This window comes from Micromonospora endolithica, assembly GCF_003626595.1.
GTDB classification, from domain to species: Bacteria; Actinomycetota; Actinomycetes; order Mycobacteriales; family Micromonosporaceae; genus Micromonospora; species Micromonospora endolithica.
The window spans coordinates 56,755-104,957 of sequence record NZ_RBAK01000018.1 but is presented as its reverse complement, the minus strand read 5'-3'; the positions used below and the strand labels follow the sequence as shown (position 1 = coordinate 104,957).

The 48,203-nt window shown below is 72.8% G+C and carries 52 protein-coding genes (1 of these 52 running past the window's edge); 25 read left to right on the top strand and 27 right to left on the bottom strand.

All coding sequences use genetic code 11. The annotated features are described in order from the left end of the window. Positions 1–119: 119 nt before the first annotated feature. From D7223_RS29825 to D7223_RS29815, 3 genes are all read right to left on the bottom strand, one after another. Positions 120–692, bottom strand: coding sequence for a TetR/AcrR family transcriptional regulator (locus tag D7223_RS29825; protein WP_120732537.1), 573 nt, complete (start codon positions 690–692; stop codon positions 120–122). Then, on the bottom strand, positions 685–1,485 hold the full coding sequence (locus D7223_RS29820) for an alpha/beta fold hydrolase (protein WP_120732535.1): 801 nt from the start codon (positions 1,483–1,485) through the stop codon (positions 685–687). Before D7223_RS29820 ends, D7223_RS29825 begins: the two co-directional genes overlap by 8 nt. Before the next feature lie 96 nt (positions 1,486–1,581). After that, a complete protein-coding gene (locus tag D7223_RS29815; RefSeq protein ID WP_120732533.1) occupies positions 1,582–2,502 on the bottom strand; it encodes a proline dehydrogenase family protein in 921 nt (306 codons plus the stop codon). An 84-nt stretch (positions 2,503–2,586) separates the two neighbouring features. Here D7223_RS29815 and D7223_RS29810 point away from each other — a divergent pair, with 84 nt between their 5' ends. Genes D7223_RS29810 through D7223_RS29800 form a run of 3 tightly spaced genes read left to right on the top strand, consistent with a single transcriptional unit; the run spans position 2,587 to position 4,634 of the window. Continuing rightward, entirely contained in the window at positions 2,587–2,868 is a 282-nt protein-coding gene (locus D7223_RS29810; protein ID WP_238162282.1) for a hypothetical protein, read from the top strand. 1 nt (position 2,869) lies between these two features. Next, positions 2,870–4,039 carry a glutathionylspermidine synthase family protein gene (locus D7223_RS29805; protein WP_120732531.1) on the top strand — a complete coding sequence of 390 codons (1,170 nt, stop codon included), beginning with the start codon at positions 2,870–2,872 and terminating at the stop codon, positions 4,037–4,039. Between the two features lie 19 nt (positions 4,040–4,058). Continuing rightward, positions 4,059–4,634: a CGNR zinc finger domain-containing protein gene (locus D7223_RS29800; RefSeq protein ID WP_120732529.1), complete on the top strand. Its 576-nt coding sequence runs from the start codon at positions 4,059–4,061 to the stop codon at positions 4,632–4,634. A gap of 12 nt (positions 4,635–4,646) precedes the next feature. Here D7223_RS29800 and D7223_RS29795 read toward each other — a convergent pair whose 3' ends face one another. Beyond that, complete coding sequence (locus D7223_RS29795; protein WP_120732527.1) at positions 4,647–5,453, bottom strand: sugar phosphate isomerase/epimerase family protein; 807 nt, start codon at positions 5,451–5,453, stop codon at positions 4,647–4,649. Positions 5,454–5,525: 72 nt separating this feature from the next. Beyond that, positions 5,526–6,470 carry a Ppx/GppA phosphatase family protein gene (locus D7223_RS29790; RefSeq protein WP_120732525.1) on the bottom strand — a complete coding sequence of 315 codons (945 nt, stop codon included), beginning with the start codon at positions 6,468–6,470 and terminating at the stop codon, positions 5,526–5,528. A gap of 73 nt (positions 6,471–6,543) precedes the next feature. On the opposite strand from D7223_RS29790, the gene D7223_RS29785 reads away from it, so the two are divergent. Continuing rightward, entirely contained in the window at positions 6,544–7,353 is an 810-nt protein-coding gene (locus D7223_RS29785; protein WP_120732523.1) for a DUF3109 family protein, read from the top strand. Between the two features lie 342 nt (positions 7,354–7,695). On the opposite strand, the gene D7223_RS29780 is transcribed toward D7223_RS29785, so the two are convergent. Then, positions 7,696–8,379 (bottom strand): response regulator transcription factor, encoded by a 684-nt coding sequence (locus tag D7223_RS29780; protein WP_120732521.1) that lies wholly within the window; start codon positions 8,377–8,379, stop codon positions 7,696–7,698. 22 nt (positions 8,380–8,401) lie between these two features. After that, on the bottom strand, positions 8,402–9,691 hold the full coding sequence (locus D7223_RS29775) for a sensor histidine kinase (protein ID WP_120732519.1): 1,290 nt from the start codon (positions 9,689–9,691) through the stop codon (positions 8,402–8,404). Between the two features lie 202 nt (positions 9,692–9,893). On the opposite strand from D7223_RS29775, the gene phoU reads away from it, so the two are divergent. After that, complete coding sequence (phoU, locus tag D7223_RS29770) at positions 9,894–10,547, top strand: phosphate signaling complex protein PhoU (RefSeq protein ID WP_120732517.1); 654 nt, start codon at positions 9,894–9,896, stop codon at positions 10,545–10,547. 90 nt (positions 10,548–10,637) lie between these two features. Here the strand turns inward: phoU and D7223_RS29765 are convergent, their stop codons facing one another. Continuing rightward, complete coding sequence (locus tag D7223_RS29765) at positions 10,638–11,405, bottom strand: phosphoglyceromutase (RefSeq protein ID WP_120732515.1); 768 nt, start codon at positions 11,403–11,405, stop codon at positions 10,638–10,640. A gap of 150 nt (positions 11,406–11,555) precedes the next feature. Here D7223_RS29765 and D7223_RS29760 point away from each other — a divergent pair, with 150 nt between their 5' ends. Together D7223_RS29760 and D7223_RS29755 are read left to right on the top strand one after the other, a co-directional pair. Further along, the gene (locus D7223_RS29760) at positions 11,556–12,875 is read left to right on the top strand and encodes an MDR family MFS transporter (RefSeq protein ID WP_120732513.1); all 1,320 of its coding nucleotides are present in this window, start codon (positions 11,556–11,558) and stop codon (positions 12,873–12,875) included. Between the two features lie 115 nt (positions 12,876–12,990). Beyond that, positions 12,991–14,265 carry an MFS transporter gene (locus tag D7223_RS29755; RefSeq protein WP_120732511.1) on the top strand — a complete coding sequence of 425 codons (1,275 nt, stop codon included), beginning with the start codon at positions 12,991–12,993 and terminating at the stop codon, positions 14,263–14,265. Between the two features lie 442 nt (positions 14,266–14,707). On the opposite strand, the gene D7223_RS29750 is transcribed toward D7223_RS29755, so the two are convergent. The 3 genes from D7223_RS29750 to mshA all read right to left on the bottom strand — a co-directional run bounded on the left by D7223_RS29750 (position 14,708) and on the right by mshA (position 17,721). After that, the gene (locus D7223_RS29750) at positions 14,708–15,685 is read right to left on the bottom strand and encodes a hypothetical protein (protein ID WP_120732509.1); all 978 of its coding nucleotides are present in this window, start codon (positions 15,683–15,685) and stop codon (positions 14,708–14,710) included. A gap of 76 nt (positions 15,686–15,761) precedes the next feature. Beyond that, complete coding sequence (locus tag D7223_RS29745; protein WP_120732565.1) at positions 15,762–16,289, bottom strand: type III secretion system chaperone family protein; 528 nt, start codon at positions 16,287–16,289, stop codon at positions 15,762–15,764. Positions 16,290–16,371: 82 nt separating this feature from the next. Next, the gene (gene mshA, locus D7223_RS29740) at positions 16,372–17,721 is read right to left on the bottom strand and encodes a D-inositol-3-phosphate glycosyltransferase (protein WP_120732507.1); all 1,350 of its coding nucleotides are present in this window, start codon (positions 17,719–17,721) and stop codon (positions 16,372–16,374) included. 171 nt (positions 17,722–17,892) lie between these two features. On the opposite strand from mshA, the gene D7223_RS29735 reads away from it, so the two are divergent. Continuing rightward, on the top strand, positions 17,893–18,660 hold the full coding sequence (locus D7223_RS29735; RefSeq protein WP_120732505.1) for an SDR family oxidoreductase: 768 nt from the start codon (positions 17,893–17,895) through the stop codon (positions 18,658–18,660). 103 nt (positions 18,661–18,763) lie between these two features. Next, positions 18,764–19,528: a class I SAM-dependent methyltransferase gene (locus D7223_RS29730; protein ID WP_120732563.1), complete on the top strand. Its 765-nt coding sequence runs from the start codon at positions 18,764–18,766 to the stop codon at positions 19,526–19,528. Between the two features lie 156 nt (positions 19,529–19,684). On the opposite strand, the gene D7223_RS29725 is transcribed toward D7223_RS29730, so the two are convergent. Beyond that, positions 19,685–20,767 carry a UDP-N-acetylmuramate dehydrogenase gene (locus tag D7223_RS29725; RefSeq protein ID WP_120732503.1) on the bottom strand — a complete coding sequence of 361 codons (1,083 nt, stop codon included), beginning with the start codon at positions 20,765–20,767 and terminating at the stop codon, positions 19,685–19,687. A 71-nt stretch (positions 20,768–20,838) separates the two neighbouring features. Between D7223_RS29725 and D7223_RS29720 the strand changes: the two genes are divergently transcribed. From D7223_RS29720 to D7223_RS29685, 8 genes are all read left to right on the top strand, one after another. Continuing rightward, positions 20,839–21,603, top strand: a complete 765-nt coding sequence (locus D7223_RS29720) for a maleylpyruvate isomerase family mycothiol-dependent enzyme (RefSeq protein WP_120732502.1) — start codon at positions 20,839–20,841, stop codon at positions 21,601–21,603. 194 nt (positions 21,604–21,797) lie between these two features. Next, a complete protein-coding gene (locus D7223_RS29715) occupies positions 21,798–23,108 on the top strand; it encodes an ABC transporter substrate-binding protein (protein ID WP_120732500.1) in 1,311 nt (436 codons plus the stop codon). A gap of 91 nt (positions 23,109–23,199) precedes the next feature. Further along, entirely contained in the window at positions 23,200–24,186 is a 987-nt protein-coding gene (locus tag D7223_RS29710) for a carbohydrate ABC transporter permease (protein WP_120732498.1), read from the top strand. Then, the gene (locus D7223_RS29705; protein WP_120732496.1) at positions 24,183–25,016 is read left to right on the top strand and encodes a carbohydrate ABC transporter permease; all 834 of its coding nucleotides are present in this window, start codon (positions 24,183–24,185) and stop codon (positions 25,014–25,016) included. The genes D7223_RS29710 and D7223_RS29705 overlap by 4 nt, the downstream gene beginning before the upstream one ends. After that, complete coding sequence (locus D7223_RS29700) at positions 25,013–26,386, top strand: GH1 family beta-glucosidase (protein ID WP_120732494.1); 1,374 nt, start codon at positions 25,013–25,015, stop codon at positions 26,384–26,386. Before D7223_RS29705 ends, D7223_RS29700 begins: the two co-directional genes overlap by 4 nt. A 19-nt stretch (positions 26,387–26,405) precedes the next feature. After that, positions 26,406–27,413, top strand: a complete 1,008-nt coding sequence (locus tag D7223_RS29695; protein WP_120732492.1) for a LacI family DNA-binding transcriptional regulator — start codon at positions 26,406–26,408, stop codon at positions 27,411–27,413. A gap of 171 nt (positions 27,414–27,584) precedes the next feature. Then, positions 27,585–27,983: a RidA family protein gene (locus D7223_RS29690; RefSeq protein ID WP_120732490.1), complete on the top strand. Its 399-nt coding sequence runs from the start codon at positions 27,585–27,587 to the stop codon at positions 27,981–27,983. Next, the gene (locus tag D7223_RS29685) at positions 27,980–28,873 is read left to right on the top strand and encodes a GNAT family N-acetyltransferase (RefSeq protein ID WP_120732488.1); all 894 of its coding nucleotides are present in this window, start codon (positions 27,980–27,982) and stop codon (positions 28,871–28,873) included. The genes D7223_RS29690 and D7223_RS29685 overlap by 4 nt, the downstream gene beginning before the upstream one ends. 84 nt (positions 28,874–28,957) lie before the next feature. Here D7223_RS29685 and D7223_RS29680 read toward each other — a convergent pair whose 3' ends face one another. Together D7223_RS29680 and D7223_RS29675 are read right to left on the bottom strand one after the other, a co-directional pair. Next, positions 28,958–29,470: an O-acetyl-ADP-ribose deacetylase gene (locus tag D7223_RS29680; RefSeq protein ID WP_120732486.1), complete on the bottom strand. Its 513-nt coding sequence runs from the start codon at positions 29,468–29,470 to the stop codon at positions 28,958–28,960. 1 nt (position 29,471) lies between these two features. Next, the gene (locus tag D7223_RS29675; protein ID WP_120732561.1) at positions 29,472–30,263 is read right to left on the bottom strand and encodes an EI24 domain-containing protein; all 792 of its coding nucleotides are present in this window, start codon (positions 30,261–30,263) and stop codon (positions 29,472–29,474) included. A gap of 189 nt (positions 30,264–30,452) precedes the next feature. On the opposite strand from D7223_RS29675, the gene D7223_RS29670 reads away from it, so the two are divergent. From D7223_RS29670 to D7223_RS29650, 5 genes are all read left to right on the top strand, one after another. Continuing rightward, a complete protein-coding gene (locus tag D7223_RS29670; RefSeq protein WP_120732558.1) occupies positions 30,453–31,364 on the top strand; it encodes an ABC transporter ATP-binding protein in 912 nt (303 codons plus the stop codon). A 12-nt stretch (positions 31,365–31,376) separates the two neighbouring features. Next, a complete protein-coding gene (locus D7223_RS29665) occupies positions 31,377–32,111 on the top strand; it encodes an ABC transporter permease (RefSeq protein WP_120732484.1) in 735 nt (244 codons plus the stop codon). Between the two features lie 3 nt (positions 32,112–32,114). After that, a complete protein-coding gene (locus D7223_RS29660; RefSeq protein WP_238162281.1) occupies positions 32,115–33,389 on the top strand; it encodes a sensor histidine kinase in 1,275 nt (424 codons plus the stop codon). Then, positions 33,386–34,027: a response regulator gene (locus D7223_RS29655; protein WP_120732482.1), complete on the top strand. Its 642-nt coding sequence runs from the start codon at positions 33,386–33,388 to the stop codon at positions 34,025–34,027. Before D7223_RS29660 ends, D7223_RS29655 begins: the two co-directional genes overlap by 4 nt. A gap of 178 nt (positions 34,028–34,205) precedes the next feature. Continuing rightward, positions 34,206–35,198: a helix-turn-helix transcriptional regulator gene (locus tag D7223_RS29650; RefSeq protein WP_120732480.1), complete on the top strand. Its 993-nt coding sequence runs from the start codon at positions 34,206–34,208 to the stop codon at positions 35,196–35,198. Positions 35,199–35,249: 51 nt separating this feature from the next. Here D7223_RS29650 and D7223_RS29645 read toward each other — a convergent pair whose 3' ends face one another. Beyond that, positions 35,250–36,167, bottom strand: coding sequence for an SDR family oxidoreductase (locus tag D7223_RS29645; protein ID WP_120732553.1), 918 nt, complete (start codon positions 36,165–36,167; stop codon positions 35,250–35,252). Positions 36,168–36,244: 77 nt separating this feature from the next. Between D7223_RS29645 and D7223_RS29640 the strand changes: the two genes are divergently transcribed. After that, entirely contained in the window at positions 36,245–36,928 is a 684-nt protein-coding gene (locus D7223_RS29640; RefSeq protein ID WP_120732551.1) for a nucleotidyltransferase domain-containing protein, read from the top strand. 84 nt (positions 36,929–37,012) lie between these two features. Here D7223_RS29640 and D7223_RS29635 read toward each other — a convergent pair whose 3' ends face one another. The 6 genes from D7223_RS29635 to D7223_RS29610 all read right to left on the bottom strand — a co-directional run bounded on the left by D7223_RS29635 (position 37,013) and on the right by D7223_RS29610 (position 41,942). Continuing rightward, positions 37,013–38,242 carry a trypsin-like serine peptidase gene (locus D7223_RS29635; RefSeq protein ID WP_120732478.1) on the bottom strand — a complete coding sequence of 410 codons (1,230 nt, stop codon included), beginning with the start codon at positions 38,240–38,242 and terminating at the stop codon, positions 37,013–37,015. Positions 38,243–38,378: 136 nt separating this feature from the next. Next, positions 38,379–39,116 carry an alanyl-tRNA editing protein gene (locus D7223_RS29630; RefSeq protein WP_120732476.1) on the bottom strand — a complete coding sequence of 246 codons (738 nt, stop codon included), beginning with the start codon at positions 39,114–39,116 and terminating at the stop codon, positions 38,379–38,381. Positions 39,117–39,127: 11 nt separating this feature from the next. Then, on the bottom strand, positions 39,128–40,015 hold the full coding sequence (locus tag D7223_RS29625; RefSeq protein WP_120732549.1) for an alpha/beta fold hydrolase: 888 nt from the start codon (positions 40,013–40,015) through the stop codon (positions 39,128–39,130). Continuing rightward, complete coding sequence (locus D7223_RS29620; RefSeq protein WP_120732474.1) at positions 40,012–40,323, bottom strand: DUF2516 family protein; 312 nt, start codon at positions 40,321–40,323, stop codon at positions 40,012–40,014. Before D7223_RS29620 ends, D7223_RS29625 begins: the two co-directional genes overlap by 4 nt. A gap of 192 nt (positions 40,324–40,515) precedes the next feature. Further along, complete coding sequence (locus D7223_RS29615) at positions 40,516–41,304, bottom strand: hypothetical protein (RefSeq protein ID WP_120732472.1); 789 nt, start codon at positions 41,302–41,304, stop codon at positions 40,516–40,518. Then, positions 41,301–41,942, bottom strand: coding sequence for a helix-turn-helix domain-containing protein (locus tag D7223_RS29610; RefSeq protein ID WP_120732470.1), 642 nt, complete (start codon positions 41,940–41,942; stop codon positions 41,301–41,303). The genes D7223_RS29615 and D7223_RS29610 overlap by 4 nt, the downstream gene beginning before the upstream one ends. A gap of 113 nt (positions 41,943–42,055) precedes the next feature. Between D7223_RS29610 and D7223_RS29605 the strand changes: the two genes are divergently transcribed. After that, positions 42,056–42,853 (top strand): alpha/beta fold hydrolase, encoded by a 798-nt coding sequence (locus D7223_RS29605; RefSeq protein WP_120732468.1) that lies wholly within the window; start codon positions 42,056–42,058, stop codon positions 42,851–42,853. A 37-nt stretch (positions 42,854–42,890) separates the two neighbouring features. Here D7223_RS29605 and D7223_RS29600 read toward each other — a convergent pair whose 3' ends face one another. The 4 genes from D7223_RS29600 to D7223_RS29585 form a co-directional block, all read right to left on the bottom strand. Then, on the bottom strand, positions 42,891–43,850 hold the full coding sequence (locus D7223_RS29600; RefSeq protein WP_120732466.1) for an asparaginase: 960 nt from the start codon (positions 43,848–43,850) through the stop codon (positions 42,891–42,893). A gap of 93 nt (positions 43,851–43,943) precedes the next feature. Beyond that, on the bottom strand, positions 43,944–44,786 hold the full coding sequence (locus D7223_RS29595) for a beta-keto acid cleavage family enzyme (RefSeq protein ID WP_120732463.1): 843 nt from the start codon (positions 44,784–44,786) through the stop codon (positions 43,944–43,946). 119 nt (positions 44,787–44,905) lie between these two features. Next, on the bottom strand, positions 44,906–46,018 hold the full coding sequence (ygfZ, locus tag D7223_RS29590) for a CAF17-like 4Fe-4S cluster assembly/insertion protein YgfZ (protein ID WP_120732461.1): 1,113 nt from the start codon (positions 46,016–46,018) through the stop codon (positions 44,906–44,908). Next, positions 46,015–46,443, bottom strand: coding sequence for a Fur family transcriptional regulator (locus tag D7223_RS29585; RefSeq protein ID WP_120732459.1), 429 nt, complete (start codon positions 46,441–46,443; stop codon positions 46,015–46,017). The genes ygfZ and D7223_RS29585 overlap by 4 nt, the downstream gene beginning before the upstream one ends. A 67-nt stretch (positions 46,444–46,510) precedes the next feature. On the opposite strand from D7223_RS29585, the gene D7223_RS29580 reads away from it, so the two are divergent. After that, on the top strand, positions 46,511–47,371 hold the full coding sequence (locus tag D7223_RS29580; RefSeq protein ID WP_120732547.1) for an aminotransferase class IV: 861 nt from the start codon (positions 46,511–46,513) through the stop codon (positions 47,369–47,371). 73 nt (positions 47,372–47,444) lie between these two features. On the opposite strand, the gene D7223_RS29575 is transcribed toward D7223_RS29580, so the two are convergent. Next, on the bottom strand, positions 47,445–48,044 hold the full coding sequence (locus tag D7223_RS29575) for a heme-binding beta-barrel domain-containing protein (protein ID WP_120732457.1): 600 nt from the start codon (positions 48,042–48,044) through the stop codon (positions 47,445–47,447). A 114-nt stretch (positions 48,045–48,158) separates the two neighbouring features. Then, positions 48,159–48,203, bottom strand: the 3' end of a protein-coding gene (gene mtfM / locus D7223_RS34055; RefSeq protein ID WP_043966460.1) for a small membrane protein MtfM. The gene runs 60 nt beyond the window's last position; 45 of the gene's 105 nt are visible here — the last part of the coding sequence; the start codon falls outside the window, past its right edge; it ends in the stop codon at positions 48,159–48,161.

The window sequence follows — 48,203 nt, the reverse complement described above, 5'->3', positions numbered from 1 at the left end:
ATCGGTCCACAAGGGGTGTAACGGCGACCAGAAGTGCAAGATCGCGGGACCGGGACCGGGACCGGGACCGGGACCGGGGGGCCGGGGGGCGGGGGGCGGGGGGCGGGGGGCGGGGCGGGTCAGGGGCTTCGGGGCCAGGTGCGGTAGGCCGCGTCCAGGCCGTCGAGCATCCGGCCGAAGGAGCGGTCCACGTCCTGCGGCAGCCCGAACCCGCCGGCCGCCTCCAGCAGCACGAAGCCGTGCACGGAGGCCCGGAACGTGCGTACCGCGTCGACGGCGGCGTCGCCGGTCACCCCGTACCCCCGCAGGATGGCGTAGACGACGCCGACCGCGCGCTCCCCCGCGGCCCGGTGCTCGGCGTCGGCCGGGTCGGGCACGCGCTGGGTCGCCGGGTAACGGCCGGGGTGCCGGTGGGCGTAGTCGCGGTAGGCGGCGGCGACGGCCCGGAGGGCGTCGCCGCCGGCCCGGCCGACGGCGGCGGCGACCATCTCCTCGGCGATCTCGGCGGTGGCCAGCGCGGAGAGTCGCTGGTGGAGCGCGTCGGCGCCGCGGACGTGCTTGTAGAGGCCGGGCAGCGTGACACCGAGCCGGGCGGCCACGGCGGCGAGGGTGAGCCGGTCGAGGCCGACCTCGTCGGCGAGGTCGGCCGCCGCGCGCACCACGCTCTGCGGGGTGAGGCCGGCCCTAGGCACCGGCGGCCACCGCCAGGAAGTCGGCGAGCGCGGCGGCGGTCGCGGCCGGCCGGTCGGCGTGCGGGTAGTGACCGGCGTCGGCGATCATCCGGGCCTCGGCGGTGGCGAAGAGCCGCCGTGCGGCGCGGGCCTCCGCGCCCGGGTCGGGGAAGTCGGGATCCTTCGTGCCCATCAGCACCAGCACCGGCTGGCGCACCTCGCGGGCCCGGGCCGTCCAGTGCGGCTCGACCGGGGCGACGACACCCCGGGTCGCGGCCATCCGGCCGGGTTCGCGCAGGTTGGCCACCATCGCCTTGCGGTACGCGGCGTCGTCGGCCGGCCGGTGCACCGGGAACAGCGTGCGGTGGAACATCCCGAACAACCGGGGGCTGCGCAGCACCGCGAACTGGGCCAGCCGCAGCGCCGGGGTCAGTTTCGGCCTGCCGACGAGCGCGCCGATCTGCACGATCCCGTTCACCAGGTCGGGCGCGTCGGCGGCGGCGAAGACCACGGCCGCCGCGCTGGACGAGCTGCCCACCAACGTCGCCGGCCCACCACCGAGGTCCCGAACCACGGCGACCAGGTCGGCGCCGACCTCCGCCGGGGCGTACGACGGCCAGCCGGCACTGGACCGGCCGTGCCCCCGGATGTCCACCGCGGCCACCCGGTGCCCCGCCTCGACCAGCAGCGGAACCAGGTGCCGGTACGCGTGGCGGTTCTCCCCCATGCCGTGCGCCAGGACCACCAGCGGGCCCTGCCCGTGAACCTGGTACGCGAGCCGTCCGCCGTCCCGCCCCACGAAGCTAACTGTCATAACCAGAAAGTTAGCCTCATTAACCGCAACCGTCAACGAAAAAGGGCCGGCGGCGACCCCGGGTCGCCGCCGGCCCGTCCGGGCAGCGGGGTCGGGCTACTTCCGGCTGGCCAGCGCCCGACCGAAGAAGACCAGGTTGGCGGGGCGCTCGGCGAGACGCCGCATGAGGTAGCCGTACCAGTCGTCGCCGTACGGCACGTAGGTCCGCACGGTGTATCCCTCGCCCACCAGGCGGGCCTGCTCCTCGGGCCGGATGCCGTACAACATCTGGAACTCGAAGCTGTCCGGGCCGCGGTCGAACCAGCGGGCCCGGTCCTCGCCGATGGCGATCAGTCGCGGGTCGTGGGTGGCCAGCATCGGGTAACCCGCGCCGGACATCAGGATGTTCAGGCAGCGGACGTACGACTTGTCCACCTCGCGGGCGGACTGGTACGCCACCGACTCCGGCTCCTTGTACGCGCCCTTGCACAGCCGGACCCGGGACCCGGCCGTCGCCAGCTCGCGGCAGTCCGACTCGGTACGCCGCAGGTACGCCTGGAGCACCGCCCCGGTGGACGGGTGGTCCTTGCGCAGCTTGGCCAGGATGTCCAGGGTCGAGTCGGTGGTGGTGTGGTCCTCCATGTCCAGGGTGACCGTGGTGCCCGCCTCGTCGGCCGCCGCGCAGATCGCCCGCGCGTTGTCGTACGCGAGCTGCTCGTCGAAGTTCTGCCCGAGCGCGGAGAGCTTCACGCTCACCTCGGCGCCCGGGGTCAACCCGGCGGCGGAGAGCAGCCGCAGCAGCTTCACGTACTCGTCCCGGATGGCGTCGGCCTGCTCACCGGTGACGGTGTCCTCGCCGAGGTTGTCCAGGGAGACCGAGAGACCGTCGTCGACGAGTTCGCGGGTCGCGCGCAACGCGTCGTCGGTCTTGGCGCCGGCGACGAACCGGCGGACGACGTCCCGGGTGAACGGGGCCGTCGCGACGAGCCGCTCGACCTGGGATGACCGGGAGGCGGCGAGGATGACGGAACGGAGCATGAACCGAGCGTAACGCCCGCCCGGAGGGCTCCGCCGGGCACCGGCGGGCTTCCGTGCCTGGCACCGATCGGCTACAACCATGACGTGACCGCACACCCCCGTCGCCGGCTCCGGTCGGCCTCCGTGCAGCTCGGCGCGCTCACCGCGCTCGCGCTCGCCCTGTCCGGCTGCAACATGTCCTCCGACGACGACGATGACGACGACTGCGCGCTGGGCCCGGTCGGGGGCGGGGGCACGGTCGCCCTCGCGCTGCGCGAGCCCGCGACGGCCGCCGTACCCGTCGCCACCGGCGCCGACCGGTCCGCCGACGCGGCACTGCCCGAGCGGGGCGGCTTCGGCACCCACCTCGCCGCCTGCGGCGGCTGAGGTGCGCCGGGAGTCGGTCACCCCCCGACCGGACTGGGACGCCACGATCCGCTCGCAGGGACTGGTGTACGTGGACACCGAACTGCCCGACGGCGAGATCATGTCGTACTGGGACGAGACCGCGGCGTACGCGTTCGACCTGGACGAGGTGCTCCGGCTGGAGGAGGCCACCGAGGAACTACACCGGATGTCGGTGGCCGCCGCCGAGCACGTGGTGGCCGGCAACCGGTACGCCGAGTTCGGCATCCCCGGCTGGGCGGCCGAGGCGGTCGCCCGGTCGCTGCGGGAGGGGCCGCCGACGCTCTACGGGCGCTTCGACCTCTGGTACGACGGCAGCTGGCCGCCGAAGATGCTGGAATACAACGCGGACACCCCGACCGCGCTGGTCGAGGCGAGCATCGTGCAGTGGTACTGGCTGGAGCAGACCCGCCCCGACGCCGACCAGTGGAACAGCATCCACGAGCGGCTGGTCGGCGCCTGGGCCAAGATCGGCGCGGGCCTGTACGACAGGCGGGTGCACGTGGTCTGGTCGAACGAGGAGGAGTCGGGCGAGGACCACATGACCGCCGGCTACCTGGCCGAGACCGCCCGCCAGGCGGGGCTGGAGGTGACGCTCCAGCCCATCCAGGAGATCGGCTGGAACGGGCGCCGGTTCGTCGACCGGTCCGGTCAGCCGGTCACCACCTGCTTCAAGCTCTACCCGTGGGAGTGGATGCTCGCCGAGCCGTACGGGCGGCCGGCACTGGACCCGGGCACCCCGACCACCTGGATCGAACCGGCCTGGAAGCTGCTCCTGTCGAACAAGGCGCTGCTGGCCGTGCTGTGGGAGCTGTACCCGGGGCACGAGCTGCTGCTGCCCGCGTACCTGGACTCACCACGTGGGATGTCCGCGTACGTGGCGAAGCCGCTGCTCGGCCGGGAGGGGGGATCGGTGCGGATCGTCACCGGCCGGGGGGAGGTCACCAACCCGGGGATCTACGGCGACGAGGGCTGGTGCTACCAGGAGTTCCGGGCGCTGCCCGAGATCGGCGGGGGCGGGCACATGGTGCTGGGCAGCTGGATCGTCGACGGCGAGTCCGCCGGCGCCGGCATCCGGGAGAGCGAGAGTCTGATCACCGACGGGTACGCGCGGTTCCTGCCGCACTACATCGACGCGGCACGCACCCCGTGAGTCGTCTACCTTTGATGGCGTGAACTTCGACGCGTACGCCCGGATGGGCGTTGACCTGGTCAACGCCCGCCTGGACGACCTCGACGACCTGCGGGCCCTCTTCCCGGACGACAGCGCCTGGATGCGCGAAGAGGCGTCGGACCGGGACGTGGCCATCTTCCGACGGGCGCAGAAGCGCCTGCGTGACGTCTTCGACTACGGCACGTCGGGACGGGACGCGCAGGCGGTGACCGAGCTGAACGCGCTGCTGGAGGCATACCCGGTGCAGCCCCGCATCTCCGGGCACGACTCCAGCGACTGGCACATGCACGTGACCAGTCGGGGTGCGTCGGTGAGCGCCGAATACCTGGCCGGTGCGGTCTGGGGACTGTCGGTGTGGCTGTGCGAGTACGGCAGCGCCCGGTTCGGCGTCTGCGCCGACGAGCGGTGCGGCAACGTCTACCTGGACACCTCGTCGAACTGCTGCCGCCGGTTCTGCTCGGAGCGCTGCGCCACCCGGTCGCACGTGGCCGCCCACCGGGCCCGCAAGCGCGCGGCCGTCGGCGAGCAGGTCAGCGCGACGGCGACCGCGGACGCCCTCACTCCGGTCACCTGACGCCGGTTCGCCTCACGCGTCGACCGGGGACGGGGTGCCGAGGTGCTGGCGGGCGAACGCCAACGCCTCGCGCAGGTCCGCCTCGCGGACGGCGCGACTCTTCGCGCCCCGGGTGGAGACCTCCACCGCGACCGAACCGGTGAACCCGCGCCCGGCCAGCGAGCGGAGCAGCTCGGCGCAGGGCTGGGTGCCCCGCCCCGGCACCAGGTGCTCGTCGCGCCCCTCGCCGGTGCCGTCGCCGAGGTGCACGTGTGCCAGTCCGGCGCCCATCCGGTCGGCCAGGTCCAGCGAGTCGATGTGCGACGCGGCGCAGTGCGACAGGTCCAGCGTGTACGACGAGTAACCCACCTCGGTGGGGTCCCAACCGGGCACGTACGGGACGAACTGCCGGCCGGCCATCCGCACCGGGAACATGTTCTCCACCGGGAAGCGCAACCCGTCGAACCGGCCCTCGATCTCGGCCAGCCCCTCGGCGAAGGTCCGCGCGTACTCCCGTTGCCAGGTGAACGGCGGATGCACCACGACGGTCGGCGCGCCCAGCGTCTCGGCCAGCTCGGCGGAGCGGCGCAGCCGCTCCCACGGGTCGGGGCTCCACACCCGCTGGGTGACCAGCAGGCAGGGGGCGTGCACGGAGAGCACCGGCACGCCGTAGTGCTCGGCGAGGCCCTTGAGCGCGCCGGCGTCCTGGCTGACCGCGTCGGTCCAGACCATCACCTCGACACCGTCGTAGCCGAGCGCCGCGGCCAGCTGGAACGCGGCCGCGGTCCGCTCGGGGAAGACCGAGGAGGTGGACAGGAGCACCGGGACGCGGGAAGTCACAGTGTCGAGGGTAGCCGGCAGCGCCGGACGGCATCGGGACGAGCACCCGCAAAGCGCCCACCGCGCGCCAGGTCACATCGGGGCGAGCTGGTCCAGCCTGCTCAGGATGACGCCCTCCCGCAGCGCCCACGGGCAGATGTCCAGCGTGTCGATGTCGAGCCGGCGCAGCACCGCCTCGGCGACCACCGCACCGGCGAGCAACTGGTGCGCGCGGCCCACACTGACGCCTTCCAACTGCGCCAGCTTGACCGGCGGGATGTGCCGGATGAAGCCGAGCACCTGGCCCAGCCCGGCCCGGGTCAGCTGGCGGCGGGCCCAGAGCCCGGCTCCGGACGGCGCCGCCCCGGCCAGCCGGGCGAGCGTCCGGAACGTCTTGGAGGTGGCGACCGGCCGCTCCCAGCCCACCTCGGTCAGCTGCGTGACGACCGGGTCGAGCAGGTCGTCCACGTACGCCCGCAGCTCCTCCACCGCCTCGGCCGACGGCGGCGTGGCACTGTCCGGCGAAACGCGGAGCCGGTCGCGGGTCAACCGGCCCGCGCCGAGCGGCAGCGACACCGCCACGTCCGGGTTCTCGTCGATCCCGGCGGCCAGCTCCAGCGACCCGCCGCCGATGTCCAGGACCAGCAGCCGCCCCGCCGACCAACCGAACCACCGCCGCACCGCGAGGAACGTCATCCGGGCCTCGTCCGCCCCGGCGAGGACCTCCAGGCGTACGCCGGACTCCTCCCGCACCCGGGCGAGGACCTCGCCCGCGTTGGTGGCGTCGCGCACGGCGGACGTGGCGAACGCGATCAGGTCGTCCGCCGCCAGGCCGGCGGCCGCCGCCTTGGCCATGCCGACCGCCTTGACCAGGCCGTCCGCGCCCGCCTCGGTCAACGCGCCGTCCGGGCCGATCTGCTCGGCGAGGCGCAGCACCACCTTCTCCGAGTGCGCCGGCCACGGGTGCGCGCCCCGGTGAGCGTCGACCACCAGCAGGTGCACCGTGTTGGACCCGACGTCCAGGACTCCCAGTCGCATGCCGATGACACTAGGGCCAACACGTTTCGGCGGCTCGCGGGCCGGCGGGGGACACCGCGCGTACGCTGACCGGGTGACAGGGCAGATCGAGCTCCGCGTGCTGGTGGACGACCCGGACGACCCGCGCAGTCGCGAGGTGCCGCTGGACTTCCCCCGGGAGTGGATCGAGTTCCCCGACCCGGCCGACGAGAAGCACGTGGTGCGCGCCGACCTGACGTGGCTGCTGTCCCGGTGGACGTGCATCTTCGGCCGGGGCTGCCACGGTATCGTCGCCGGCCGGGCGGCCGACGGATGCTGCTCGCACGGCGCGTTCTTCACCGACGCCGACGACGAGAAGCGGGTCCGCGACGCGGTCAAGCGCCTCACCCCGGCCACCTGGCAGCACCACCGCCGGGGCTTCCGGAACTGGACCGCCGAGGACACGCTGGACGGCAAGAAGACCGCCCGGCGTACGGCGACCCAGGGCGACGAGGGGCCGTGCGTGTTCCTCAACGACGCGGACTTCCCCGCCGGGGCCGGCTGCGCGCTGCACGCCCAGGCGCTGCGTGACGGGGTGCACCCGCTGGAGTACAAGCCGGACGTCTGCTGGCAGCTGCCGATCCGCCGGGACCAGGAGTGGGTCGACCGGCCGGACAACACGAAGGTGCTGGTGTCGTCGCTGAGCGAGTTCGACCGCCGGGGCTGGGGTGCCGGCGGGCACGACCTGGACTGGTGGTGCACCTCCTCGACGGACGCGCACGTCGGCGCCGATCCGATGTACGTGTCCTACGGCCCCGAGCTGACCGCGCTCATCGGTGCGCCCGCGTACGCCAAGCTCGCCGAACTGTGCGGCGCGCGGCTGCGGAAGGGCATGGTCGCCCCGCACCCCGCCGACCCGGTCTGACCGGCCGCCGGCGCAGCCGACCCGCCGGTTCAGCCGGTGACCAGGAGTGACTGCCACCCCCGACCCACCACATGCCGTCTCGACCCTTTGCTCTGCTTCAACAGACGCACCGGACACTCTCCGTAACGGTCATTTCCACAGCGGCGTCTGAGCCCCCGCGGAGCCGCCCTGCTCAGACGGGGGTTGCGTATAGGTAAGCAGAGCAAAGCGACGGCACACCGGTACCATCCGGCGGCCACACCCTCACCTGGGGTTACATCGACTCAACGAAGCTACGGCTACTTGCGGTAGCCAGCAAAGGGCCCGCGCCGAGTCGACGCGGGCCCTTTCACGTATGTCGGCTCACGGCTCGAACTTGTAGCCCAGCCCTCGTACGGTGACGATGAAACGCGGCGCGGACGGCTCCGGCTCGATCTTCGAGCGCAGCCGCTTGACGTGCACGTCGAGGGTCTTGGTGTCACCGACGTAGTCGGCACCCCACACCCGGTCGATGAGCTGGCCCCGGGTGAGCACCCGGCCGGCATTGCGCAGCAGCAGCTCCAGCAGTTCGAACTCCTTCAGCGGCAGCTGCACGGCACCGCCGTCGACGGTCACCACGTGCCGCTCGATATCCATCCGCACCGGGCCGGCGGCCAGGGTCGGCGCACCGGACTCGGCCACGTCGGCGCTCTGCCGGCGCAGCACGGCGCGGATCCGGGCGACCAGCTCACGCGGGGAGTACGGCTTGGTGACGTAGTCGTCGGCGCCGATCTCCAGACCGACCACCTTGTCGATCTCGCTGTCCCGCGCGGTGACCATGATGATCGGCACGTGCGAGCGCTGCCGGAGCTGCCGACACACCTCGGTGCCGGACATCTCGGGCAGCATCAGGTCGAGCAGCACGATGTCGGCGCCGGTCCGGTCGAACTCGGTCAGGGCGGAGGGGCCCGTCGCGGCGACGGACACCTCGAAGCCCTCCTTGCGGAGCATGTACGACAGGGCGTCGGAGAACGACTCCTCGTCCTCGACCACCAGAACGCGGCTCAACGGGAAGTTCCTTTCATTGCTGTCAGACCTGCCGGAGCCCGGCCGGGCCGGCCTCGATCCCAGCCGACGGCAGTGTCGCCAGCAGGTCCTCCGGTGGACGGGTGGGCAGCCGCAGGGTGAACGTCGACCCACCACCAAGAGTGCTCGACACCTCCACCCTTCCGCCATGGTTGCCGGCGATGTGCTTGACGATTGCCAGGCCCAGCCCGGTACCCCCGGTGGCACGGGACCGGGCCTGGTCGGCCCGGTAGAAGCGCTCGAAGATCCGGTCCACGTCGGTCGGGGCGATGCCGATGCCCTGGTCGGCGACGGCGATCGTGACGTGCTCGTCCTCGGCACGGGCGGTGATCCGGACCGTGGTGTCCTCGCCCGAGTAGTTGACCGCGTTCTCGACCAGGTTCGCCACCGCCGTGGCGAGCTGGCTGTCGCTGCCGTACACGGTCAGTCCCCGGTCGACGTCGACGACGACGTCGATCCGGCGGGCGCTGGCGTTGGTCCGCGTACGATCCAGGACCTCGGCGACCACCCAGTCCACCGCGACCGGCTCCGGCGCCGGCTGCGGCTCGGCCCCCTGCAGCCGGGTCAGTTCGAGCAACTCCTGCACCAGCCGCCCCAGCCGGGTCGACTCGTGCTGGATCCGCTCGGCGAACCGGCGCGCGGCGACCAGGTCCTCGGAGAGGTCGGGCTGCCCCTGCCCGGCCGGCTCGGTGGCGTCCAGGAGCGCCTCGGCGAGCAGTTGCAGGGCGCCGATCGGTGTCTTCAGCTCGTGACTGACGTTCGCCACGAAGTCCCGCCGCACCCGGGCCAGCCGGTGCGACTCGGTCACGTCGGCCGCCTCCACGGCGACGTACCCGGCGCCCAGCCCCATCGCCCGCAAGTGCACGCCCAGCGGGTTCACCCCGCCGTTGTCGCGACCGCGCGGCAGGTCGAGCTCGATCTCGCGCCGCACCCCGGTGCGGCGCACCTGGCCGGCGAGGGTACGGATCAGCGGGTGGGCGTCGACCGAGCCCGCGGTGGCGCCGGTGCGGAGCAGGCCCATCGCGCGGGCCGCGGGGTTCACCAGGACAGGTGTGTCGTCCGGGTCGAGCACGACCACACCGGCCCGGAGCGAGTCGATCGTCCGGCGTCCCAGCCCGGACTGTGGATCCTCGGCGATCGCGCGCCTCCCTGTGTTCCAGAGGAAGCTGCCTCGGCGGCTCCCGGTAGCGGTGGTGCGGTCGCGGAGCGCGGGTAGGAGCCGGGGTAGCGACACCCCGGCCACGAGTCCGGCTGCCAGCCCCAGGGCCGCAGCGACCGTCACCGCCCAATCCACCCGGCGATCGTATGGTCATTGTTAACCCAGCTACCGCCCAGACCGGGACGAACCACTCTCGCTTCCGGGAATGTTCACCGTCACGTCCGGCGTCGTTCACCGTGGTTAATCTCGGGTCCGCCCGCCCGGCCTACCGTGGGCTGCGCACCTGACCCCACCGCCGGACTCCCCGCTCGGCGGCCACCGACCACAGGACGTGACCATGCGCGACGAGTTCCGGGCCGATCTGCAAATCGTCAGCCAACTGCTGGTGGACATGGCGGAGGGGGTCCGGGCCGCGATGCGGAACGCCACCCGTGCCCTGCTCACCGCCGACCGGCAGTCGGCCGAATCGGTCATCGAGCGAGACGCCGAGATCGACGGCCTCTACCGGCACGTCGAGGAGCGGGTCTGCGACCTGCTCGCCCGGCAGGCACCGGTCGCCTCCGACCTGCGCGCGATGATCACCGCGCTGCACGTCGCCGCCGACCTGGAGCGGATGGGTGACCTGGCCGACCACGTGGCGAAGACCGCGCTCCGGCGGCACCCGTCGCCGGCGGTACCGGCGGAGCTGCGGCCGATCTTCACCGACATGTCGTCCATCGCCGACCGGATGGGCGGCAAGATCGCCGTGGTCCTGGCCAAGCCCGACGCCGACCTCGCCGCCGAGCTGGACCGCGACGACGACGCGATGGACGACCTGCACAAGAGCCTGTTCGGGGTGCTGCTCGGCGACGACTGGCCGTACGGCGTGGAGACGGCCATCGACGCCACGCTGCTCGGCCGGTTCTACGAGCGCTTCGCCGACCACGCGGTGAACGCCGGCGAGCACGTCGTCTACCTGATCACCGGCGAGACCTCACCCACCGGCAGCTGAGTTGCAAGGAAGGGCCCCTTCTTAACGCCTGACGTTAAAAAGGGGCCCTTCCTATGCACCAGGCGTTAAAAGGGGGCCCTTCCTTACACTTCAGCGGCCCTGGTTGGCGACCGCGGCGGCAGCGGCTTTCGCGGCGGCCGGGTCGAGGTAGGTGCCGCCCAGCGTGAGGGGACGCAGCTGCGGGTCCAGGTCGTAGCGCAGCGGGATCCCGGTCGGGATGTTCAGCTTGGCGATCGCCTCGTCGCTGATCTGGTCGAGGTGCTTGACCAGGGCACGAAGCGAGTTGCCGTGCGCGGCCACCAGCACGGTGCGACCGGCCAGGATGTCCGGCACGATCGAGTCGTACCAGTACGGCAGCATCCGCTCGACGACGTCCTTGAGGCACTCGGTACGCGGCATCAGCTCGCCCGGCAGCAGCGCGTAGCGCGGGTCGCCCACCTGCGAGAACTCGTCGTTGTCGTCGATCGGCGGCGGCGGGGTGTCGTACGAGCGGCGCCAGAGCATGAACTGCTCCTCGCCGTACTCCTCCAGGGTCTGCTTCTTGTTCTTGCCCTGGAGGGCGCCGTAGTGCCGTTCGTTGAGTCGCCACGACCGGCGCACCGCGATCCAGTGCCGGTCGGCGGCGTTCAGCGCCAGCTCGGCGGTGCGGATCGCGCGCCGCATGACGCTGGTGTGTACGACGTCCGGCAGCAGGTCGTGCTCGCGGAGCAATTCGCCGCCGCGCCGCGCCTCGGTCTCGCCCTTCTCGGTCAGGTCGACGTCCACCCAGCCGGTGAAGAGGTTCTTCGCGTTCCAGTCGCTCTCACCGTGCCGCAGCAGGACCAGCGTCCCGACGGTGGGCCCTTCGCTCGCAGTCATGCCGATCATCCTGCCCCAACTCGGTGCCGGGCACGCGGCAAGGGTGGTGACGACCACCACGTGGAAAAGCCGATGACCGGCGTTCCGGCTGTTCACTAGGTTGTAAGGCACTGTGATCATGCCGGTCATTACGGGGAGCGGGGCGACGGGGTGCGGACGATGCGGGACTGGTTCGGGGAGACCACCGGAGGACTACCGAGGACCTTCTGGTACCTCTGGGCCGGCAGCCTGATCAACCGCCTCGGCTCGTTCGTCCTGGTGTTCCTGGCCATCTACCTCACCCAGGAGCGCGACTTCTCCGCCACCCAGGCCGGTCTGGTGCTCGGCCTCTGGGGCGTCGGGGGCGCGGTCGGCACCACCGCCGGCGGCACGCTGACCGACCGATGGGGGCGGCGACCCACCCTGCTCACCGCCCACCTCGGCGCGGCGGCCATGATGCTCGCCCTCGGCTTCGCCCGGCCACTGTGGGCGGTGGCGGTCGGCGCGTTCCTGCTCGGGACGTTCGCCGAGGCCGCCCGACCGGCATTCGGCGCGATGATGGTCGACGTGGTGCCGGAGAAGGACCGGCTGCGCGCCTTCTCGCTCAACTACTGGGCGATCAACCTCGGGTTCGCCTGTGCGGCCATCCTCGCCGGCCTCGCCGCGGAGGTCGACTACCTCCTGCTGTTCGTGGTCGACGCGTCCACCACGCTGGTCACCGCGCTGGTCATCTTCTTCAAGGTCGGCGAGACCCGACGGGCCACGGCCCCGGGTGCCCGCAAGGGCGGTACCGCGCCCGCCGGCGCGCTGCGCACCATCCTCGCCGACCGGGTCTTCCTCGGCTTCGTGGTGCTCAACCTGTTCTCCGCGCTGGTGTTCCTCCAGCACATCTCGATGCTCCCGATCGCGATGGGCGATTCCGGCCTGTCCCCCGCCACCTTCGGGTCGGTGATCGCCCTCAACGGCGTCCTGATCGTGTTCGGTCAACTCTTCGTGCCCCGGCTCATCCGCGGCCGGAGCCGTTCGCACGTGCTCGCCCTGTCCTCGATCGTGATGGGCGTCGGCTTCGGTCTCACCGCCTTCGCCGGGACCGCCTGGTTCTACGGCCTGACGGTGTTGATCTGGACCATCGGCGAGATGCTCAACTCGCCCTCCAACGCCACCCTGATCGCGGAGCTGTCCCCGGCCGAGTTGCGGGGCCGCTACCAGGGCACCTTCTCGCTGTCCTGGCAGGTCGCCGGTGCCACCGCCCCGGTCCTCGGCGGCCTGGTCCGGGAACAGAGCGGCAACACGGCACTGTGGCTGGGCTGCGCGGTGATCGGCGCCGGGCTGGCGGTGGCGCACCTGGTCTCCGGTCCGGCCCGCGAGCGACGGGCCACCGAGTTGCGTACGCCGGCGGTGCCGGTCGTCACCCTCGATCCCCCGGTACCGGAGGTGGCCGAATCCGCGGCCACCGCCCCCGCCGAACCCCTGCCCGCCAAGACCCCCTGACCGGCAGCCCCGGGAGGGAGGGTCCAGGTGACGGGGGACACGCTGGCGTGTCGGGGGTTCGGGTACCTACGGTCGGGAACGATCGGTTAGGAAACCGAACTGTTTTGGGGGACGGGTGCGCAGCCTGCGGAACTGGTGGGACGACACCGCCGGCGGGCTGCCCGCCACCTTCTGGTACCTCTGGGCCGGGCTCCTGATCAACCGGGCCGGCGGGTTCGCGATGCTCTTCCTGTCGCTCTACCTGACCGAGGCGCGCGGGGCGAGCGAGTCGCTGGCCGGCGCGGTGGTGGGGGCGTACGGGATCGGCGGCGCGGGCGGGGTGCTGCTCGGCGGCGTACTGGCCGACCGGTGGGGCCGCCGCGCCACCCTGGTGGCCGCCCACCTGGCCACCGCCGGGCTGCTGGTCGCGCTCGCGTTCAGTCGGCACCTGGTGATGATCGCGGCCCTCGCCGCCCTGCTCGGGGTGGTCCACTCGATGCCCAGCCCCGCCTTCGTCGCGGCGATCGTGGACGTGGTGCCCGAGCAACGCCGGTCGCGCGCCTTCAACCTCCAGTTCTGGGCGTTCAACCTGGGCATGGCGGTCGCCTCGCTGCTGGCCGGCCTGCTCGCCGAGGCGAGCTTCGTGGCGTTGTTCCTGGTGGACGCGGCGGCCACGCTGACCGCCGCCGTGGTGATCGCGGTCAAGGTGCCGGAGACCCTGCTCCGGCGCCGGGTCGCGGGCGCCCCGCTACCGGCCGGCGGTCGGCGGGACCGGCCACCGGGCCTGCACACCGCGCTGACCGACCGCACCTTCCTGACGTTCGTCGGGCTGACCCTCGTGCTGGCCGTCCTCACCCTGCAGACGTCCACCATCATGCCGTTGGCGATGCGCGACGACGGGTTGCGCCCGTCGGCGTACGGGGCGGTGGTGGCCCTCGGCGGCGTACTGATCGTGCTCGGCCAGCTCTTCGTGCCACGCCTGATCGACGGGCACCGCCGGGACCGCGTCCTGGCCGTGTCCACGGCTCTGCTCGGCGCCGGCTTCACCGCCCTCGCGGTCGCCGACGACCTGCCGGTCTATCTGGTCGCGGCGGTGGTGTGGACGGTGGGCCAGATGCTCGCCGCCCCGCCCAACGCGCAGATCAACGCCGACCTGGCCCCGCCGGAGCTGCGCGCCCGCTACCAGGCGGTCTTCTACCTGGCCTTCCCGGTGGCCTCGTTCGTGGCGCCCGCCCTGGGCGGGGTCAGTCTCCAGTACCTCGGCGAACGGCACTGGCTCATCGTGGGTGGGCTGGGCTTCCTCGCCGCGGTCGGGCACCTGGTCACCGGCCCCGCCCGGGAACGTCGGGTGGCCGCGCTACGCCGGGCCGTGGCGGACCGCCGGGAACCGGCCCTGGCCGCCGACGGCTGACCGCCGGGCCCGCGCGGACAGCGTCCGCGAGTGGGGTACGCGAAGAGCGTGCACGGCCGGCGGCGGGTACGCGAAACGCCCACCGCGACCGTTGGTCGTGATGGGCGTCCGCACCGTATGACCGGCGGCGGCGGGCGGCACTCACCCCCGTAAGCGTCGCCCGCTCACGCCGCCGGTCCAAACAGGTGGCCACCGTCCCCCAACGGTGCTGGTCCACCCGTCCCCGCGTCCCACTCGTGCACGGATCTGATCGATCCTCCGCTCCCCCGAACGGTTGCGAGCGTGACGCGGTGCAATAAAGTTAGTTCGTCCGGGATTCCGGATTCAACCTGGTCGGCTGTCTCCCCGGTCACAGCACCGGAGGTCCGGGCCCTCGGAAGCCGAATGTCGGGCTCTCGTCTGTGGCCAACAGCGGTTACCCGTCGGCCATTCCCCCAAACACTCAGCCGTCCTCCCGATCGGGTGACTCGGTCCGGAAGAAGGTGCTCTGCCGCCCGTCCCGCAGCTGCTCCTGGAAGATCAGGTTCAGCTTCCGCAGGTCGAACGTCCGGAACCACTCGTCCCAGGTGATCTCCCGGACCCGGCTGCTCTCCCGGTAACCCGGCACGTGGAAGGTGAGTACGCCGGCCCGCCCGTCCTGCTCGGTGCCGGTGATCGTCGCCGGTCGGGCGTTCCGCTCCTGGGCCCAGCGGCGGATCACGTCGTGGTTGGTGGTGACCAGGCTGCGGCCGGGGCGCTCCGGCCGGTCGGCCAGCGACGAGATGACCTGCGAGGAACGGACCGAGCGCGAACTTCCCCGCCCGGTACGCACCCCGCCGGCTGTCGTCGTACCACCGCCGGTCGAGCGGGACCGCGACGGTGCCGCCGCCTTCCGCGCGGGCGTGGCGGCCGTCTTTCGAGCCGACGCGGCCGGCCGCGTCGCCTTGGCCGTACCGGTGGCCTTCCGCGCGGCCGTCTTCTTCGCCGGCGCGGCCTTCCGCGTCGCCTTCGCCGGGCCGGCGGCCTTCCGCGCGGCGGCCTTCTTCGCCGGCGCGGCCTTGTTCGCCGGTGCCGCCTTCGCCCGGCTCGCCGCCGCCCGCCCACCGGCCGCCTTCCTGGTGGCCGCCTTCTTGGTGGCCGACGCCCGGCCGGCCGAGGCCCGGGTCCCGCCGGCGCGTCCGGCCGGGCCACTGCTGCCCCGCGCCGCACCGCCACGCTCCTCCGCCCGCAGGGTACGGGCGAGGGTCTTGACCAACTCGGGCTTGCGCAGGCCCGAGACGCCCGAGACACCCCGACGGCGCAGCTGTCCCCGGATCTCGTCGACCTTCATCCCGGAGATCGCGGACTCCGACACACCCGGCGTGTTCGGCGTCTGGTTGCCCGCCTGCCGTTTCGTCCTGGTCGCAGTCCCGCCGCGACCTGAGCTGCTTCGCTGAGCCATGCGCTCACGCTCCTCGACAGTCCGTCCTCGGCGCGCGGCGGGTCCCAGTGCCGCACCGCGCGGTGCGGCATACCCGTCAGGACTGCTCCGAACCTCCGGGGGCCGAGGTGTTCGACGGTTCGAAGAGGTGCGCGAACGCGGCGAGGTTGGCGGTGGACTCGCCCCGCTTGACCCGCCACTCCCACTCCCGACGGATCGAGCTGCCGAAGCCGATCTCCAGCATCGTGTCGAAGGACTCGTCGGAATAGGTGAGGACCGAGCCGAGGAGCCGGTCCAACTCGTCGGCGTCGACGCCCGCCGGGTTCACCCGCCCGGTCAGGTAGACGTCGCCGACCGCGTCGATGGAGAACGACACCCCGTACATCCGGGAGTTGCGCTGGAGCAGCCACGCCCACAGCTCCTCGCGCCGCTCGTCCGGCTGGCGCATCACGAACGCCTCGATGCGCAGCGCGTGCTCACCGACGATCAGGTTGCAGATCGTCTTGAGCTTGTGGGTGCCGGGGAGGGTGACGGCGTACGATTCCGGGCCGGTCGACTCCCAGGCCAGTTCCCGCTCGGCGCAGACCGACTCGATCAGGGCCGCAAGATCAGTCTTTCCGCTCATCGCACCCACTCTAGTGTCGGCGTTAAGAAGGTGCCCTTCCTCTACCGCAGGCGTTAAGAGGGGGCCCTTCCTTGCACCGTGGTCACCAGGAGCAGCCGGCCAGCTCCGAGGTGAGCCGGGCGCGGTGCTCGGCGACCGCCTCGCCGTACACGGCGAGCAGGCCGGAGACGGTGCGGTCCCAGGAGAAGTTGCGGGCGTGCCGCTCCGCGCCCCGGGCCAGCTCGGTCCGGCGAGCCCGGTCCGGCAGCAGGCCGCCCAGCGTACGGGCCCAGTCGACCGGGTCGTGCCCGTCGACCAGGACGCCGCTGACGCCGTCCCGCACCGCGGTCACCAGGCCGCCCACGGCGGCGGCCACCACCGGCGTACCGCAGGCCTGCGCCTCCAGGGCGACCAGGCCGAAGCTCTCGTTGTAGGACGGGACCGCGACCAGGTCCGCCGCCCGGTACAGGGCGGGCAGGTCGTCCCCGGTACGCGGCGGCAGGAAACGCACCCGGTCGGTCACCCCGAGCGAGGCGGACAGCTCGATCAGGGCGGTCGGCCGGTCCAGCCCGCTGCCACTGGGCCCCCCGCACACCACCACGGTCAGGTCCTGGGCGAGCGCCGGGTCCCGCTCGCGCAGCGCCGCGACCGCGCGGATCAGCACGTCGGGCGCCTTCAGCGGCTGGATCCGGCCGACGAAGGCCACCACATGGCCGGTCTCCGGCAGGCCGAGCCGGCGGCGCGCCGCGACCCGGGCCCGGTCGCGTTCACCCGGCCCGGGACGGAAGCGGCCCAGGTCCACCCCGGGTTCGACCACGGTGACCCGGGTCGGGTCGGCGTCGTACCGCTCGATCAGGTCGCCGGCCTCCACCTTGGTGTTGGCGACCAGGCGGTCCGCCTCCGCGACCACCTGCTCCTCGCCGATCACCCGGGCCTTCGGCTCCGGCCGGTCCCCGGCGGCGAGCTGGGCGTTCTTCACCTTGGCCAGGGTGTGCGCGGTGTGCACCAGCGGCACCCCCCAGCGTTCCTTGGACAGCCAGCCGACCTGACCGGAGAGCCAGTAGTGGGAGTGGATCAGGTCGTAGTGCCCCGGTGGGCGGGACGCCTCGGCCCGCAGCACACCGGCGGTGAACGCGCAGAGCTGGCCGGGCAGTTCCTCCTTGGTCAGCCCTTCGAGCGGGCCGGAGGTGATGTGCCGGACCTGCACGCCGGGCGCCATCTCGACCACCGGGGGCAGGTCGCCGGAGGTGGCCCGGGTGAAGATGTCCACCTCGACGCCGGCCTCGGCGAGCCGGCGCGCGACCTCCAGGATGTAGACGTTCATCCCGCCGGCGTCACCCGTGCCCGGCTGGTGCAGGGGGCTGGTGTGTACCGACAGGGTGGCGATGCGGCGGGGGCGGGGCCACGGCCGGGCACCTCGCTGACGACCGACACCGGTGTGCATCTCCGCCACGTCCCGCTCCCTCTGTCACGGTTGTTGCCGTCCGCACGACCGGCGCTTCTCGGTCAACCTCCACGCCGGATGTCATCTTCCCCATGGGCCACCGGAAATACCTTCCGACCGTCTCCCGGCGTGACGGACCTCATCACGCCGGCGGCCCGGCGCAGGGGTGAGAATGAGCGGATGACCTCAGTCGCCGTCGTCACCGGAGCGTCCAGCGGGATCGGTGCCGCCACCGCCCGCCGCCTGGCCGCCGAGGGTTTCCACGTGCTGGCCGCCGCCCGGCGTACCGAGAAGCTGGCCGCCCTGGTCGCGGAGATCGGGGCGGCGGGCGGCTCGGCCACCGCGGTCGCCTGCGACGTCACCTCCGACGAGTCGGTGGCCGGGCTGGCCGCGGCGGTCCGGGCCGCGCCCGGACCGGTCACCCTGCTGGTCAACAACGCCGGCGGCGCGCGCGGCCTGGATCCGGTGGAGACCGGGTCGGTCGGCGACTGGCAGTGGATGTACGACGTGAACGTCCTCGGCACCCTGCGCGTCACCCAGGCGCTCCTGCCGGAACTGGAGAAGTCCGGTGCCGGCACCATCGTGGTGGTCTCGTCGACCGCCGGCTTCACCGTCTACGAGGGTGGGGGCGGCTACACCGCCGCCAAGCACGCGCAGACGGCGGTGGCCGGCACCCTCCGGCTGGAGTTGTGCGGCCGACCGGTCCGGGTGGTCGAGATCGACCCCGGCATGGTGCGGACCGACGAGTTCGCGCTGGTCCGGTTCGACGGCGACGCCGAGCGCGCGGACAGCGTCTACGCCGGGGTGGCCGAGCCGCTGGTCGCCGACGACGTGGCCGACTGCATCGCCTGGTGCGCGACCCGGCCGCACCACGTCAACGTGGACCGGCTGGTGGTCCGCCCGCTGGCGCAGGCCGCGCAGCACAAGGTGCACCGGGTCCCGTCCTGAGCGACTCGGGCGCGTCGGTGGCGCGGTGACCGGCGGGGCGGCGACCGGCGGGGCGGGGCGGCACCGGCCGGTCGGCGGGGCGGGCCGCGGTCGCCCGGTCGGCGTGGTCACCCGGGGCACGACCAACCCGAACCGGCTCCGCCGGGTGGACAACTGGATCGTCGAGACCTGCGGCGACGCGCTCCGCGCGGCCGCCGATCCGCTGGTGGTCGACCTGGGCTACGGCGCCACCCCGGTCACCGCCGTGGAGCTGCGCGCCCGGCTGGCCGCGAACGTCCGCGCCGACGTGCGGGTGGCCGGTCTGGAGATCGATCCGGTACGCGTCGCCGCCGCCCAGCCGGCCGCCGACCCGCCGGGCCTGACGTTCCTCCGGGGCGGCTTCGAGCTGGCCGGGCTCCGTCCGGCGTTGGTGCGCGCGTTCAACGTGCTGCGCCAGTACGACGAGGGCGAGGTCGCCGACGCCTGGCGGACGATGACGGCCGGCCTCGCGCCGGGCGGGCTGCTGGTCGAGGGAACCTGCGACGAACTGGGCCGCCTCGGCGCCTGGGTGCTGCTGGACGACACGGGACCCCGTACCCTGACCCTCGCCGCGAAGCTGACCACGTTGTCGAGCCCCGGCCAGCTCGCCGAGCGGCTGCCGAAGGCCCTGATCCACCACAACGTGCCCGGCGAACGGGTCCACGACCTGCTGCGTGCCCTGGACGACGGCTGGAACGCCGCCGCCGGCTACGCGCCGTTCGGCCCGCGGCAACGCTGGCTCCGTACGGTCACCACCGTCCGCGAGGCCGGCTGGCCGGTCCTCGACGGCCCCCGCCGCTGGCGCCACGGCGAACTGACCGTCCCCTGGCACACCGTCCACCCCACCTAACCTCCACCCTCCCCACCCTCCCTCCCCCTCGACTCTCCGCGATCTTGCAATTTCGGTCGCCAATATGGGGCTTGTACACCTTTTGTTTCGACAGAAAGTGCGAGATCGCCGCGGCGAGGGGGGTGGGTGGGGATAGGGCGGGGGTGGGTGGGTGGGTTAGATGGTGCAGTTGATCAGGACGGGTTCGGGGTGGAGGGTCACCGCGAAGCGGGACTGGACGCCGTCGCGGATCTCACGGGCCAGCGCCACCAGGGCGGCGGTGCTGGCCGTACCGCTGCGGTTGGTCAGCGCCAGGGTGTGCTTGGTGGAGATGGCGACGCCCTCCGGACCCGGGTGGCCCTTGCCGAAACCGGCCTTGTCGATCAACCAGGCGGCGCTGACCTTGACCACGTCGCCGGCACCGGGCCAGGCGGGTGGCTCGCCGATGCCGGCGGCCCGTTCCCGCAGCAGCGCGTAGCCGGCCTGGTCCAGCACCGGGTTGGTGAAGAACGAGCCGACCGACCAGGTGTCCGGGTCGGCGGCGTCGAGGACCATGCCCTTGCCGGCGCGCAGGCGCAGCACGGCGGCGCGGGCGTCGGCCAGCGGCACCCGGTCACCGACCTCGACGTCGAGGGCCCGGGCCAGCTCCGCGTACCGGACGGGGCCGCTCAGCGGGGACCGGGCGAGCCGGAAGTCGACCGAGAGCACCACCCGGCGGTCGTGGTATTTGAAGATGCTCGACCGGTAGGCGAAACCGCAGTCCGCGGCGGCGATCTGCTCGGTGGCGCCGGTCACCCGGTCGTAGACCCGGACACCGGTGATCGTCTCGGCGACCTCCTGACCGTACGCCCCGACGTTCTGGATCGGGGTGGCGCCGGTGGAGCCGGGAATGCCGGAGAGACACTCCAGCCCGGACCAGCCGTTGGCGACGGTGCGGGCGACCAGTTCGTCCCAGGGCTCGCCGGCCTCGACCCGTACGGTGACGGTGTCGGCGTCCTCGTCGACCACCCGGAGCCCGCGCGAGCGGACCAGCACCACGGTGCCGGGGAAGCCGTCGTCGCCAACCACCACGTTGCTGCCCCCGGCGAGCACCAGGACCGGGCCGGTGATCTCCCGGACGGCCCGGACCAGCTCGTCTGCGGTGCGGGCGGTCACCACCCGGCCCGCCGGGCCACCGAGGCGTAGTGTCGTGTAGTGCGCCAGACGGTGCGAGGTGTCTGGTTCGGCGCCGGTTGTCGGCTGGGCGTAGACGTCTGACACGCCTTTCACCCTAGGCTGAGGGGTAGCCGCGGCGCCCACTGGTGGCCCGGTCACCCCCGGGAAGGATGGCGATGAGCAGATTGCACGTGACAAAGGACTTCTGGATCGGGGCGCTGCGGGCGGAGGGCCCGACGTTCGCCGCCGCGGTGGCGGAGGCCCCGCCGGAGACACCGGTGCTCTCCTGCCCCGGTTGGACGGTCACCGATCTGACCCTGCACCTCGCTGGCATCTACCGTTGGGTGCACTCATTCGCCGGCTCGCCGGTCACCACCGCCCCGCCGCAGCGGCGGTCCGAGCGCCCCGAGGTGCCGGCCGGGGCGACCGCACTCGCCGTCTGGCAGCAGGCGTACGACGAACTCATGGTCCTGCTCGACACGCTGGACCCGGAGGCGGCGGCGTGGAACTGGGCACCGCAGCCGAAGAAGGCGGGGTTCTGGCCCCGCCGGATGGCGCACGAGACGGCGGTGCACCGTTGGGACGCCCAGCTGGCCATCGCCGCCGGTGACCCGATCGAGGCGAAGCTCGCGGCCGACGGGGTGAGCGAGGTGCTGGACACCTGGCTTCCGGCGGGCCGGCGGCGTGAGCCGGGGCCGTGGCACGGGGTGGCGCAGCTGACCGCGTCGGACGCCGGGCAGGAGTGGTTCCTCCGGCTGCGCGGTGAGGGGGTGGCCCTGCTCGACACCGCCACCATCTTCGACCACGACGACCACCACGCCCGGGTTCAGGTGGCCGGCACCGCCAGCGACCTGTTGCTGGCCCTCTGGGGACGGATCAGCTTCGACACGCTGGGCGTCAACGGTGACCGGCAACTGCTGAACGGCCTCCGCACCGGCTGATCCCACCCCCGCACTCTCCCGCGAAGAGTGGTCATCCCGCCGGGGACGGCCACTCTTTGCGTGACCACCTTTCTCGGGCGACGAGAGAGCGCTCTCTTGACACCTGGCCATCGAGCCGCCAGGCTGCCGGAGAGCGCTCTCTCAGATCCACCCCCACCACCCGCCCACCCTGACCTGAGAGGGGTCCGAGACACATGGGTGCCAACACATTCCGCCGCCGTGCGGCGGTCGCCCTCGTCGCCGCCACCGCCCTGCTCGCCACCACCGCCTGTGGCGGTGGCGACGCCGAGGAAGCCAGCGACGGGCCGATCACGTTGACCGTCGACGTCTTCGGCCAGTTCGGCTACGACGAGCTCTACAAGCAGTACATGGCCGACAACCCCGGCGTGAAGATCGTCGAGCGGGGCACCGGCAGCAACCTCGACGAGTACTCGCCGAAGCTGACCCAGTGGCTGGCCGCCGGCAAGGGCGCCGGCGACGTGGTCGCCATCGAGGAGGGCCTGCTGGTCGAGTACAAGGCCAACCCCGGCAACTTCGTCAACCTGCTCGACCACGGCGCGGCCGACCTCAAGGGCAACTTCCTGGAGTGGAAGTGGAACGCCGGCCTCACCGCCGACGGCAAGCAGCTCATCGGCCTCGGCACCGACGTCGGCGGGATGGCCATGTGCTACCGCAAGGACCTGTTCGCCAAGGCCGGCCTGCCCACCGAGCGGGACGCGGTGAGCAAGCTCTGGCCGACCTGGCAGGAGTACATCGCCGTCGGCGAGAAGTTCACCGCCGCCAAGACCGGCGCCTCGTTCCTGGACGGCGCCACCAACACGTTCAACACGATCGTGCTCCAGACCGCCGGCAACGCGCAGGGCTACCACTACTACGACACCAGCGACAACCTGGTGGTGGACAGCAACCCGGCCGTCCGGCAGGCCTGGGACACCACCATGGACATCATCGACTCCGGCCTCTCCGGCAAGTACGGCTCCTGGTCGGAGGAGTGGGTTTCGGCGTTCAAGCAGGCGAAGTTCGCCACCATCGCCTGCCCGGCATGGATGACCGGGGTCATCGAGGGCAACGCCGGCCCGGCCGGCAAGGGCCAGTGGGACATCGCCGACGTGCCCGGTGACGGCGGCAACTGGGGTGGTTCGTTCCTGGCCGTGCCGAAGCAGAGCAAGCACCAGGCCGAGGCGATCAAGCTGGCCAAGTTCCTGACCAGCACCGAGGGCCAGATCGGCGCGTTCAAGGCCAAGGGCCCGCTGCCCTCCTCGCCGCAGGCGCTGGAGGACCCGGCGATCGCCGACGCCACCAACGCGTACTTCTCCGACGCGCCGGTCGGAAAGATCTTCGCTGCCGGCGCGAAGAGCCTGAAGCCGGTCTACATGGGCCCGAAGAACCAGGCCGTCCGCACCGAGGTGGAGAACGCCGTCCGCACCGTCGACCTCGGCCAGCGCAACCCCGACCAGGGCTGGACCGACGCGGTGAACAACGCGAAGAAGGCCGCCGCCAAGTAACCGCTCCCCGCCCGCCCACCGGTCCGGCCGCCGCCGCGTAGACGGCCGCCGGACCGGCGGGGGACGGCGGTGTGGAAAGGAGTTCCGGACCGTGAGCGTGCAGCTTGACGCCCGGCCGCCGGTCGCGGCGGTGCCACCCGTACGACCCGATCGGACGATCCGGCTCAGCAGGATCGACACGAAGTGGTCGCCCTACCTGTACATCGCCCCGTTCTTCCTGCTCTTCGCGATCTTCGGGGCCTACCCGCTGGCGTACACCCTCTGGGTCTCCCTGCACGACTGGGACCTGCTCGGCAGCAACCCCGCCTTCGTCGGCGCGGAGAACTACACCCGGCTGCTGGCCGACCCGGATTTCTGGCACTCGGTGGTCAACACGCTGGGCATCTTCGTCATCTCCACGGTGCCGCAGCTGCTCGCCGCGCTCTGGCTGGCCAACATGCTCAACCGGCAGCTGCGCGCCCGCACCGGGTGGCGGATGGCGGTGCTGGTCCCGAACGTCACCTCCACCGCCGCCGTGGCGATCGTGTTCGGGGTGCTGTTCGGCCGCGAGTTCGGCATGATCAACTGGTTGCTCGACCTGGTGGGCCTGGACGGCGTGGACTGGAAGTCCAACCGGGTCGCCTCCTGGGTGGCCATCTCGACGATGGTCGACTGGCGGTGGACCGGCTACAACGCGCTGATCTTCCTGGCCGCCATGCAGGCGATCCCCCGGGACCTCTACGAGTCCGCGGCGATCGACGGCGCCAACCGGGCGCGGCAGTTCTGGTCGATCACGGTGCCGCTGCTCAGGCCGACGATCATCTTCGCCGTCATCATCTCCACCATCGGCGGGCTCCAGCTGTTCACCGAGCCCCGGCTGTTCCACTCCGGCACCAACGCGATCCGCGGCGGGCCGATGCGGGAGTCGCAGACGGTGACCATGTACATGTTCGAGAACGCCTTCGCCCCGTACTACAACTTCGGCTACGGCTCGGCCGTCGCCTGGCTGCTGTTCCTGCTCATCGCCGTGGTCGCGGCGGTCAACGTACTGATCATCCGGCGGCTGGGCGGCGGCGCCGGGAAGGGAGATCCGCGATGAGCCGGCTCTGGCGGGCCAGCCCCCTGACGTACGGCGCGCTGGTCGTCGCCACGTTCCTCTCGATCTTCCCGATCTGGTGGATGTTCGTGGTGGCCAGCCGCTCCAGCGACGCGATGGGGCAGCTGCCCCCGCCGGTCACCCCCGGCGGCAACCTGGGCGCGAACATCTCGCGCCTGTTCGCCAACACCGACGCGTACTTCCTGGCCGGCCTGATCAACTCGGCGATCGTGGCCACCACGGTCACCGTCTCGGTGGTCCTCTTCTCCACCCTGGCCGGGTTCGCGTTCGCCAAGCTCCGGTTCCGGGGCCGCAACGCGATGCTCATGGTGATCATCGCGACCATGATGGTGCCCACCCAGCTCGGGGTCATCCCGCTGTACCTGCTGATGACCAAGTTGAACCTGAACGACCGGCTGCCGGCGGTGATCCTGCCCGCCCTGGTCACCGGTTTCGGGGTGTTCATGATGCGGCAGTACGCGGGCCAGGCGATCAGCGACGAGCTGATCGAGGCGGCCCGGGTGGACGGCTGCCACACCGCGCGCATCTACTGGAACGTGGTGCTGCCCGCGCTGCGCCCGGCCGCCGCGGTGCTCGGCCTGCTCACCTTCATGACCACCTGGAACGACTTCCTCTGGCCGTACGCGGTGCTCAACGACCCGGAGAACCCCACCGTGCAGTTGTCGTTGCGGGCCCTGTCCGACGGGTACTACCAGGACATGTCGCAGGTGTTCACCGGTACGGCCATCGCGACCGTGCCCCTTCTGCTGGTGTTCGTCCTGTTCGGTCGCCAGATCATCGGCGGCATCATGGAAGGTGCGGTGAAGGCATGAGCGAGCTTCGGTTTCCCGAGGGCTTCCGGTGGGGCGCCGCCACCGCCGCGTACCAGATCGAGGGCGCGGCCCGCGACGACGGTCGCGGCCCGTCGATCTGGGACACCTTCAGCCGTACGCCGGGCCGGGTCTTCCAGGGCCACACCGGTGACGTCGCCTGCGACCACTACCACCGGTACGCCGACGACGTGGCGCTGATGGCCGAGCTGGGGCTGCACACGTACCGCTTCTCGGTGGCCTGGCCCCGAATCCAGCCCGACGGCACCGGCCCGGTCAACCCGCGCGGCCTGGACTTCTACGACCGGCTGACGGACGCCCTGCTGGCCCGGGGCATCGACCCGATCGTCACGCTCTACCACTGGGACCTGCCGCAGACGCTCCAGGACCGGGGCGGCTGGACCGCGCGGGAGACCGCCGAGCACTTCGCCACCTACGCGACGGCGGTACACGCCCGGCTCGGCGACCGGGTGGGCACCTGGACCACGCTCAACGAGCCGTGGTGCTCGGCCTACCTCGGGTACGGCAACGGGGTGCACGCCCCCGGTGAGCGGGACGCGGGCTCGGCCTTCACCGCCGTACACCATCTCCTGCTCGGGCACGGCCTGGCGGCCCGCGCGCTGCGCGCGGCCGGCGCGGAGACCGTGGGGATAACCCTCAACCCGGCCGACGTGTGCCCGGCGGACCCGGACAGCGCCGCCGACGCCGCCGCGGCACGGCTGGTCGACGGCCTGCAGAACCGGATCTTCCTGGACCCGTTGCTGCGCGCCGCCTACCCGGACGACGTGCTGGAGCACGTGGGGCGGATGGTGGATCCGGCGACGTTCGTCCGGGACGGCGACGAGAAGCTGATCGCCGCCCCGATCGACCTGCTCGGGATCAACTTCTACCAGCCCACCTACGTCGCCGGACGGCCGGGCGGGGCCGGCAGCGACGCGTACCCGGGCACCGACGGCGCGGTGGAGTTCCTGCCGGCGACCGGCCCGCTGACCGACATGGGCTGGATGATCGAGCCGGCCGGGCTGACCCGGCTGCTGGAGCGGATCGCCACCGACTACCCGGGCGTGCCGCTGCTGGTCACCGAGAACGGGGCGGCATTTCCGGACAAGGCCGGGTCGGACCCGGTCGGGGAGGTGCAGGACACCGACCGCGTCGCCTACCTGGACGGGCACCTGCGCGCGGCGCACCAGGCCATCGCCCGGGGGGTGGATCTGCGCGGCTATCTCGTATGGTCGTTGCTGGACAACTTCGAGTGGGCCGAGGGGTACCGTAAGCGGTTCGGGATCGTCCACGTGGACTACCTGACCCAGCGACGCACACTCAAGTCCAGTGCCCGGTGGTACCAGGAGGTGATCTCCCGGAACGGGCTGTGACGAGGTGGTGGTAACGGGGATGACGACGGCGCAGCGACCGACCCTGGAGGCGGTGGCGCGGCGCGCGGGCGTGTCCCGCGCGACCGTCTCCCGGGTGGTGAACGGATCCACCACGGTCGCCGAGCCGATCCAGGAGGCGGTCCGCCGGGCGGTCGCCGAGCTGGGGTACGTGCCGAACCTGGCCGCCCGCAGCCTGGTCACCCAGCGGACCGACTCGATCGCCCTGGTGCTGCCCGAGGAGGCGACCCGGGTCTTCTCCGACGACCAGGTCTTCCCGAGCATCATCCGGGGCGCGGCGCAGGAGCTGGAGGCGGCCGACAAGCAGCTCGTGCTGATGCTCGCCGGCTCACCGGCCGGGCACGACCGGGTCGAGCGCTACACCACCGGCCGGCACGTCGACGGGGTGCTGTTCGCCTCGCTGCACGGCGCCGACCCGCTGCCCGGCCGGCTCGCCCGGCTGGGCATCCCGGTGGTGTGCAGCGGCCGGATGCTCGGTGACGTGCCGGTGCCGTACGTCGACGTCGACCACGTGGGCGGCGTGACCGCGGCGGTCCGCCACCTGGTCGACGGCGGCCGGCGCCGGATCGCCACCATCGCCGGCCCGCAGGACATGGTCGCCGGGGTGGAACGGCTCAACGGCTACCGGCAGGCGGTCCAGGCCGCCGGCCTGCCCGAGCTGGTCGCGGTCGGCGACTTCACCCGCGAGTCCGGTGCGGCGGCGATGCGCCAGCTCCTCGACCGGGATCCCGACCTGGACGGCGTGTTCGCCGCCTCCGACCTGATGGCGCACGCCGCCATGCGGACGTTGCGGGCGACGGGACGGCGGGTCCCGGACGACGTCGCGGTGATCGGCTTCGACGACATCGAGACCGCCGCGTACACCGACCCGCCGCTGACCACGGTCCGCCAGCCGATCCTGGAGCTGGGCCGGCGGGGCACCCGGCAACTGCTCCGGCTCGCCGCCGGCGAGACCATCGAGCCGTCCGTGGTCCTCCCGACGGAGCTGGTGCTGCGCGATTCCGCGTGAGGTGTAAGGAAGGGCCCCTTATTAACGCCTGCGGTAGAGGAAGGGCCCCCTGTTAACGCCTCCGGTAGCGGACCAAGGGGCAGCGTGCGCCGCCGGCCCCCTCGCCGGGGCCCCTTCTTGACGCCGGGAAATCGGTCGAGCGGATCCGGCGGTGGGCGGTAGCGTCGGGCGGTGCCGCATCTCCTGCACGTCCCCGCGCTCGCCCCCGCCGAGTACGCGTACGTCGCCACCGTCGAACCGTCCGCCCGCCTGGTCCTCACCGCCGGGGCCTGTCCGCTCGACGCCGACGGCGCGACCGTCGCCCCGGGCGATCCGGTCGGGCAGGCCCGGCAGGTGATGGCAAACCTGGAGACCGCGCTGGGCGCGGCCCGCGCGACCCTCACCGACGTGGTCCGGACCACGGTGTACGTCGCCTCGTCGGACCGCGCCGACCTGGTCGCGGTCTGGCAGGTGGTACGCGACGCGTTCGGCGACCACGACCCGCCCAGCACCCTGCTCGGGGTGGCCGTGCTCGGCTATCCGGACCAGCTCGTCGAGGTCGAGGCCGTCGCGGCGGTGCCGGCCCGATGATCCGCGAGGCGCGTCCGGACGACGCGGCGGACGTGGTGGCGCTGCGCGCGGTCGTCCACCCCTATCTGGTACGCGGGGTCGAGTCGACCCGGAAGATGATCGCCGAACCGCCGGCCGGCGAGGACTGGACGGCGTACGTGGCGGAGGTCGACGGGCGGGTCGTCGGCTGGGTGTCGGCGTTCCGCAACATCGCAACCACCGAGCCGGACGTCGGGGAGATCGCCCTCCCGCACGTCCACCCCGCCCACCGGCGGCGGGGCCTGGGGCACGCGCTCGTGACGCGGGCGCTCGACCATGTCACGGCACTGGGCGTACGCCGAATCGTCACCTGGGCGCAGCCGGACTCGGTGCCGTTCGCCCGCCGGCACGGCTTCACCCCCAGCCGGGAGGTGCGCTACGCGGCGCTGGACCTGCGGCCGGCACCGCCCGCGCCGGAGCCGCCGCCCGGTGTCCTGCTGCACCCGCTGGCCGGGCTGGACCCGCGCCGGGTGCACCGGCTGGAGGCCGCCGCCGCCGACGAGCCGAGTGACGTGCCGTTCGAGAGGGTCACCTACGAGTACTGGTTGTGGGACGTGTGGGAGAACCTCGGGCTCGACCGGGAGGCCAGCACGGCGGTCGAGGTCGACGGCGAGCTGGTGGCGTTCAGCCTGGTCAAGCGGGACGGTGACCGGATGTGGTCGGACTACACCGGCACCCTGCCCGAGCACCGGGGACGAGGGTTCGCGCTGCTGGCGAAGCGGGCCGCCCTGCATCGGGCCGCCGGACGGGGGGTGCGGGTCGCGTACACCTCGAACGACGCGGCGAACGCGCCGATGCTGGCGGTCAACGCCCGGCTCGGCTACCGCCCGGTGGCCTCCCAGTGGTCCTGCCTGCGCGGGTTGACGGGGTGACGCCGCTGTTCGGACACCCCGATATCACGAAGACCGAGTCGATCATCGGACCAGCCAGCCGACCAGCCGGCCCACCCACCGGGGTCAGCCCGCGTACGCCCGTTGCGCGACCGCGTAGGTGTCGGCGCCGAAGAGGACCAGCCGGGCCTCGGTGACGTGGGCCGGTTCGGCGGCCCGCAGCACCGTCAGCGCCTGCCCGACCGCGTCCGCCACCGGCCAGCCGTAGATCCCGGCGGAGATCAGCGGGAACGCGACGGTGGTCGCACCCAGCTCATCGGCCACCCGGAGGCTGTTGGTGTAGCAGTCGCGCAGCAGCGCCGACCGGTCCTCACCGGCGGCGTACACCGGTCCGACCGTGTGCACCACCCAGCGGGCCGGCAGGTCACCGGCGGTGGTGGCGACGGCCTGCCCGGTCGGTAGGCCGCCGCCGTACCGCGACGCGCGCAGGGCCCGGCACTCGGCCAGGACGGCCGGTCCACCCCTGCGGTGGATCGCCCCGTCCACTCCCCCGCCGCCCAGCAGCGACGAGTTGGCGGCGTTGACGATCGCGTCCACCCGCTCACCGGTGATGTCGCCCTGGACCAGCACGATCTCCACGTCAGCTCTCCTGGATGGACTGGCCGAGCGACCGGCGGGCGAGCAGGGTGGCGCCGGCGACGGCGGCCGGCATGACCAGCACCGCGCCGAGCGGGATCAGGAAGCAGACGAAGACGGCGACGCCGAAGCCCAGCGCGGTCGGGCGATCCGTACGCAGGCTGGCCCGCCGGTCCGGCAGCCGGCGTCCGCGTCGCGAGAAGGGCGCGCCGGTCAGTTCCAGGGCGAGCAGCCAGCCACCCACCGCCGCCCCGACCACCGGGACCACCGTCTGCCCGAGCACCGGGATGAACCCGGCGGCGAACAGCGGGATGCCGATCAGCACCGACAGACCGACGAGTTTCAGCGAGTCCGCCGCGCTGCGCCGCAGGGACGGCCAGAACGGCACGTCGACCGCGTCCGGCGTGCCGCCGAGCCGCTCCTCCACCCGCTCGGAGATCTTCTCGTAGAACGGGTCGCCGATGACCAGCGTCACCGCCGTGAAACCGACCACCGCGACCAGGCCACCGAGCCCGAGGAACGCCAGGCCCGCGACCACCCGGACCAGGCTCCGCGCGGTGGTCGACCAGTCGTCCGCGAACGGTGTGACCAGCGCCGCCAGGTCCTCCACGACGTACGCGAGGGTGGCGAACGCGGTGACGAACAGCGCACCGGAGATCAGCGCCGGCACGATGCCGAGCAGCATCAACCGGGGGCTGCGGAGGTACAGGCCGAGACCGCGCAGCAGCAGGCCGACACCGGCGAGGAACCGGGCGACGGCGCCGGTCGCGGGGGCGGAGATCGGGGGTGCGGTCACGACCGGTGAGCTTAGTGGCCGGAAGCGGGCGGGACACGGCAGCACGATCCACCCGCCCGCCGCATCCACCGGTTGGTGGATCGCGGGGGTCAACCACGCCCGCCGGAGATCATCACCGCGCGGTCGATCCGGCGCCGCCCGCACCCGACGATCCTGATCGGGTACGACGTCGTCGGTGAGGGGGACGCGATGCCGGTCATCGAGGTGACCAACCTGCACAAGCGCTACCGGGAGCAGGTGGCGGTGCACGACGTCTCACTGACCGTGGAGGCCGGGGAGATCTTCGGCATCCTCGGGCCGAACGGCGCGGGTAAGACCACCACGGTGGAATGTGTGGCCGGGCTCCGCGTTCCCGACGGGGGCGGGGTGTCCGTCCTCGGGCTGGACCCCCGCAGGGACGCGGACCGGCTGCGCGAACGGGTCGGTGTGCAGCTTCAGGAGAGCCAGTTGCCCGACCGGATCCGGGTCGGCGAGGCGCTCGAGTTGTACGCCTCGTTCTACCGGGACCCGGCGGACCCGGAGCGGCTGATGGACGAGCTGGGCCTGCGCGACAAGCGCGACGCGGCGTACAAGAAGCTCTCCGGCGGGCAGAAGCAACGCCTGTCCATCGCGCTGGCCCTGGTCGGCAACCCGGAGGTCGCCATCCTCGACGAGTTGACCACCGGACTCGATCCGCAGGCCCGCCGGGACACCTGGCGGCTGATCGAAGGGGTACGGGACGGTGGCGTGACGATCCTGCTGGTCACCCACTTCATGGAGGAGGCCGAACGGCTCTGCGACCGGGTGGCGGTGATCGACGCCGGGCGGGTGGTCGCGCTGGACAGCCCGGCCGCGCTGGTGTCCCGGGCCGCCCCGCGGCAGCGGCTCCGGTTCCGGGTGTCGGTGCCGCTGGACGACCGGCTGCTCACCGACCTGCCGGAGGTCGTCACGGTGGAGCACCGCGGCAGCCAGGTGGTGGTGACCGGCGGGGACAGCATGCTCCAGGCGGTCACCTCGACGCTCGCCCGGCACCAGATCACCGTCGCCGACCTGCGGGTCGAGCAGTCCACCCTCGACGACGCCTTCGTCGAGCTGACCGGTCACCGTCCCGACGACCACTGAGGGAGCGGCACGATGCACGCCTTCCGCCAGATCCTCCGGATCGAGACGCGGCTCTACCTGCGGGACCTGCCGACGCTGCTGACCACGGTCGGGCTGCCGACCCTGATCCTGGTGGTCCTCGGGTTCATCCCGAGCATGCGCCGACCGGACCCGAACTTCGACGGCCAGCCGTTCGTCAGCTACTTCGCCCCGTCGCTGCTGGTGATCACGCTGGCCGCGGCCGGGGTGAACATCCTGCCCACCGTCCTGTCCACCTACCGGGAGCGGGGGGTGCTGCGCCGGCTGGCGACCACCCCGGCCAGCCCGGCGGCGCTGCTGGCCGCCCAGCTCGTGGTCACCCTCGGCGCGATCGTGGTCAGCGCCGTGCTGCTCGTCCTGGTCGCCCGGCTGGCGTTCGGGGTGCCGCTGCCCCGACACGCGCTGGGCTTCACGGTGGCCTTCCTGCTCGGCACGGCGGCGCTGCTCGCGCTGGGACTGCTGGTGGCCGCGCTCGCCCGGACCACCAAGGCGGCACAGGCGATGGCGATCCCGCTGTTCATGCTCGTCATGTTCTTCGGCGGGGTCTACCTGCCCCGGTTCCTGCTGCCCGACTTCCTGATCCGGATCGGGGACTACACGCCGCCCGGCGTACAGGCGTTGCTCGACGCCTGGACCGGCACCGCGCCCCAGCCCGCACACCTGGCCATAATGGCGTTGGTCGCCGTCGTCGCCGGCACCGCCGCCGCGAAGCTGTTCCGCTGGGAGTGAGCAGTGCCGAAGACCAGCACGGCCATGAAGGTCAACCGGCTCGCCGCCTGGGAGGATCGCGAGACGGTCCTCTACCGGTCGGTGCCGTACTTCGGACTGGCCGTCGGCACGGCGCTGGCCCTGCTCGCGCCCGCTCCCGGCGCCGGGCCGCGGGCCGTCAGCCTCGGCCTCGCCCTGGCCGCCTGCGCCTGGGTCACCTGGTTCGTCACCCTGCACCCGCACTGGGCGAGCCGGCGGACGCTGATGGGTGCCTACTACGCCGGGCTGCTCGTCCTCGCCGGCGGGCTGGTCCTCACCAGCCCGTGGTACGGCTTCTTCGCCTGGGTCGGCTTCCTGCACGCCGCACTGGTGCTGCACGGCGGTTGGCGGTTGGCCGGCACCGCCGCCACCGCGGTGCTGATCGCCACCGCGCAGGGCGGCGGCCTGCCCCGCTCCCCGCTGCACTGGGGGCTGTGGGGCGTGCTGGTGCTGTTCAACATGGGCGTGGCCGTGGGCCTGGTCTGGTTCGGGACGGTCAGCGAACGGCAGAACACCCAACGCAAACGGCTGATCGTCGAGCTGGCCGAGGCGAACGACCGGCTGGCCGAGACGATGCGGGAGAACGAGGGGTTGCACGCGCAACTGCTCACCCAGGCGCGGGAGGCCGGCGTGCTGGACGAGCGGCAGCGGATGGCACGGGAGATCCACGACACCCTCGCGCAGGGGCTCGCCGGCATCATCACCCAGTTGGAGGCGGCCGGGCAGAGCCGGGCCCGGCCGGCGGACCAGGGGCGGCACCTCGACAACGCCCTCGCCCTGGCCCGGGAGAGCCTCACCGAGGCACGCCGCTCGGTCCGGGCGGTACGCCCCGAACCGCTGGACCGGGCGCGGCTCCCCGAGGTCCTGGCCGACCTGACCGAGCGCTGGTCGACGATCAACGCGGTACGCGGTGAGATCAACACGACCGGAACACCCCGTCCCCTGCACCCCGAGATCGAGGTGACCCTGCTCCGGGCCGCCCAGGAGGCGCTGGCCAACGCCGCCCGCCACGCCCGTGCCACCCGGGTCGGGCTGACCCTGTCGTACATGGAGGACGTGGTCACCCTCGACGTGCGCGACGACGGGGTGGGGTTCGACCCCGGTGGCCGCCCGCCGGAGTCGGCGGAGGGCGGCTTCGGTCTGGCCGGGATGCGGCAACGGGTCCGTCGCGTGGGTGGGCGGCTCGCCGTCGAGTCCGAACCCGGCGGCGGAACCGCCGTCTCCGCCACCGTGCCCGCGCTCCCCGGAGCCGCCTCGTGACCGGGCCGGTACGCCTCCTGATCGTCGACGACCACCCGGTGGTCCGCGACGGCCTGCGGGGCATGTTCACCGGCGACCCCGGGTTCGAGGTGGTCGGCGAGGCCGCCGACGGCGCCGAGGCGTTGGCCCTGACCGCGACGCTGCGCCCCGACGTGGTCCTGATGGACCTGCGGATGCCGGTCATGGACGGGGTGACCGCCACCGCCCGGCTGACCCGGGCCGGCCAGGGCGCGCAGGTCCTGGTGCTCACCACGTACGACACGGACGCCGACGTGCTGCCCGCGATCGAGGCCGGCGCGACCGGGTACCTGCTCAAGGACGCGCCCCGGGAGGAACTGATCCGCGCCGTGCGGGCCGCCGCCCGGGGCGAGTCGGTGCTGTCGCCGAGCGTCGCCGGCCGGCTGATGGGCCGGCTGCGGGCCCCCGCCGAGGAGCCGCTGAGCCAGCGGGAGCTGGAGGTGCTGACCCTGGTGGCGCGCGGCTCGTCGAACCGGGAGGCCGCCGCGCGACTGTTCATCAGCGAGGCGACCGTCAAGACCCACCTGCTGCACGTCTACGCCAAGCTCGGGGTCAACGACCGCGCCGCCGCCGTCGCCACCGCGTACGACCGGGGACTGCTCACCCCCGGCGGACGCTGAGCCACCCGCCCGCCGCCCCGCCGGGCCGTGCGCGATCCGCCGCGGCGCGCGCGATCCCCGCGGGGCGCTCGATCCCCGCGGGGCGCGCGGGCGGCGCGATCCGCGCGGGGCGTGTTAACAAGGGGCCCTTCCTCTACCGCAGGCGTTAAGCGGGGGCCCTTCCTTGCACAATGGGCGGGTGCGGGCTTCGCGGTTGATCTCCCTGGTGCTGCTGCTCCAGGCGCGGGGCGCGATGACGGCCGCGGAGTTGGCACGGGAGCTGGAGGTGTCCGAGCGGACCGTGTACCGGGACGTGCTGGCGCTGTCCGCGGCCGGCGTGCCGGTGTACGCGGACCGGGGGCGGGCCGGCGGCTACCGGCTGCTGGGTGGCTACCGGACCCGGCTGACCGGGCTGAGCCGGGACGAGGCGGAGGCGCTGTTCCTGGCCGGGTTGCCCGGTCCGGCGGAAGACATGGGGCTTGCCGAGGCGGTCGCCTCGGCCGAGCTGAAGGTGCTCGCGGCGCTCCCGCCCGCGCTACGCGACGCGCCGCTGCGCACCGGGCAGCGGTTCCACCTGGACGTGCCCGGATGGTTCCGTGAGTCCGGGCCGCCGCCGTGGCTGACCGAGCTGGCCGGCGCGGTGTGGCGCGACCGGGTGGTGGCACTGCGGTACCGGCGCGGTGACCGTGAGGTGACCCGGGAGCTGTGCCCGTACGGGCTGGTGCTCAAGAACGGCATCTGGTACCTGGTCGGGCGGGTCGGCGACGACGTCCGGACGTACCGGGTGGACCGGGTCACCGCCGTCGAGGTGGGCGACGCGACCTTCACCCGGGACGAGGGCTTCGACCTGGCCGGATACTGGCGGGAGCAGGCCGAGACGTTCCAGCGCGGCGTGCTCCGGGCATCGGTCACGCTGCGGTTGAGCGCCGCCGGCCTGCGCCTGCTCCGCTTCCACGCCGACGCCCCCTTCGCGTACGACGAGGCGCTGGCCACCGCCGACGGCCCCGACGGGCAGGGCCGGACGACGGTCCGGCTCCCGGTCGAGTCCGTCGAGGTGGCGTACGCCCAACTGCTGGCGCTGGGGCCGGAGGCCGAGGTGCTCGACCCGCCGGAGCTACGGTCGCTCCTGGCCGAGGCGGCGGCCCGCTCGGCGGCGCTCTACGCGGCGACCGCTTCGGGCGGCTCGCGTTAGGAAGGGACCCTTCCTATACACCAGGCGTTAATAAGGGGCCCTTCCTTGCATTCAGCGGTAGCCGGTCACGTCGGCGGGCTTGCCGGCGTCGACGACCTCGGTGATGTAGCGGAAGGCGTCCGGCCGGCTGCCGTCGACGTCGGTGAAGCCGTACACCTGGGCCAGCTCACCCGCCGACACCGACCGGCCGGACCAGCGGGCCTTCTCCTCGTCGGCGGCGAGGGCGACGACCGCACGCCCGACGAACGCCGGTGTCTCCGAGATGAGGAAGTGCGGGTCGGTGGCCGCGCCGTCGCGCCAGGTCTCCTCGGTGACCCCGAAGTGTTCCAGCATCGCCTCGGACCGGATCCAGCCGGGGGTGAGCGCGACGGCGGTGCACCCGTACGGCTTCAGTTCGTGCGCCCAACTGAACGCCAGCCGGTTCACCGACGTCTTCGCCAGGTCGTAGAAGACCGACAGTCGGTAGTTCTCGTCGTTGTACGCCTTCGTGCCGTCGCCGATCTCCACCACCAGGCCACCCGGGCGGCGGTTCAGCAGCGGCAGCGCGAAGTGGCTGGTGACGATGTGCGTGTCGATCGCCAGGCGCAGGGTGCGGAACCCGGCGTCCAGCGGTTGCTCCCAGACCGGCTTTTCCCAGGTGACCAGCGGGTCGCCGCCCCAGATGTCGTTGACCAGCACATCCAGCCGGCCCTGTTCGGCGTCGATCCGGGCGACCAGGTCGCGTACCTGCTCCGGCACCAGGTGGTCGACCCGGACCGCGATTCCGGTGCCCCCGGCGGCGGTGACCAGCTCGGCGGTCTCCTCGATCGTCTCCGGACGGTCCATCTCCGAGCGGCCGGCGCGGCTGCTGCGCCCGGTGGCGTAGACCGTCGCGCCGGCCGCCCCGAGCTGGACCGCGATCTGCCGGCCGGCGCCCCGGGTCGCCCCGGCGACCAGCGCGACCCTCCCTGTCAGCGGTGTCGTCGTCATGCCACCGACCCTGACACCCATACCTGACAGCCGAAGTCCGGTTTCGGAGAACCGTGTTCTCGGTCATGATCGCGGGCATGCACCTGTTGCTCTCCGGGGTCGTCGGCTCGGTCGCGTACGGGCTGGCCGGGCCGGGCTCGGACGTCGACCGGATCGGCGTGTTCGCCGCGCCCACGGTGGCGTTCCACGGCCTGTATCCGCCGAAGGAGTCGGTGGTCACCACCGACCCGGACGTCACCCTGCACGAGGCGCGCAAGTGGTGCCGGCTGGCGCTGAGCGGGAACCCGACGGCCACCGAGCTGGCCTGGCTGCCCGACGACTGCTACGAGACCCGGACCGAGCACGGCGACCGGCTGATCGCCATCCGGTCGGCGTTCCTGTCCGCGCCCCGGGTCCGGGACGCCTTCCTCGGGTACGCCGGGCAGCAGTTCCGGAAGCTGGAGTCACGCGGCGACGGCACGTTCTCCTCCGACGTACGGCGGCGCACCGGCAAGCACGCCCGGCACCTGGCAAGGCTGCTGCACCAGGGCCGCCTGCTCTACGCCACCGGGGTGCTGGAGATCCGGCTCGCCGACCCGGAGTGGTTCCGGGAGTTCGGCGAACGGGTGGCCGGCGGCGACCTGGAAGCGGCCCGGAACCTGCTGGCCGAGGCGGAGCACGACTTCGCCCGGATCCGGACGCCGCTGCCCGACCGTCCGGACGAGGACGTCGTGGAACGCTGGCTGCTCGACGTACGCGCGGCCCACCTGCCGCCGCGGTAGCGGGCCGGCCCGGCGGCCGGGGCGTTACGTGGTGGCCGCCGGGGCGCTTCTCGCGCCCCGGCGGCCGGTGGTGCCCGGTCGTGGTCAGCCGTTGTCGATCAGGCTGGCGATCTCGTTGTAGATGAGGTGCGCCTTCGCGCCCTGGTTCGACGGGCAACCGCCGAGGTGGTGCAGGGCGATCACCCGGTGGCTGGAGTTCAGCACCGGCGAGCCCGAGTTGCCGCCGGAGGTGTCACAGCTGTAGCTGATGTTCCAGGTGTTGTAGTTCCCGTTCCGCACCGTGCACCGGGTGCTGTTCTGGGCGTTCTCGAAGATCGACAGCCGCTTCGGGCTGCCGTCGCCGTGACCGGGGATGTACATCTGGGTGCCGGTGCTGGTGGCGGTCGTCGCCAGGTACAGCGTGCCGAATCCCTGGATGGCGGTGAAGTTGTTGACCGAGAACAGGGCGTAGTCCAGTTGGCTGGAGCCGCCGCTGCTGACCTTGTAGAGGGTGGCGCCGCTGACCTTGGTGCCGGCCCCGGGGTTCGCGCCGCCGCAGGTGGCGCACTGGTAGTTGAACTGCATCTCGCTGCCGCTGACGGCGGACTGGGTCGAGAAGCAGTGCTTGTTGGTCAACATCCGGTTGGTGTCGCCGACCCGCCAGGTGGTGCACAGCCCACCACCGCTGATCAGCAGCCGCGCCACGGCCCTGCCACGGGCGTACTCGGTGGGGTGGCTGTTCTGGTAGCAGACCACGTCGCGCCGCGCGTCGGTGCTGCACACGGACTGGATGGAGAAGTTGTGCGCGCTGATCTCGTCGCGGTCGTAGCCGCGCCAGAACCGGTCGATGGTCACCGCGGCGCGCCGGGAGGAACGGTTGCCGTGCAGCTTCACCACTGCGGTGTCACCCTCCACCGACATCGCCCAGAAACCGGGCTGCCCGTCGGTGGTGTAGTCCGAACCGGTCGCCCGGTCGAGGTCGCGGTCGTACCGGTAGCTCTCCCGACCGTCGGGGCTGGACACCGTGACGTACTCGCCGGGACCGAGTCGCAGAAGGCGGAAGTGCACCTTGACGTACGTGGCGCCGGGGTGCCGGATGATCTGTGTCCCGTTGTCCCGGGCGGAGGAGAGGACGCCGTCGACGGTCCGGAGTTCTCCGACCGTGGTGACTCCCTCCGCCGAGAACTGCTCCGCCTCGGGTGCCCGTACGGACTGTGGCGCGACGGGTTGGGCCGAGTACGCCTCGGCGGGTACCGACAGCAGGCTCAGCCCGAGCGTGCAGGCGCCGAGCGTGACCGCTGCCGTTCGCAGACGGCGGCGCAGGGTTGGTTTCATCGTCGCTCCTCCCCAGGAACCAGCACCGAGACGTGCCTGCAGTCTTCATACACGAGACTCGAAACACATGTAAATGTTTCGATGCATAGCAGGAGATGCATACCGCCGGGCCGCCCCTGGGTGGCCGGCGGCCCGCTCAGTCGGCCAGGCGGACGCGGACCCGGCGGTTCGCGCGGCCCTTGCTCTCCACCTTGACCACCTGGATCTTGCCGATCTGCGCGGTGGAGGCGACGTGTGTGCCGCCGTCGGCCTGCACGTCCAGACCGACGATGTCGACGATCCGCACCTCCTGCTCGTCCGGCGGGATCAGGTTCGACTGGGTGCGGATGATGTCCGGCAGGGCCAGCGCCTCGGCCCGGGGCAGCGTCCGGACGGCCACCGACCGGTCGGCCGCCACCTCGGCGTTGACCAGCTCCTCGATCCGGGCCTTGAAGTCCGGCGGCACCTCGGGCAGGTTGAAGTCCATCCTGGCCTCCCCGGGTTCCATGGAGTTGCCGGTGACCAGCGCGCCGAAGTCGCGGAACACCACGCCGCACAGCACGTGCAGGCCGGAGTGCGTACGCATCAGCCGGGTCCGCCGGTCGTCCTCGACCGCGCCGGTCACCGTGGTGCCCGCCGGCGGGACCGGGTCACCCTCGGCGGGGATCAGCCACAGGTCGTCGCCCTTGCGGGTGCCGACGATCCGGGTCTGCACGCCCTGCCACAGCAGCACGCCGTGGTCCGGCGGCTGCCCGCCGCCGCCGGGATAGAACGCCGACCGGTCCAGCACGATGCCCTGTTCCGGGTCGGCGTGCAGCACGGTGCACTCCCACTCGCGCAGGGTCGGGTCGGCGAGGTCGAGCCGGTGCGTACGGCCGTGATGTGTGATGCCCATGAGCAGGCAGGCTACTCGTTCAGGAAGGCGGAGATCCGGCTCCGCAGGTCGGCGCGTTCGGTCCACAGGACGCCCGGCCGGTCGTACACGTGCAGGGTGGCCCGGGGAAGCGCGGCCGCGAGCTGCTCCGCGACCTCGACCGGGTGGATGTCGTCGCCGGCGCAGCCGATCACCAGGGCGGGCGCGGTGACCGCGGCCAGCGCGCCCGCGTCGGAGACCGGCACCGTCCCGGGCAGGCTGGCCAACCCCGGTGCCAGGCCGTCGCGCAGCAGGTGGTCGAGACGCTGCCGCAGGTACGACCAGCCGGCCGGCGTGTTGCGCACGACCGGCGGCAGTTCCAGCTGGACGACCTCGGCGACCGCCGAGGCGTCCCCGGTCTCGACGGCCTCCAGCAACGCGGTCAACCGCTGCTGGGCCGCCTCGCCGCGTGGCCGGTCCAGCGCGGCCGGCAGGAAGAAGACCAGCCGCGCGAAACGCTCCGGGCTCTCCACCAGCAGCCGGCAGAGCGCACCCGCGCCGAGGCTCGCCCCGAACGCCCGGCCGGCACCGCCGAGGTCGGCGACCGCCCGGAGGTCCCGGGCGAGGTCCAGGTAGCTCCACGGCCCCGGCGGAGCGTCGGAGCGGCCGTGCCCCCGGAACTGGAAGAAGACCTTGCGGCCCGCCACGCCACTGCCGAAGGGCCGGGTGGTCGCGATCCCGTTGCCCAGCCCGTGCGCGAAGACCGTGACCGGCTCACCCGAGCCGGTGACGAGCTGCTCCAGGTGCACGCCGTGCGGCGTCGCGACCAGCTCGGTCTCCGGCTCCGGCAGCGCCGGACGGCCGGTACGCGGCCCGCCCGGCCCGGGGCCCCAGGTGCGCGGCCCGCCGTCCGGTGGGGGTGGCCAGCGGAAGCCTCTCACCACCCCTTGCCGTCGCTCAGGTCGCGCAGGCCGACCCGCACGTCCAGCAGGTAGATCAGGCCGGCCGCGATGCCGATCAACCCGAAGATGCTGAGCGAGGTACGCGTCAGCAGGGTCAACAGCAGCGTGACCGCCAGGATCGCCACCCAGCCACCCTTGGGCAGGGTGCCGATGGCGTTGAAGCCGTCGGAGCGCTGGGTGATGGCGTGAACCAGGGCGAGGCCCTGCACGATCAGCGCGAAGGCGAGCAGGATCAGCTCGATCACCTCGCGGATGGCGAAGGCGAAGAGCGGCGCGGCGATGGCCATGCCGGCAAGCTTATGCCGGCGACCCCGGAATCGTCCGACAGGACGGCTCCGGGGTCGCGGTGCGGCGGGAGTTGCACGACGGCGGTTGCCGCCCGAAACCGGCCGGTGACACCAGGCGATCGGCCAGCCCCCACCCGGCGGGCCGGGCTCGGTCGCCGCCGGGCAGCCCTCCACCGGCCGGTGACGTCGGTGTTACTCGGCGGCCGGGCGGGTCCTCTTGGTGGCCCGGGGCAGCTTCGCCGACGGGGTGTCGGCCGACTTGGTGGCGGCCTTGGTCGCCCGCTTCTTGGCGGCGGCCGGCTTGGCCTCCACCACCTCGGCGATGTCGGCCGGGGTGGGAACCTCGGCGGTGGCCCTGTCCTCGACCCCGACGGCCGGGGTGGTGACGGCGGCCTTGTCCTCGACCCCGACGGCCGGGGTGGTGACGGCGGCGGTGGCCGGCGTGGTGACGGCGGTTTCGGTGGCCTCGATGTCGGCGTTCACCGTGTCCGCGGCCTCCAGGACGCCGGCGCCGACCACGCGCTCGCCCCGGGCCACCAGTGCGGCGTACGCCGCCAGCGCCCGCTCCTGCGCCACCTGCGCGCCGGCGACGACCACAGCCGCGTTGCGGGTGGCCAGGCCCCGGAGCCGGTCCAGGTCGGTGGCCTCGCGCAGCTTCTCCAGGTCGGCGGTCTCCCGCAGCCGCTTGAGGTCGGCGGCCTCGCGCAGCTTGGCGAGGTCGGCCGGGGCCTTCTCCCGCAGGGTGCCGGCGCTCAGGGTGGCCGTACGCAGCGTCTCGTCGGCCTTCTGGCGCAGCTCGACGCCGGTCACCACGGCCCGGCCACCCAGGACGGTGACCACCCGGGTGCCGTCGGTGACGACCTTGTTGCCGAGGTCGGTGACCACGGCGGGCAGCTTGCGCAGCTGCTGGAAGGCCAGCTCGCCGGCGCCGGCGGCGGCGTAGAGCGGGGCCGGGATGCGGTTGGTCTTCGGCTGGGTCATGACTTCTCCTCCTCGGCCGCGTCAGCGGCCTTCTTGGCGGGGGTGGGAGCGGGGGCGGAACCGGCCTCGCTGACGGCGACCGACTCGATGACCGCTTCGGTCGGGCTGGTGGGCCCGGCCGGCGCGGTCGGCGCGGCGTCGACGACCGTCTCGGTCGGGGTGCCCTGCGGGGTGGTGGGACCGGTGGCGGCCAGGTTGGCCAGGTCCGGCGCGTCCGCCGTCGTCGGAGCGGTCGGGCCCGGGCTCGGCGGCGTCGACCCCTCCGGTCCGTCGGTGGTGGCGGTCGCCTCGGCGAGGCGCGCGTTCTCCCGGCGGAACGTCTCGTAGATCTGGGTCAGCGACTGCTTCTGCGCCATGGTCAGCTCGGGGTCGACGGCGATGGCCGCGAGCACGCCCTGGCCCTCCTTGTCGTCGAGCAGGCCGGCCCGCAGGTACATCGCGGGGGTCGAGACCCGAAGCGCACTGGCGAGCTGCTGGAGCACCTCGGCGCTCGGCTTGCGCAGACCGCGCTCGATCTGGCTGAGGTAGGGGTTGCTGACACCCGCCTGGTCGGCGAGCTGCCGGAGGGAGATCTTCGCGTTCCGGCGCAGGTCGCGAATGAACGCGCCGACGTCGGGAAGGTCCTTGCCAGTGGCCATGCTCCGAACGCTAACCGGCCCTGCTAGCTCCTGCAAGCAAAACGCTAGCCGCAGTTAGCAACGTCTCAGATCGGCGTTGCGAGCCCATCCCGGAGACCCGTAATGTCGGGGGAATGGCCAAGATCGAAGTCAATGGCGCGACCCTGGCGTACGACGAGGCGGGCACCGGCTCGCCGGTGGTCCTGCTGCACGCCGGCATCGCCGACCGACGGATGTGGCGGGGCCAGCTGCCCGCGCTCGCCGACCGACACCGGGTCATCGTCCCCGACCTGCGTGGCTACGGTGATTCGGAGCTGCCGCCCACGCCGTTCGCGCACCACGACGACGTGGTCGGACTGCTCGACGCGCTCGGCATCGAACGGGCCGCCCTGGTCGGCTGCTCCTTCGGCGGAGCGGTCGCCATCGACACCGCCCTCGCCCACCCCGACCGGATCACCGCGCTGGCCCTCCTCGGCGCCGCCGTCTCCGGCAACGCCTGGTCCGACGAGGCGAACGACCTCTGGGACGAGGTGATCGGCGAGATCGACCCGGAGGACCTGGATGCGAACGCCGCCGCCGAGGTGCGCTTCTGGGTGGTCGGACCCCGCCGCGACCCCAAGGAGGTGGACCCGAACCTGACCGCCTTCGCCTTCGCGATGGACCTGCGGGCACTCGCCGCCGAACGGGCGCTCAGCGCCGTCGAGGTCGCCGAACTCGACCCACCGGCCATCGATCGCCTCGCCGAGCTGCGGATTCCGGTGCTGGCCACCGCCGGCGCGGCCGACCTCCCCGACGTCAGCCGGCTCGCCGACCGCATCGCCGCCGAGGCGCCGGAAGCGGTCCGCCTACCCGACGTACCCGACGCGGCACACCTCCTCCCCCTCGAACGCCCCGCCCCCGTCAACAACGCCCTCCTGACCTTCCTCCCCTGATGGAGCGTCACCAGAGGGGGCGGACCCTGATGGGGCGTTACCAGAGGGGGCGGACGGCGCCCACCGGGAGGCCGCCGCCGAAGACGGGGACCTCGGCGTACTCCTCCAGCACCGGGGCGGTGACGCCGAGCCGGCGCAGCGCGGACACCAGGACCGGCATGCGGGCACGGGACGCGCCGTCGTCGATCTTCAGGGCGACCGCGCCGACACCGGGTACCGCGGCGGCGATGACCCCCTCGGCCCCCACCTTCGCCAGCAGGCCGGGCACACCGCGCATCAGCCGGGTGTCGTCGGCCCGGGTGCCGCCGACGATCTCCGGGTGGGCACGCATCGCGTCGGCCACGGTTCTTGGCACCGCGCCGGGCTCCGCGTCGACCAGCCGGAGGTACGCCCCGGCGAGGCCGGTCAGGGACACCGCGTACACCGGTGCGCCGCAGCCGTCCACACCGGTGGCCGCGACCCGCTCGCCGGTGAACTCCTCCACCGCCTCCCGCAGGCACTGCTGCAACGGGTGCTCCGGACGCCAGTAGCCGTCCAGCGGCCAGCCGGCGGTCAGGCAGGTGAGCAGCATGCCGCTGTGCTTGCCGGAGCAGTTCATCTGGGTACGGGTGGGGCCGCCGCCGGCCCGCAGCACCGCCTCCCGGGCCTCCTCGCCGACCGGCAGGTCGGGTGGGCAGTGCAGCGCCGACGAGTCCAGCCCGGCACGGGCCAGCAGCGCGCCGACCCGGGCCAGGTGGAACTCCTCCCCCGCGTGGCTGGCCGAGACCAGCGCCACGTCGGCCGGGTCGGTCAGCGGCAGTCCGGCGCGCAGCATCGCGACCGCCTGCATCGGCTTGTTCGACGAGCGGGGGAACACCGGCGAGGTGACGTCACCGGCGGCGGCCAGCGGTGCGCCGGAGCCGTCGAGGACCACCACCGAACCGCGGTGCGCGCCCTCCACGAAACCGGACCGGACCACCTCGGTGAGCGGCGCGCCGCCCTCGTACGTCTTTCCCACGAGGTGGACGGTACCGCCCGCCGATCACCCCGCGCGGGCGGGTGACCAGGTCCGTCACGGATGCGCGTAAAGGACCGCCTCGCTGAGGACCACTTACCGTCGTACGGCCGACACGCCGAGCAGGTCCCGTGCCTCGGCGGTGGTCAGCGGCGGGCGCTGGGCGAGCTGCGCGAAGCCGACCGCACGGGCGACCAGCTGCATGTTGGACTCGACCGGCCGTCCCTTGGCGTACGTCACGGTGTCCTCCATGCCGACCCGCAGGTGCCCACCGGTGGCCAGCGAGGCGAGCAGGACCGGAATGGTGCTACGGCCGACCCCGGTGGCCGAGAACGTGGTGCCCGCGGGCAGGTCGCGCAGCATCTGGTGGGCGGCCACCAGGGTGGCGGCGGTGCCCGGCATGCCTCCCGGCACGCCCATCACGAAGTCGACGTGCACGTGGCCGCCGGCCGGCAGGCCGTACTTTCCGAGCAGCCGCTGGAGCGCGGCCAGGTGACCGAGGTCGAAGATCTCGTACTCCGGCACGATCCCCCGCTCCTGCATCCGGGTGTGCAGGTCGACGATGAACTCCCAGCGGTTGAGGAACACGTCGTCACCGAAGTTGACCGTGCCCATGGTGCAGGAGGCCATGTCCGGCGCGGCGTCGAGCACGGCGAGCCGGGCGCCCTCGGGGTCGGTCACCGCGCCACCGGAGGAGAGCTGCACGATCAGGTCGGTGCTCTCCCGCAGCGCCGCGACGGTCGCCCGGAGCCGTCCCGGGTCCAGGCTCGGCCGGGCCTCGTCGTCCCGGATGTGGACGTGGATCACGGCGGCCCCGAGCGCCTCGCACTCCTTGGCGGTCAGCAACAGCTCGTCGAGGGTCACCGGCAGCGCGGGGACCTCCGCCTTCGCCGACTCCGCGCCGGTGGGGGCAACCGTGATCAACGTCCCTGTCGTCATGCCCCGGATCCTAAACGGCGGACCGGTTACCGGTCGACCGCAGGATTTCCGGCGACCGAGGCGTTAGGAAGGGACCCTTCCTCTACACGAGGCGTTAACAAGGGGCCCTTCCTTGCACCTCAGCTGGGGTCGATGGCGGCGGCGGTGTCGCCGATCCGGAGCGGGGCATCCTCTCCGACGTTGCGCTTCACCACCGCGAGGGCCACCTGGCCCAGCTCGTGGTGGAGCACGGCGGTGCCGACGAAACCGACCGCCCGGCCGTCCAGCGTCACCGGCGTGCCGGCGACCGGCGGCTGGTCGGTGGTCACCCCGTCCAGGTGCAGGAGTACGAGCCGACGCGGCGGCCGGCCCATGTTGTGCACCCGGGCCACCGTCTCCTGCCCCCGGTAGCAGCCCTTCTCCAGGTGCACGGCCGGCGCGATCAGGTCCACCTCGGCCGGGATCGTCCGGTGGTCGGTGTCCACCCCGACCCGGGGCCTTCGGGCGGCCACCCGCACCGCCTCGTACGCCCAGAGGCCCGCGAGCGGCACCCCCGCGCCGCGCAGCTCGGCGACCACCTGGTCCATCGCGGGCCGGGGAACCAGCAGGTCCACGCCGAGTGGGCCCCGGCGGGCCCAGCCGCCGGCCGGCAGCGGGCGGACGTCGTACAGCGCGGTGGGTCGGGGCGGCACGGACCCGGTGGTGAACTTCGGACCCGGCACCGCGAGCACGTCGGGTGCGGCCAGGTCGGTGACGCCGAGGGTGACCAACGCGTCCGGCGCGCCCGGGCCGACCAGCGAGAGCAGCGCGTGCTCGGCGGTGGCGTCCCGGGGCTCGACCTTGCTGAAGAACCGCATCCGCTCCAGATAGGTGAGCAGGGCGCCGGTGCTGCCCGGATCGGTGTCCAGCCAGGTGGTGACGCCGTCCTCGGCGACCATCGCGTGCTGCTCGACGTGCCCGTGCGGGGAGAGCACCAGCAGCTCGGTGCCCTGACCGGGGCCGAGCTGTGCGAGGTGCTGGGTGGTGACGGTGTGCAGCCAGCCGGTCCGCTCCTCGCCCGGGACCGCGACGACGCCCCGGTGGGAGCGGTCGACCAGGCCGACGGCCGTGTCCAGGGTGCGCTGCTCGCGGAGCGGGTCGCCGTAGTGCGCGGCCACCCCCCGGACACCGGCCGCCGCGTGCGCCGGCTCGGGCTGGTCGCGACTGGCCTCGTCGATGCTCTCGACGGCCACCGCGCCGGCGATGTCGATCATGTTGGTTCCCCGTTCTGGCAGCGACCGCAGACACCGAAGAGCGAGACGTGGCCGATGTCCACCCGGAATCCCCGTTGGTCGGCCAACCGGTCGGCCAGCGGGCGCAGCAGGTCGGGGTCGATCTCGTCGACCGCGCCACACTCCCGGCACACCAGGTGGACGTGCTGGTCCTCGCCGGCCGCGTGGTAGGTCGGCGAACCGTGCGAGAGGTGGGTGTGGGTGACCAGGCCGAGCCGTTCCAGCAGCTCCAGCGTGCGGTAGATGGTGGTGATGTTGACGCCCGCGGCCACTTCCCGGACCGCCGTGTGCACCTGTTCCGGGGTGGCGTGCCCCAGGTCCAGCACCGCCTGGAGGACCAGCTGCCGCTGCGCCGTCAGCCGCAGCCCACGGGCGCGGAGCATTTCCGCGAGGGAGGATTCGGACACCGTCCGATCATAGTTCGCCGTGCCGCGCGGCTACCGGGCGCGACCGGTCCGCCGCTACGCTCCGGTCGTGGTGGCGGCGAGGATGGCGGTGCTCGGGCGCGGGGCGGTGACACCGGCCGAGCCGGTGCTGCGCGGCGACGATCTGGGCGTCCTGCGCGGCGACGGGCTCTTCGAGACGATGCACCTGCGGGCGGGGCGTCCCTTTCTGCGCGACGCGCACCTGGACCGGATGGCCCGCGCCGCCGAGGCCGTGGAGCTGACCCTGCCGCCCCGCGCGCAGATCACCGAGCTGCTCGACGAGATCGCCGCCGGATGGCCCGCCGAGGTGGAGGGGGCGCTGCGGCTGGTGTGCACGCGGGGTCCGGAGGGTGGTGGGCCGCCGACGGTCTACGCCACGTTGGCCGAGGTGCCGGCGTCGGCCCGGGACCAGCGTCGGACCGGGATCACCGTGGCCACCCTGTCACTCGGCGTGGCCGCGGGGCACCGCCCCGAGCTGGGCTGGCTGCCGGTCGGCATCAAGTCCACCTCGTACGGGGCCAGCTCCGCCGCCCGCCGCTGGGCGGCCGGGGCGGGCGTGGACGACGTGCTCTGGGTCTCCACCGACGGGTACGCGCTGGAGGGGCCGACCTCGAACGTGGTGTGGCTCACCGGGGTGACGCTGTGCACGGTGCCGGCGGCGACCACCGGGGTGCTTCCGGGGATCACCGTCCGCTGGCTGCTCGACCACGCCGGTGAGCTGGGCCTGCGAGCCGAGGAACGCCTGGTCACCCCGGCGGAGCTGAGCCGCGCCGACGGGGTGTGGCTGATCTCGTCGGTCCGCGGGCTGGCCGAGGTCCGCACCCTCGACGGCACCGCCCTGCCCCGCTCGCCCCGAACCGCCGCCCTCCGGTCCCACCTGGGCTATCCCGCCCCGCCCGCCCCGCGCTGATCATGAGGTTGCCGTGCCGGCCATCGGCGTGTCGGCACGTCAACCCCATGATCGACGGGGCGGGGGACGAGGGTCAGCCGGCTACGCGGAGGAGGCGGGCGGAGAGGTGCGGGGACAGGCCGTGGCCGAGCGCGGCCATCTCCTGGGCGTACAGCAGGGCCCCCTCGACGATGCCGAAGAGTCGGTGGCCGGCGGTGACCTCCTTGGCCGTCGCGGTACGCACCACGGCGTCGGTCACGAACTCGATCTGCGTGCCCTTCCGCTTGCCGATGTGCAGCTCCATCACCCCGGTGGGGGTGGTCATCAGCGCTTCCAACTCGTCCGTCGCCCGGTCGCCGTCGAGCACCGGCCGCCACCAGCCGACCTCACGACCGGCCGGACGGACCGGCCGGCTCTGCTCGTCCAGGATCCAGGCGCGGGACTCGTAGAACAGGAACGGCCGGCCGTCGTGGCTGATCCGGATCTCCTGCGCGAAGTCGAAGTCCTCGATGGTCGGGAAGCCGCCCCGCCCGCGCCCCCGCCACACCCCGACGTACGGCAGCAGCGGGTCGAGCGTGGGGTGCAGCTTCGGACCGACCCGCAGGTCGTGGCTCTCCTCGAAGGGGTACTCCTCGACCGGCGGCGCGTTCAGCCACGGCGGCTGCAGGGGATTCTCGTCGCTCCTCGCGCTCACCAGGCCACCTTCGTTCGCGACTGCGGGGCTCGCAAACCCGGCTCGCTCCTCGCGCTCACCAGGCCACCTTCGTTCGCGACTGCGGGGCTCGCAAACCGGGCTCGCTCCTCGCGCTCACCAGCGTCCTCTCGAAATGCGTACGGCGACATAGACCAGGCC

What these genes read in the sequence shown, in the direction of transcription:
- D7223_RS29820 (WP_120732535.1), bottom strand. Translation starts at nt 1,485, where the DNA reads ATGACAGTTAGCTTCGTGGGGCGGGACGGCGGACGGCTCGCGTACCAG.
- D7223_RS29815 (WP_120732533.1), bottom strand. Translation starts at nt 2,502, where the DNA reads ATGCTCCGTTCCGTCATCCTCGCCGCCTCCCGGTCATCCCAGGTCGAG.
- D7223_RS29790 (WP_120732525.1), bottom strand. Translation starts at nt 6,470, where the DNA reads ATGCGACTGGGAGTCCTGGACGTCGGGTCCAACACGGTGCACCTGCTG.
- phoU (WP_120732517.1), top strand. Translation starts at nt 9,894, where the DNA reads ATGCGCGACGAGTTCCGGGCCGATCTGCAAATCGTCAGCCAACTGCTG.
- D7223_RS29765 (WP_120732515.1), bottom strand. Translation starts at nt 11,405, where the DNA reads ATGACTGCGAGCGAAGGGCCCACCGTCGGGACGCTGGTCCTGCTGCGG.
- D7223_RS29750 (WP_120732509.1), bottom strand. Translation starts at nt 15,685, where the DNA reads ATGGCTCAGCGAAGCAGCTCAGGTCGCGGCGGGACTGCGACCAGGACG.
- D7223_RS29745 (WP_120732565.1), bottom strand. Translation starts at nt 16,289, where the DNA reads ATGAGCGGAAAGACTGATCTTGCGGCCCTGATCGAGTCGGTCTGCGCC.
- D7223_RS29735 (WP_120732505.1), top strand. Translation starts at nt 17,893, where the DNA reads ATGACCTCAGTCGCCGTCGTCACCGGAGCGTCCAGCGGGATCGGTGCC.
- D7223_RS29720 (WP_120732502.1), top strand. Translation starts at nt 20,839, where the DNA reads ATGAGCAGATTGCACGTGACAAAGGACTTCTGGATCGGGGCGCTGCGG.
- D7223_RS29715 (WP_120732500.1), top strand. Translation starts at nt 21,798, where the DNA reads ATGGGTGCCAACACATTCCGCCGCCGTGCGGCGGTCGCCCTCGTCGCC.
- D7223_RS29705 (WP_120732496.1), top strand. Translation starts at nt 24,183, where the DNA reads ATGAGCCGGCTCTGGCGGGCCAGCCCCCTGACGTACGGCGCGCTGGTC.
- D7223_RS29700 (WP_120732494.1), top strand. Translation starts at nt 25,013, where the DNA reads ATGAGCGAGCTTCGGTTTCCCGAGGGCTTCCGGTGGGGCGCCGCCACC.
- D7223_RS29695 (WP_120732492.1), top strand. Translation starts at nt 26,406, where the DNA reads ATGACGACGGCGCAGCGACCGACCCTGGAGGCGGTGGCGCGGCGCGCG.
- D7223_RS29685 (WP_120732488.1), top strand. Translation starts at nt 27,980, where the DNA reads ATGATCCGCGAGGCGCGTCCGGACGACGCGGCGGACGTGGTGGCGCTG.
- D7223_RS29670 (WP_120732558.1), top strand. Translation starts at nt 30,453, where the DNA reads ATGCCGGTCATCGAGGTGACCAACCTGCACAAGCGCTACCGGGAGCAG.
- D7223_RS29665 (WP_120732484.1), top strand. Translation starts at nt 31,377, where the DNA reads ATGCACGCCTTCCGCCAGATCCTCCGGATCGAGACGCGGCTCTACCTG.
- D7223_RS29645 (WP_120732553.1), bottom strand. Translation starts at nt 36,167, where the DNA reads ATGACGACGACACCGCTGACAGGGAGGGTCGCGCTGGTCGCCGGGGCG.
- D7223_RS29640 (WP_120732551.1), top strand. Translation starts at nt 36,245, where the DNA reads ATGCACCTGTTGCTCTCCGGGGTCGTCGGCTCGGTCGCGTACGGGCTG.
- D7223_RS29635 (WP_120732478.1), bottom strand. Translation starts at nt 38,242, where the DNA reads ATGAAACCAACCCTGCGCCGCCGTCTGCGAACGGCAGCGGTCACGCTC.
- D7223_RS29630 (WP_120732476.1), bottom strand. Translation starts at nt 39,116, where the DNA reads ATGGGCATCACACATCACGGCCGTACGCACCGGCTCGACCTCGCCGAC.
- D7223_RS29620 (WP_120732474.1), bottom strand. Translation starts at nt 40,323, where the DNA reads ATGGCCATCGCCGCGCCGCTCTTCGCCTTCGCCATCCGCGAGGTGATC.
- D7223_RS29615 (WP_120732472.1), bottom strand. Translation starts at nt 41,304, where the DNA reads ATGACCCAGCCGAAGACCAACCGCATCCCGGCCCCGCTCTACGCCGCC.
- D7223_RS29610 (WP_120732470.1), bottom strand. Translation starts at nt 41,942, where the DNA reads ATGGCCACTGGCAAGGACCTTCCCGACGTCGGCGCGTTCATTCGCGAC.
- D7223_RS29605 (WP_120732468.1), top strand. Translation starts at nt 42,056, where the DNA reads ATGGCCAAGATCGAAGTCAATGGCGCGACCCTGGCGTACGACGAGGCG.
- D7223_RS29595 (WP_120732463.1), bottom strand. Translation starts at nt 44,786, where the DNA reads ATGACGACAGGGACGTTGATCACGGTTGCCCCCACCGGCGCGGAGTCG.
- ygfZ (WP_120732461.1), bottom strand. Translation starts at nt 46,018, where the DNA reads ATGATCGACATCGCCGGCGCGGTGGCCGTCGAGAGCATCGACGAGGCC.